This window comes from Desulfovibrio fairfieldensis, from assembly GCF_001553605.1.
Taxonomy (GTDB): domain Bacteria; phylum Desulfobacterota; class Desulfovibrionia; order Desulfovibrionales; family Desulfovibrionaceae; genus Desulfovibrio; species Desulfovibrio fairfieldensis.
This window is the reverse complement of the sequence record NZ_CP014229.1, coordinates 506,733-562,500: the sequence shown is the minus strand read 5'-3', so window position 1 is coordinate 562,500 and position 55,768 is coordinate 506,733. Positions and strand designations below refer to the sequence as shown.

Genomic DNA, 55,768 nt, shown 5'->3' with positions numbered 1-55,768 from the left:
CATATTCCCATTGCGCGCCGGACAGAGCCCAGCCCGAGGGCCGCCAAGGCAACCGCGCAAGGCCGATGGTCAGCATGCCGCCCAGAGCGGCGGCCGTGGCGTACCAGGACTCTTCCACGGCGCGGGCGGTGTCGCCCAAGGCCATATCGCGCAGCAGGCCGGGAGCCAGACCGGCCAGCAGCCCCAGCACCAGCGCGCCGGCCGCGCCCAGTCCCAGCGTCAGGCCGCGCATGGCCCCCAGGCAAGCGGCAAGCGCCAGGCCCAGGCTGTCCAGCCAGAAAAACAGGCCCGCTCCCTGACGCCGCAACCCGGCCAGCACGGCCCCGGCCAAGGCACCCGCCACCACCGCGCCCACGAAAGCGCCCGAGGCGAGCAATTCCGCACCGGAGCCGCCGCCCAGGCACTCCCGCAACAGGGGACCGGCCAGGCCGCACAAGCAGCCAAGCACCGCCGCTCCACTTACATGACCGCCGAAAAGGCGGGCCCGGCAAGAAGCGGCGGCAGCCAGCAGGAAAGAGGCCGCCAGATCAAACGATCCGAACCAGAAGAAAAATCCGCTCATCTCAACGCACTTCACCGTTCATGTCACGCGCCGCTGCGTCCAGGGCATGGCACCGGAACAGTTACACATTTTCTAAAGTGAAATTGCCCTAAAAAGCCCGCCGGTGCGGCATGCGCGCGAGCGACTGCGCATATGCCGCACCGGCGGGCGATTACGGGCGAGTACAAAGAGACATTTACCCTATTTGGCGAAGCCCACCGCCCGCCGCTCGCGGATGACCGTGACGCGGATCTGGCCGGGATAGGTCAGATTCTTTTCGATTTTTTCCGCGATATCCTTGCAGAGAATGTAGGTGGTGTCGTCGTCCACGTTTTCGGAATTGACCATGACCCGGATTTCACGCCCGGCCTGGATGGCGTACGCCTTGGTCACGCCGTCGAAGCTGGTGGCGATGCCTTCCAGATCTTCCAGGCGTTTGACGTAATTCTCCAGCAATTCCTTGCGTGCGCCGGGCCGCGCCCCGGAAATGGAGTCCGCGGCCTGCACCAGCACGGCCAGGGCCGTGGAGGGCCGCTGATCCTCGTGGTGGGCGGCGATGGCGTGGATGATTTCCTGGCTCTCGTTATACTTTTTGGCCAGATCCGCGCCGATCAGGGCGTGCGGCCCCTCCACCTCATGGTCCACGGCCTTGCCGATGTCATGCAACAGGCCGGCGCGCTTGGCTTTTTTGACGTCCATGCCCAGCTCGGCGGCCATCATGCCGCAGAGCGCGGAGACTTCCAGCGAATGCTGGAGCACGTTCTGGGTAAAGGAAGTGCGGTAGCGCAATTGCCCGAGCAAACGCACGATTTCAGGATGAATGCCGTGCACTCCGGCGTCGAAAGTGGCCTGCTCGCCCACTTCGCGCACCTGGGTGTCCAGCTCTTGCTCGCACTTCTGGACGATATCCTCAATGCGGGCCGGGTGAATGCGGCCGTCCTGGATCAGGCGCTCCAGAGCCATCTTGGCGACTTGGCGGCGCAGGGGACTATAGGCGGAAAGGATGACGGTCTCCGGCGTGTCGTCAATGATCAGGTCCACGCCGGTGGCGGCCTCCAGAGCACGGATATTGCGGCCCTCGCGGCCGATGATCCGGCCCTTCATGTCCTCGCTGGGCAGGGGCACGGCGGTGACCGTCTGCTCGTTCACATAGTCGCCGGCATACCGCTGGATGACGTTGCAGAGGATTTCCTTGGCCTTGCGGTCGGCGGTTTCGCGGGCTTCCATTTCGATCTGGCGGATCATCCGTGCCGATTCGTGACGGGTTTTCGCCTCAATTTCCGAGAAAAGGCGCGTCTTGGCCTCCTCGGCGGTGAAGCCCGCGATCTGGGCCAGCCGCTGCTCCTGCTCCTCAATGCGGGTCTGCAAAAATTCCTCGGATTCGGCCAACTGGCGTTCCTTGCGGGCCAGATCCTTTTCCGTGCCCAGGAGCTCATGCTCCTTCTCGGTGGCCTTTTCCAATTTTTCCTCAAGGCGGTCGCCCAGCTCGTCCAGCTTGCGCTCTCGGATTTTGACGTCGCGTTCCCGCTCCTTGAATTCGTTTTCCAGCTCGCGTTTCTGATTGAACAAGTCATCCTGGCCCTGGAGCAAAATCTCCTTTTTCTGGGCCTGGGCCTCCTTACGGGCCTCTTCCACAATGCGCTTGGCCAACTCATCGGCGTCGCCGATGCGCTTGGTGGTCACCCGGCGGTGAACCAGCGCGCCGACCGACACCCCCACCAGGACGGCCGCCGCAAGCGCGAAAATGAACAAAAGATCCATGAAACCAGCCTCTCTTTATGAATACGGGCATGGCGCCCGGCAGACACCGGCAGCCGCGAAAAACCGCGACCGCCGCAGCGGATTGCCCGGAGAGCTTGGACCCTGTGGCTGGCTGCCGGAGAATACCGGCACGAAGGATGCGTTGCGCGAAGAGAGCGGCCCGAAATAAATCCGCCCGCTATGAACAATCCGTAGGAAAGACTGGCGTAATCCCCAGAGCGCCGTGTCATGTCTGCGGTGCAGAACCTGGTTTCCCAGGTCGGGCACCCGTATGCTTTTCTCAGGCTTCCCGCGTAACGCGAGCATGCACACAAAAAGCAGAGACGGCACCCATTTTTATGCTTGTCAGGTTAGCACCGAGGCATAAATCACGCACACCCCAGGGAAATCGTCAAAAGAGTCTACACGGACTCCTCTATTTTGGAAAGCAGGGAATTGATGCGATTCTGCACATCACCCAGCCTTTTCTTCGACTGCAACAGATCATCCGCCAGGCCAAGGGCCAGGAAGGTCAGCAAAATATCCTTGCTTTGCCCTCCGTGGGACCTCAGTTTCTGGTCTGCAAACCGTTCTTCCACCAACCGCACGGCACGTTGCACCCGCTCCATGTCGGCACCCGGCTTGAATGCGATATCAAGCCCGAGAACAGTAAGGTTGATGTTTTCCTGACTCACAAAAACCTACTCAACGCTGTCATGCTCTTGAATCCTGTGCAACAGGGCGTCAATGCGCTTGAGCGCTTCGACGCGCAGATTTTCTTCCTGCGCCAGAGAGTCATGCAGCTTGCGGTTTTCCTCTTCCAGAACGGCCTTTTCCGCCACAATGGCGGAGGCTTCGGCATGAAGACGCGTATTCTCCGCCCTGAGGCGGTCCAAGCGGTCCAAAAGCTCCGCAATCTGCGCTTCAAGCTGCTCCAGAAGTTCCATGACTTTTAGATAGCACCGCCCCCCGACCTTGGCAAGAAAGGATGGCCCGGGCGGATAAAAAAAGCCGCCGCCCGTGGCTTCGCGGGCAGCGGCGATATGTGCGGGAAAGGTTGCGGAATGGCGTCACGCGGCGATATGGGATATGGCGTCCTCACCTCATAGAGCAGATCAACTTTTCAAAGTTACTTTGCTCTATATCCCCTGCGGGGCAAATTCTTCTGCCGCCCACGGGCTGCGGCAGCCGTTACGCCCAAGGGGCGTTACGGATGGCGACAGCCAGCCCCTTGCGCCACAGCACCGCGCCATCCCGCTATCCCCTGCGGGGCAAATTCTTCTGCCGCCCACGGGCTATGCCCATTTCGCCGTTGGGCACGTCCTTGGTGATGACCGAACCCGCGCCCACCAGGGCGTTGTCGCCCACGCTGACCGGGGCCACCAGGGCGGTATTGCTGCCGATAAAGGCTTTTTCCCCGATGTTGGTCTGATACTTGTGCTTGCCGTCGTAATTGCAGGTGATGGTGCCCGCGCCGATATTCGCGCCCGCGCCGACCCGGGCGTCGCCCAGATAGCTGAGGTGGTTGGCTTTGGCCCCCTTGCCCAGACGGGCCTTTTTCAGCTCCACGAAGTTGCCCACGTGGGAGTCGGCTTCCAGTTCCGCGCCGGGGCGCAGCCGCGCAAAAGGCCCCACAAGCGCGCCCTCGCCCACGCGAGCATCCTCCAGATGCGAAAAGGAGCGGATTTCCGCGCCCTCGCGGATCAGGGAGTCGCGCACCACGCAGTGCGAGGCCACGGATGCGCCGCGCCGGATCTCGGTCCTGCCGCAGATTTCACAGGGGCCGCTCAGTTCCGCGCCGGGCTCCACCCGGGCCAGGGGGCTCACCCGGACCAAGTCCGGCGCGTGCAGAATCACGCCCGAGGCCAGCAGTTGTTCCGTCGTGCGGGCGCGCAGCAGTTCTTCCAGGCGGGAAAGTTCCAGCGGGGAGTTGACGCCCAGCAGACTGTCGTCCCGGCCGCATTCCACGCCGCGCACCGTATAATTTTCCGCCACGGCCAGACCAATGATGTCCGTGATGTAGTATTCGCCGCTCTTATTGTCGTTATTCAGGCGCGGCAGCAGCGCCTCCACGGCGGCCAGGCTGAGCCAGTACATGCCCGCGTTGACTTCGCCGCTTTCCGGGCCATGGCGGGCCGGATCGTAATCCTTGGCCTCCACGATGCCGAGCACCCGGCCCTGCTTGCGCACCACCCGGCCGTATGCGCCGGGATTGTCCGGCACGATGGTGGCAAAGGACAGATCCGCGCCCGCGGCCTCAGCCAGGAAATCGCGCACCAGGGCTTCGGAGAGCAGCGGCGCGTCGCCGTTGACCACCAGCAGATGGGTGCAGCCCGCTTCGGTCAGCGCGGGCAGAGCCTGCATCAGAGCGTGACCCGTGCCGAGCTGTTCGGTCTGAAAAACCAGGCGGGCGTCCGGAAAGGCCGCCTCCACCATCTGGGCCCGGTGTCCCACCACCATCCAGACATCTTCAGCAAAAACCGGCCGCAGGGCCGCGCGCACATAGGCCAGCATGGGCTCGCCCAGAATCGTCTGCAAAACCTTGGGCCGGTCCGAGTGCATGCGGGTGCCCTTGCCCGCCGCCAGAATGAGAGCCGCGTTTTTCGGCATACAGAAATCTCCTTGCGCCGCCGCGCGAGCGGCGAAACGGAATTGCGCAGGCAGAGCAATAGCGTCTTCGGCGCTAAACGGCAAGCCGCGGCAAGCACAGCTGGGAAACGCCGTCCCTGATCCGGACGAACCTCATAGCAGACGCTTCCGGCGGGCCGCTTCAACCGGCTCGTTCAGAAAAGTCCACAGACCCTTTGCCGATAAAACGCTCTTCCAGACGGGCCAGGCGTTCACGCAGATCCGCATTCTGCCGCCAGAGTCGGCGGTTTTCATCCCAGATTTGGCGAAGCTGTTCCACGGCATCGTCACGCTGGAGCTCCGTCCGGTTCAGCTTTTCCTCCAGCTTCAGACAGCGCGCGCAACCTGCCTCCACCACTCCGGGAAGAGCAGCCGGAGACGGTAACGTGTCCGAGGCGGCATGGGCAGCCTCCGCGCCTGGGCGCATGGGTCCCACGCCTGTCAGCAGCCAGCGGGGTTCAATATTATAGCATTCGCATATAGCTATAATAAAAGTCGAACCCGGCATCTGGGCGTTGCGCTCATACGCGCCCACCGCCGCCTTGCTCACACCGAGCCGTTTGCTGAATTCATCCTGGGAAACAGAACCTCGGACGAGCTTCAGCCTTTCACCAATGGTCATAGGCTTCCAGCGGTTTCGTCCGCGAGCCGAAACAGGGCCCCGTCCAAATGCACGGGTCATGGGCCATGCCAACTTTAATTAAAGCCGAATAGATATTTTTATATTGACTATGGCTATTATAAAAGCTAGTGTCGTCTCACGGGCGGTTAAAAGTTCGGATTGCAACACACCGACTTTACCCGCCCCTCCGGGGGAAAGCAATCGTGTCTCCCTCAGCGGACGGGCAATTCTTTGTCCGTCCGCGCTGCGCAACATGCTTGTCTGCTTCCCGCCTTTTTTACCGCGCCAAGGAGGAAGCCATGCGTCTGGCCTTGGACTGCGCGCTCACGGAACGCGGCTTCCATTCCGGCGTCCCCGCACACAAGCCGGATACTCGTCTTCAATGGAAATTTTACGCCGTGGCGTTTGCCTTTCTGATAGTTTCAGATGAAAACGCTTGGAAATAAGGCACGAAGGCAGCCTCACACTCCACAGGCGGTTTCAGGAGCAGAGCGCATGGCAATTTCCATTGACACGCTGAAGCGTCTTTCCCGGGACCAGCGCAATTTTTTTCTGATTTTCGGCCTGCTGGGCCTGGGCATCCTGATGGGCATCAGTCTCGTCTACCTGGAAATATCCGACATCCTGCGCGGGCAGGCCGAGCGGCGCAGCTATCTGCTGGCACAGACCGCTTCGGACAAGGATATCATCCTGCGCAAATGGGTCGCCGGTCTGGGCGGCATCTACGCGCCGGTGACCCCGGCAACGCCGCCCAATCCCTGGCTGCCCGAAGCAGGGCGCGATTTCACCCTGCCCGGCGGCATGCGGGTCACCAGGATGAATCCGGCCTATGTGACGCGCCTGGTACATGCTCTCTGGCGCGAACACAGCGATATTCCCAGCAGGATCGTCAGCGCCAAGCCCGTCAACCCGGCCAACCGGGCCCTTCCCTGGGAGGCCGCCGCGCTTGGGGACATTGAGCGGCGCGGCGGCAAGGAATATTTTATCCTGAGCGGAGATCCCCAAAAAGGCCAGGTACTGCGCCATATGGCCGCACTCAGGGTGGAGCAAAGCTGCCTGGCCTGCCACACGGCGCAGGGCTACAAGGAGGGCGACATCATCGGGGGCATCAGTTCGGAAGTGGCCACCAGCCGCATGTCCACCGGCGATGCGGCCATCAAACGAACGCTGCTGGCGGGTTTTTCCACGGCGGGCGTGGTCGTGCTGTTGCTTTTTCTCTGGGGGGGGCATGCGCTTCTCCAGAATATCGCCCGGCGCGACAGAGCCGAGAAAGAACTCCGCGCTTTTGCCGCCACCCTGGAAAGCAAGGTCGAGCAACGCACCTCGGATCTGCGCGAGGCGGAAAAAAGCGCTCTGGCGGCCAAAGAACAGGCCGAGGAAGCCTCCAGAGCCAAGAGCGACTTTCTGGCGCGCATGAGTCATGAAATCCGCACGCCCATGAACGCCATTCTGGGCATAACCTATCTCTGCCTGCAAACCACGCGCGAAAACAAGCAGCTGTATTATCTGCACAAAATCCTTTCAGCCGGGCGCGGGCTTCTGGGTATCATCAACGACATCCTGGATGTCTCCAAGATCGAAGCCGGGAAAATGACTCTCCAGAACGAAGCCTTTGCCTTACAGGAGCTGGTGGAAAATCTCAGCGATCTGTGCGGAGCCCTGGTGGGCGGCAAAAATATCGAAGTGCTTTTTCACGTGGACCCCAACATCTTTGTCACTGTGGAAGGCGATCTTTTGCGGCTGACGCAGGTGCTCACCAACCTTCTGGGCAACGCCGTCAAGTTCACGGAAAAGGGGCGGGTGGTGCTGCGCATGGAAGAGTTGGGCCGGAGCGCGGACACGATCACCCTGCGCATATCCGTAAATGATACGGGTATCGGCTTGGCGGAGGAAGAGCAGGCACGCCTGTTCAAGCCCTTTGAACAGGCCGACGGCTCCATCACCCGTAAATACGGAGGGACGGGACTCGGCCTGGTCATCTGTCAGCGCTTTGTGCGGATGATGGGCGGCGAGCTTGAGGTGCGCAGCGAACCCGGCAAAGGCAGCACGTTCTCTTTCAGCCTGGCGCTTCCTTATCGGCCGGTCCGGCACGCATGGAACGATCCGGACCCGGCGGGCGCGGAACGCCTCCTGGTGGTGGATGACTGCGAGGCGGCGCGGACCATTCTCCAGGATATCCTGATCCGCTTCGGATTCCATGTGGATGCGGTCGCTTCCGGCCAGGAGGCCCTGGATTGCCTTGTGCGGGCGGCCCAAGCCGATACGCCGTATTCCCTGGTCTTGCTGGATTGGAAGATGCCGGGCATGAACGGCATGGAAGTCGCCGACAGCATCCATAAACTGCCGCTGGAGAGTATCCCGCATCTGCTGATGATTTCCGCGCACGGGCTGGAGGCTTACCGGGAAAGGGGCGAAAACCTGCATTTCGCGGGTTTTCTGGTCAAGCCCGTGAATCCCGTGACGCTCTGGAGCGCCATCCTGAAAGTTCTGGGCAAAAGTGCCGCTCCGCCGCTCCTCGCGGATATGGACGGGGCCGGGAACGGAGGGCTCTCTCAGCGGCGCGGCGCCCGTGTCCTCCTGGTGGAAGACAATGAAATCAACCAGGAAGTGGCAAGCAGCCTGATGGAGCGCATGGGCATGAGCGTGACCCTGGCGGAAAACGGGCTCAATGCCGTCAATGCCTGCAAGGCGAGAACATTCGACATCATTTTCATGGACATCCAGATGCCGGTCATGGACGGCCTGGAGGCGGCGCGCCGCCTCCGCGCGCAGGAAGCCGAGGACGGCGCGGGACCAACGCCGATCATCGCCATGACGGCCCACGCCATGCGGGAAGACCGGGAAAAAAGCCGGGACGCGGGCATGGACGATCATATCACCAAGCCCATAGATCCCGATATGCTGGCCCGGATCCTGATCAAATGGGTAAAACCGCGCGCACAGGCGGCGCACGCGGCGGACCACGACACGGGCTGTCCGGCTTCGGCGGATGCCGATGCCGGGACGATCTTTGACTGGGAGAAAGGGCTGTTTTATGTGGGCGGCGAAGAGCAGCTGCTGGTGAAACAGCTGAAAAACTTTATCCGGCGCTACGCCCACATGCCGCAAACTCTAGCGGAGTTGAGCGCCGCCGGGCAATGGCATGAGGCCAACCGGGCGGCCCACAGCCTGAAAGGCGTCGCGGCCACACTGGGCATGGACGCCCTTTCGGCGTGCGCGGCGGCTCTGGAACAGTCGTATGCCGCGAACACGGCGGACGGCCAAAGCCTGGAAAAGCTGCGGGAGCTGTTGCAGCGCGCCGGCGCGGAAATCAAACAAAATCTGGAAGAAAAGGGTCTTGAGGCCTGAACACGGCGCACCCTGCATGCAAAAGCGGCTTTTCCCCGGATGGACCTCCGGGAAAAAGCCGCTTTTTATCATGCGGTGCTCATGAGGGAAGCAGGCTTTCCCCATGAATCACCTTAAAGCAGTTAACGCCTTTTGTGCGTGAACTGCTCTATTCCGTTTTGAAGACCAGCTTGCCGTCTTTCACTTCCACATGCACATGCTGGCCGTCGCGGATCTTGCCGCTGACCAGTTCGCGGGCCAGAGGCGTTTCCACGGCCTGCTGCAGATAGCGCTTGAGCGGACGTGCGCCGTAGACCGGATCGTAGGCCGCTTCGGCCACAAAGTCGCGGGCTTCTTCACTCATGCTCAGCTTGATCTTGCGTTCCTCAAGCCGCTCGCGCAGGCGCTTGAGCTGGAGTTCCACAATGCGGCCGATCTGATCCCGCCTGAGCGGCAGGAAGACCACGGTTTCGTCCACGCGGTTGAGGAATTCCGGCCGGAAGTGGCCGCGCAATTCCTCCATGACCTGCTCCCGCGCTCCTTCCTTGAGCGTGCCGTCCGGCGCGATGCCGTCCAGCAGATGCATGGAGCCGATGTTTGAGGTCATGATCACGATGCAGTTGCGGAAGTCCACGGTGCGGCCCTGGCTGTCCGTGAGCCGCCCGTCGTCCAGCAGTTGCAGCAGGGTGTTGAAGACGTCCGGGTGGGCTTTTTCGATCTCGTCGAAAAGAATCACGGAATAGGGCTTGCGGCGCACGGCCTCGGTAAGCTGGCCGCCCTCGTCATAGCCCACGTATCCCGGAGGCGCGCCGATGAGCCGCGACACCGAATGCTTTTCCATGTACTCGCTCATGTCCAGGCGGACCATGTTGTCTTCCGTGTCAAAGAGCGCTTCGGCCAGGGCCTTGGAAAGCTCGGTCTTGCCCACGCCCGTGGGGCCCAGGAAGATGAAGGAACCCGTGGGACGCGAGGGGTCGGACAGACCGGCGCGGGCGCGCAGCACGGCATCGGACACGGCGTTGACCGCCTCGTCCTGCCCCACCACCCGCTCGTGCAGTTGCTCGGACAGGCGCAGCAGCTTTTCGCGTTCGGATTCCAGCAGCCGGGTTACCGGAATGCCGGTCCACTTGGCCACGATTTCGGCCACATCGTCGGGGCGCACTTCCTCGCGCAGCAGGCGCGGGGCGTCGCCTTCCTGAGTGTCGCCCGAGGCGTCGGCCAGTTTTTTCTCCAGCTCCAGCAGCTTGGAATACTTGAGTTCCGCGGCCCGGTTCAGATCATAGGCCCGCTCGGCCTGTTCGATGGCCAGCTTGGTCTGCTCGATCTGCTCCTTGATCTCGCGCACGTTGTCGATGGAGCCCTTTTCGCTCTCCCACTGTTTGCGCATGGCGGCCTGCTGGTTGCGCAGCTCGGACAATTCGTTTTCCAGGCGCTCCAGGCGTTCGCGCGAGGCCTCGTCCGTCTCGCGGCGTAGGGCTTCGCGCTCGATTTCCAGCTGCATGACCTTACGGTTGACCTCGTCCAGGTCGGCGGGCAGGGAGTCGATTTCCGTGCGGATCATGGCCGCCGCCTCATCGATGAGGTCAATGGCCTTGTCCGGCAGCTGGCGGTCCGTGATGTAGCGATGCGACAGCACCACGGCCTCCACAATGGCCGAGTCGCTGATGCGCACGCCGTGGTGCACCTCAAAGCGCTCCTTCAGGCCGCGCAGAATGGAGATGGCGTCCTCCACCGTGGGCTCTTCCACCATTACGGGCTGGAAGCGCCGCTCCAGGGCGGGGTCCTTTTCAATATACTTGCGGTACTCGTCCACCGTGGTGGCGCCGATGCAGTGCAGTTCGCCGCGCGCCAGCATGGGCTTGAGCAGATTGCCCGCGTCCATGGAGCCCTCGGTCTTGCCCGCGCCCACAATAGTATGCAGTTCGTCGATGAAGAGGATGATCTGGCCTTCGCTTTTCTCCACTTCGTTGAGCACGGCCTTGAGCCGTTCCTCGAACTCGCCCCGGTATTTGGCCCCGGCGATAAGCGCGCCCATGTCCAGGGCGAAGAGTTTGCGGCCCTTGAGGCCCTCGGGCACGTCGCCCTTGACGATGCGGAAGGCCAAGCCTTCCACGATGGCGGTTTTGCCCACGCCCGCTTCGCCGATGAGCACAGGATTGTTCTTGGTGCGCCGCGAAAGAATGCGGATCACCCGGCGGATTTCCGCGTCGCGGCCGATGACCGGGTCCATCTTGCCCTGGCGCGCCGCGTCCACCAAGTCGCGCGCATATTTGCTCAGAGCCTCGAAGGTGTCCTCGGGATTGGCGCTGGTCACGCGCGCGCCGCCGCGCAGCTCTTCCATGGCTTTGACAAAGCCCGCGCGGGTGATGTTGTATTCCTTGAACACCTGGCCCAGGGGCGAGGAAGGCTCCACTTCGGTCAGCGCGGCAAAAAGATGGTCCACGCTGACGTATTCGTCCTTCATCCGCCGGGCCTCGTTCTGGGCTTCGCCCAGAATCTTGGCCAGACGCGGGGTGATCATGATCTTGGTGGGGTCCATGCCGCCGCCGGAAACCGAGGGCCGCTTGCGCAGCGAGGTTTCCAGGGCCACGGCCAGAGCCTTGGGCTGGATGCCCATATGTTCCAGAATACGGGGGACAATGCCCTTTTCCTGCTGCACCAGGGCCAGCGCCAGATGTTCGGCGTCCGTCTCCTGATGGCCCATGCCCGCCGCGATGGTCTGTGCCTCGCCGATGGCCTCCCGGGCTTTTTCCGTAAACTTGTTGATATCCATAATTCCTCCACACAGTGCCGGGGCTGTCGCGCCCTCGGCGTATATTTCCATCCGGCCGGGCCGGTTGCATAGCCGACCCTCGGTCGGACAAATCTCAATAGATATTGCGCGACGCGGCCGCAGCCCGCCGTCGCAACAAAAATACAAAGGCGTTAATCTTCAAAACCTCGCAAACCGCGCACCGTCCGTTCCAGGACGTCGATGCGCTCCAGCAGGTCCACGATAATGGTGCCGCCCACCACGGGCAGCTCAAAATCGCAGCAGATGCGCTCCAGCTTGCGGACCCGATAAATGTCGGCATCCCGGAACATCCGGATCCGGGTCGCGCTGGTCCGGGTTTCGATCCAGCCCAGCGCAAGCAGCTCCTGAAGACGGTCCGGCGCGACGCCGGTGATTTCCACAAATTCCTCCCAGGCCATGACCGTGGACGGCGCGGGCAGGGAGGGCGATTTTTTGGTCATACTCATAATTCACCTCCACCGGATCAGGCGCGGGCCTTGAAAGACGACACGTCCGCCAGCTTCTGCCAGAGTTCGCGCTCTTCCGCGCTCAATTGGGCGGGCACCTTGATCATCACGCGGGCCAGCAGGTCGCCGCGATTGACGCCGCTGCCCAGGCCTTTGCCGCGCAAACGGAACTTGCGGCCCGAACTGGAACCGGCCGGGATGTTCAGCTCCACCTGGCCTTCCAGGGTGGGCACAGCCACCTTGGCGCCCAGCACGGCTTCCCACGGGGCCAGGGCCACGTCGCAATGCAGATTTTCGCCTTCCACCTTGAACTGGGGATGCGGCAGATAGCGCACCCGCAGGAACAAGTCGCCCGGCGTGCCGCCCGGCGCGGGGTCGCCCTGGCCGGCCAAACGCAGCTTGGCTCCTTCACGGATGCCGGCGGGCACGTTGACCTCCAGGGTCTTGGGCCCCTGCGGCATTTGCAGGGTCACGGTGCGGCGGCCGCCGCTTGAGGCTTCTTCCAGGCTCAGGGGCAGTTCGGCCTCCACGTCGCGGCCGCGCCGGGGCCGGGAAGAAAAACCGCCGAAGGGATCGGGGCCGAAATTCGCCCCGCGCCCGCCGCCCGCGGCCGCGCCGCCGAACAGGGTTTCAAAAAAGTCCGAAAATCCGGAACCGTCAAAACTCTTGCCGTTGAACGTGAAATGCACGTTCTCATAGCCCGGTTCGCCCTGGAACTGCTGGCCGTGCTGCCAGTTGGGCCCGAGCTGGTCATATAGTTTGCGCTTTTCCGGATCCTTGAGGACTTCATAGGCTTCGTTGATTTCCTTGAACTTTTCCTCAGCCTGTTTATCGCCCGGATTGAGATCCGGATGGTATTTGCGGGCCAGCTTTTTGTAGGCCTTGGAAATTTCCTCGGCCTTGGCCTCGCGTTCCACACCCAGAAGCTTATAATAATCTTTATAGGATACTGCCATATTTTGCTCTCCCCCGTACGGGTCTGGCTCTGGAGCCGTGCCGGCGACGACTGTGCCGCACCGGCGGGACGTTGCGCGCTCCCGCGCGTCCCACTCCAATAGAAAGACATAAGACCGCCTGCGCCGTCGTCAATGCTCTCCGTCCAAGAAAGCGTCCGGATCCAGGGCAGCATCAACTTTGCTCTGAAACCAGGGCAGCCCGCCGCGTCCGGACCTGACTCCGGGCGCGGCGGGCTGCCGACAAGACATAACAGGGCTTGGAGGCTGTGGCTACACCACGCCGTGCTCCCCGGGCCGCTCGTACTTTTCCTTTTCCTGGGCCCGGACGTAAAAATCCGTATCGCCCAGACCCAGCAGAATGGCCGAGGACACATAAATGGACGAGGCCGTGCCGATAAACACGCCGATCAGCATGGTCAGCGCGAAGTCGTGGATCACGCCGCCGCCCAGCAGGAAGAGGGACAAGGTCGCCACAAAGGTGGTGCCGCTGGTCAGAATGGTGCGCGAAAGAGTCTGGTTGATGCTCCTGTTGATCAGTGAGGCCAGATCTATTTTGGGCGCGGCGCGCAGATTTTCACGCAGACGGTCGTAGACGATGATGGTGTCGTTGAGCGAATAGCCCACCAGGGTCAGCAGGGCCGCCATGACATTGAGGTCGATCTCCACGTCCATAATGGAGAGCAGGCCCGCCGTGATAAAGACGTCGTGCAGCAGGCCCACCACCGCGCCCAGGGCGAAGTTGAGCTTGAGGAAGAAGCAGACCACCATGGTGATGGCCAGGGCGAACAGCACCAGCCAGCCCATGCCCAGGCCGGTGAAACTCAGCACGTACATGCCGCCCCAGAGAGCCGCGGCCATGATGGCGCCGGCCATCCAGCGCTGCTCGAAACGGCCCGAGATATACACGGCGATGAGCAGCACGGCGTAGTACAGGGCGCTCAGGGCCTTGTTGGTCAGGTCGTCGCCCACCTTGGGGCCCACCACTTCCAGGCGCAGGATCTGGGCCGCGTTGTCCGGAAAGGCCGAAGCCAGAGCGTTGACCACATTGGTGCGCAAAGCCGAGGCGTCGGCGTTTTCCGCGCTGGAAAAGCGCAGCAGATAGTCCCGCCCGCCCTCGCCGAAGCGCTGGGTGGTGATGCCCGGCAGAGCGGGAATGTCCAGACTCTTTTTAAGGGCTTCGTCGTTGACGGGCTTGTCGAATTGCACCTGGACGATAACGCCGCCCGCGAAGTCGATGCCCATCTTGAGCCCGTTGCCCCAGAGCGCCGAAGCCAGACCGGCCAGCAGCAGCACGATGGAGATGCCGTAGGCCCAATGCCGCCAGCCGATGAAATCTATATGTGTGTCATGCTTGATGAATGCAAAGCCCATGATGGTCTCTCCAACGCTCGTGCCGCTTCAGGCGACAGTAAAAACCGCGTTTTTGCCGGAATGCCCCTTTGAAACGTGCAGAGTTTCAAAGGTAATCCGCTCTAGATGCTGATGCCCTTGGGCCCGCAGTGACGCGCCCATTCCTCGAAAATGGCCCGCGACACAAAGATGGCCGTGAACATGGAGGCGATGATGCCCAGGGAAAGCGTCACCGCGAAACCCCGGATGGGGCCGGTGCCGAACTGATACAGAATCACCGTGGCAATGATGGTGGTCAGGTTGGAGTCCGTGATGGAAATGGCGGCACGGTCAAAACCCGCCTTGACCGCCGCCAGCGGCGACAGCCCCAGGCGCAGTTCCTCGCGTATTCGCTCGTAGATCAGCACGTTGGCGTCCACGGCCATGCCGATGGTCAGCACGATGCCCGCGATGCCCGGCAGGGTCAGGGTGGCCCCGAAAGCCGCCATGCCCGCCATGACCATCAGCATGGTGAAACAGAGCATGCCGTCGGCAATGAGCCCGCTGAGGCCATAGTAGACAGCCATGAACAGCACCACGGCGGCCGCGCCCACCAGGGCCGCGCGCACGCCGCTGTCGATGGACTCCTGCCCCAGGGAGGGGCCCACGCTACGTTCTTCCAGCACGGAAACCGGCGCGGGCAACGAACCGGCGCGCAGCACAATGGCCAGGTCCTGGGCCTCGGCGGTGGTGAAGTTGCCGGAAATGCTGGCCCGGCCGCCGCCGATGCGCTCGCGGATGACCGGCGCGGAATAAACCTTGCCGTCCAGCACGATGGCCATGCGGCGCCCCACGTTTTCAGAGGTGGCCCGCTCGAAGATGCGCGCGCCGCGCGCATTGAAATTCAGCGTCACATACGCCTTGTTCATCTGATCAAAGGCGGGCCGGGCGTCGGCCACATCCTCGCCGGTGAGCATGGCGTCCTTTTCCACGGCGATCTGGCCTTCCTTTTTCTGGCCGCCCGGCGTGTTTTCCAGCAGGGGCAGGGAAACCACGCCCGTAGGCAGCACGGCCTTGCCGGGGTCCACGTCGTCGCGCACCAGATGAAATTCCAGATGGGCCGTCTGGCCGATGATCTGCACGGCGCGGCGCGGGTCGGAAATGCCGGGCAACTGCACCTGAATGCGGTTCCCGGCCTGCTTGCGGATGTCCGGCTCGGCCACGCCGAACTGGTCAATACGGTTGCGGATGGTGCGCAGGGCCTGGTCCAGGGCCATGTTTTCCAGGCGCGTCACTTCCGCCGCCGTGAAATGGGCCACATAGCGCAACTGCCCGGATTCGCCCTTGTGCGGCGTGCTCACATCCAGCTGAGGGAAGTGGCGGCTGAGGATTTCCTTCAGCTTGTCCTCATTCTCGGCGCGCGGCAGCACAAATTCCAGAGCCGTGCCGCCCACCACGCGGGGCCGCAGCACCACGACCTTTTCATCCTGGGCCAGACGGCGCAGGTCCTGCCCTGCCAGGGCCAGGGAATTGCTTACGGCCTTGGCCACATCGACGCCCAGCGTCAAATGGATGCCGCCCTTCAGGTCAAGACCGAGATTGATCTTGCTGGACGGCAAAAAACGCTCCAACGCCGTCCCGATGCCGGGCAGGCTCGGCAGCGCGTAAACAAGGCATGCCAGAAACACCACTATCGCAATGGACAAGCGCCAGCGCAGACCCATCGTACACCTTCCACAACAAAGGACTTGCCCGCGCGCGGCGCGGACGGAACACCTGCCCCGTCAACCCGCGCGGCGGGCGCATTCTCCCGCCGGACGGACAAAGAGGCCGCGCCGCCACAGAATACGGCTTGCGCGGCCAACGGAACAGTGACTCGCACGGAGCGTAACAACGCCCGGCGCTGACTTATTTCTTTTCTTCAGGCTTAGCTTCCTTGCCGCCCTTGGCGGGCAGCAGGCCGCCGATGGCCGCGCGGGAAATGCGCAGCTTGGCATCCCCGGATTCCAGCAGCACCTGCTCGTCGTCGATCTCAAGGATGCGGCCGATGAGCCCGCTGGAGGTCAGCACGTGGTCGCCGCGCTTCAGTTCGGACAGCATCAGCTTGTGGGCCTTGGCCCGCTTCTGCTGGGGACGGATCAGCAGGAACCAGAAAATGACGAACATCAGGATCAGCGGCAGGAACTGCATCAGCATGTCCGTGCCGCTGGCCGGGGCTCCTCCGGCCTGGGGCGTGCCCATGGCAAAAGCTACGGATTCAAACAAAGCGCACCTCCATTAAGGTGTGGATGAGGCCCCCGCGCGGACGCCGGGGCCGGGTTGGCGAAATAACAGCGCATCGTTATAGCCTCTACGGCGCGAATGTGCAAGCCTTTGTGGCCCCGGCGACTTCCCGGGCGAAGGCCACGGCCAGCTCGGCTACCCGCTGACGGCTTTCCCGATGGGTCATGGGCAAATGCCCGCCGTGCGGGCTGCGCACGCGCAGAAGGTGCAGATGCGTGCTCAGTGAGCCACAATGCCGCGCCAGATAAAAAGCATTGTACGGGCGGCAACTCGTATCGTTGCGCAGCTGCACAATGCAAAGCGGCGCGCGGATCAGGGGCAGTCCGCGCCGGATGGCGGGCAGGGCCCGCTCCACCTCGGCGAAATGGCGCAGGCAGCAGATTTGCTCGTGCCCCTGCCAGGGGGCCACGGCGCGGGAGGCCGGGTCGCGTTCCGGGACGCGCAGCACGGGTTGCAACCGGGCCCAGAGGGGCAACGCGAAAAAGCGCCAGTCCACAGCGAAAAAAGGAAAATATTTACGGAAAAACAGCGGCGTGGCCAGCGCCAGAAGGCCCGCCGGGGGCGGCAGCTCGCCGCGCGCCGCCGCCTGGGCCACATCCAGAGCCAGAATGCCGCCCAGGGAATATCCCGCCAGCAGCACGGGCCCGCCCTCGCTCAGGCGGGCGTACTCCGCATGGGCAAAGTCGCGCCACAGGGCAAAGGAAGAGGCGAGATATGCCTCCTCCGTACCGCCGTGGCCCGGCAGGGCCGGGGCATGGGCCTCAAAGCCCGCTGCCGCCAGGGCCTCGGCCAGGGGCGCCGTTTCAAATGGGCTGCCGCCGATTCCGTGCAGCAACAGACAACGCACGGCCTCTCCTTTCAGGGGCTTGCCTCCCCGCCCCGCAGGCGTTACCTAGGGAATTTCAACATAGCCATGGCCACGACGACCTCAGACTCGGGACTTCTCATGCAGCACTGCCACACGCTCCTCCACGCCGGAATCCTCGTCACCCAGGACCCACAACGCCGCATCCTTGAAAACGCTTCCCTGGCCATCGCCGACGGGCTGGTGGCCGCCGTGGGGCCGCGCGACGCGCTGAGCGCCGCCTGGCAGGCCGAGCGCGAGCTTGATCTGGGCAGGATGCTCGTTCTGCCCGGCCTCGTCAATGCCCACACCCACGCGGCCATGACCTTTCTGCGCGGCCTGGCCGACGACATGCCGCTCATGGACTGGCTGCAACAGCGCATTTTCCCGGTGGAGGCCAAGCTCACCCCGGAAATCGTGCGCCTGGGCAGCCTGCTGGGCTATGCGGAAATGCTGCGTACCGGCACCACGGCCTGCATGGACATGTATCTCTTTGAGGAAGCCGTGTTCGAGGCCGCGCGCACGGCCGGTCTGCGTTGCGTGGGCGGCGAGGCGGTTTTCGCTTTTCCCTCGGCGGCCTGCCCCGCTCCGGAAGCCGCCCTGGAGGCCACCCGCGCCCTGGCCCAATGCTGCGCGGGCGACGCGCGGCTGAGCGTGGCCGTCAATCCGCACAGCGTCTACACGACCACGCCGGACATCCTTACGGCATGCCGCGATCTGGCCGCCGAGCTGAGCCTGCCCCTGCACATCCATCTTTCCGAAACCCGCGAGGAAACGGAACTCTGCCTCAAGAACCACGGCAAGCGGCCCGTGGCCCTCTGCCGCGACCTGGGCCTGCTGGATTTGCCCTGCACCCTGGCCCACGTGGTGGATGCGACAGAAGAAGAGCTGGACATCCTGGCCGAGTACAAGGCCGTGGTGGCGCACAATCCCTCCTCCAACATGAAGCTGGCCTCGGGCGTGGCTCCGGTACCGGCCATGCTCGAACGGGGCCTGGCCGTGGGCCTGGGCACCGACGGCCCGGCCAGCAACAATCAACTGAACATGTTTACGGAAATGGGACGGGCCGCCCTGCTCCATAAGCTGGCCGGGCATGATCCCACCCTGCTGCCCGCGACGCGGGTGCTGGACATGGCCACTCTGGGCGGGGCCGCGGCCCTGCACGACGCCCGCCTGGGTTCGCTCGCGCCGGGCAAGGCCGCGGACTGCGTGGCTCTGGATCTGGCCTCGCCCAATCTCCAGCCCCTGTACAATGTGGTCTCGCAGACAATCTACGCGGCCACGGGCCTGGAAACCCGCCTGACCATGGTGGGGGGCGAGATTCTTTATCAGGACGGGCGCTTCAGCCGTTTCGACTATGACGCCCTTTGCCGGGAAATGCGCGACCTGCGCGCCTTTGTGCTGCGCGCCGCCGGACTTGCATGACCTAGGATATAAGGTATAGAAATTCACCGGTACCGCTGTCGCCGCCAAAGACACCCTCATAAAAGCCCCGGCCGCCCCTCTTGACAGCGGCCCGCTTTAGCCTATACTTCCCCATCCCGGACGGCAGCCCTCTGCATACTGCCGGTGGGACATTATGAAATTTGGGGCGCTCCGGCGCATGGAGGTTTTGCTATGAGTCCTCTGGAAAATGCCACCAAGACCGCTGAAGGCGTGGTGGTCAAGGGTTTTGTCCTTTCCCCCGTGGTGGAGCAGTGCTCCGGCTGTGATCGCGTGCGCGAATTCGACGGCGAGCAGTTCTGCTCCAGCTATCCCAACCCGGCCAGCAAATGGGTCGGCGGTCGCTGTAATTTCGCCACCCACGTCAAGGCCCAGACGGCTGCGGCGGCGAAGGTGAACCCGTTGAAGGCGTCGAAACGCGCCGCCAAGGGCCGCTAGGCGATATTGGCTTTTTTTGCCGCTGGCGGCGTCAACCTTCGCTTTGTCCTCCTGTCATGTACCGAAAGAGTACACTCCTGTCGGACAAAGTTCGGTTTCCTTGCCAGCGACAAAAAAATCTCAAATATCGCCCTGTCGGGCTGAAATTTTTTGAAGAGGCTGCGCAAGCGGCCTCTTTTCTGATTTTCAAGTTAGAGCATTTCAAAGGTAATCTGTTCTAGGGCGGAAACAGAGATGAATCAAAATTTGGACAGACTGCTGGCCGGTCTGGCGGAACGGGGCGAGCGCGTTGTGGAGCTGCAGAGCGCGCTCACGGCCTGCAAGGCTCTGGGGCCGGACAACGGCGGCCGGGGCGAGCTGGACAAGGTGCGCCGGATCACGGACTGGCTCACGGCCTGCGGCGTGCGCGATCTGCGCCGAATGGACGCGCCGGACAATCGCGTGCCGGACGGCCTGCGCCCCAATTTGATAGCCCGCCTGTCCGGCACGACAAGTCGCACGCTCTGGCTTTTCGGCCATACCGATGTAGTGCCGCCGGGCGATCCCGCCGCCTGGACCTCCGACCCCTGGCGGGTCCGGCGCGAAGGCGACTGGCTCTACGGGCGCGGCGTGGAGGACAATCAGCAGGCCATTGTCAGCATGCTGCTGCTGGCCGAAGAGTTGCGGCGGCAGAACCTGACGCCCGCCCTGGGCCTGGGTTTGGTCTTCATGGCCGACGAGGAATCCGGCAGCGATTACGGTCTGGCCCACGTGCTGGAGCAGGCCCCGGAACTGTTCCGGCCCGACGATCTCTATATCGTGCCCGACGCGGGGTCGCCGCGCGGCGATCTCATTGAAGTGGCGGAAAAAAGTCAGCTCTGGCTCAAGGTGCGGACCACCGGCGCGCAGTGCCACGCCTCCACCCCGCACAAAGGCCGCAACGCCTTTCTGGCCGGGGCGGACATGGTTCTGGCCTGTCATCAGGGCCTGTACGAGACATTCCCCCAGGAAGATCCGCTGTTCAAGCCGTCCCGCTCGACCTTTGTGCCCAGTAAGCACGACGCCAACGTGCCCAGCGTGAACATCCTGCCCGGCAGCGACGTCTTTTACGTGGATTGTCGCCTTTTGCCCGAGGTTTCCCAGGAAGCCGTGCTGGCCAAGGCGCGCGAAATCGCGGCCCGCGTGGCCCAACGGCACGGGGTGGAGATCAGCGTGGATGTGGAGCAGGCCCAGGCAGCCTCGGCCGCTCCGGCGGACAGTCCGGTGGTCCTGGCCCTGGAACAGGCCGTGGAGCGGGTTTACGGCGTCCAGCCCCGGCCCGTGGGCATCGGCGGGGCCACTGTGGCCGCGCTGCTGCGCCGCAAGGGCCTGCCCGCCGCCGTCTGGGCCTGCATCCAGAACACCTGCCACCAGCCGGATGAGCGCGCCTCCATCAGCGCGGCCTGCAAGGACGCCCAGGTATTCGCCCATATTCTCATGCGGCGGGATGCCCATGCCTGACGCCGGTTTTGACTGCATCATCGCCGGCGGCGGCCACGCCGGCTCCGAAGCCGCCGTGGCCCTGGCCCGGCTGGGTTTCAACGTGTTGCTGATCAGCGGCAATCTGGACCGCCTGGGCTATCTTTCCTGCAATCCGGCCATCGGCGGCCTGGCCAAGGGCCACATGGTGCGCGAAATCGACGCCTTGGGCGGCATGATGGGCCTCTGGGCCGACGCGGCGGGCATCCAGTTCCGCACCCTGAACATGAGCAAGGGCCCGGCCGTTCGCGCCACGCGAGCCCAAATGGACCGCGACGCTTATCAGCGCGTCCTGAAAAAAACACTCTACGCCACGCCCGGCCTGCGCCTCTGGCAGGACACGGTCACGGACATCGTCACGGACGCGGGCCGCGTCACGGGCGTGCGCACGGCTCAGGGTCTGGAATTCACGGCCCGGCATGTGCTGCTGACCACCGGCACATTTCTGGACGGGCGCATCCACATCGGCCTGACCAACCTGCCGGGCGGCCGCCTGGGCGACGCCCCGGCCCTGGGCCTTTCCGACAGCCTGCGCGCTTTGGGCCTGGAACTGGGCCGCCTGAAAACCGGCACCACCCCGCGACTTTTGCGCTCCTCCATCGACTTTTCCCGCCTGGAGGAACAGCGCGGCGACACGCCGCCTCCGGCATTCAGCTTTCACGGTCCCGGCCCGGTCCTGCCCCAGGTTTCCTGCCATATCACCTGGACCAACAGCCGCACCCACGAGATCATCCGCGGCGGCTTCGACCGCTCGCCCCTGTTCACCGGCGTGATCCAGGGCGTGGGCGCGCGTTACTGCCCGTCCATCGAGGACAAGGTGGCCCGCTTTCCCCAGCGGGAACGGCATCAGATTTTTCTGGAACCCGAAGGCCTGGACAGCACGGAGGTCTATGCCAACGGCATTTCCACCAGCCTGCCCCTGGACGTGCAGATGGCCATGCTGCGCAGCATCCCCGGCCTGGAGGACGCGGTCATGGCCCGCCCGGGCTACGCCATCGAATACGATTACGTGAACCCCGTGCAGCTGCGCCCCACGCTGGAAAGCAAGAGCGTGCCGGGGCTCTGGCTGGCCGGGCAAATCAACGGCACCTCCGGCTATGAAGAGGCCGCGGCCCAGGGCCTCTGGGCCGCCCTGAACATCGCCCGCGCCGAAAAAGAACTGCCGCCCTTCGCGCCGGGCCGGGACGCTGCCTACATGGCCGTGCTGGTGGACGATCTGGTGACTCTGGGCACCCAGGAGCCCTACCGCATGTTCACTTCCCGCGCCGAGCACCGCCTGCTGCTGCGCGAGGACAATGCCGACGCCCGCCTGACCCCGCTGGGACGCGGTCTGGGCCTGGTGGACGACGCCCACTGGCGGGCCTTCTGTGAAAAAAGGGAAAATGCGGAGCGACTCAAAAAACACCTTGAGAATATGCGTATTCCTTCCGATAAGCAGGATGCCAACAGCGACGCCGCCCTGCCGCCGGGCCGCAGCCTGGAAGACGTGCTGCGTCGTCCGGACATGGACCTGGAGCGGCTGGCAACCGTGCTTGCGGCGTCGCCGGGCCCGCTGGCCGGGTTGGGCGCGGAGCTGGCCGCCGAGTTGGAACGCTGCGGAAAGGCCGTGTACGGCGGCGTGCAGACGGATATCAAATACGCCGGATACCTGGAACGCCAGCGCGCGCTGATCGCGCGTGCGGCCCGATTGGAAACCACGGCCTTGCCCTCGGATTTGGATTATGCCAGAGTGGCCGGACTGTCCCGTGAAGTGGAAGAAAAACTCAGCCGCGTGCGCCCCCTGAACTTGGGACAGGCGGGCCGTATTTCCGGGGTGACCCCGGCGGCGGTGGCCTGCCTGGAAATACATCTGCACAAACTGGGTCTCTTGCGTCCTGTCCGGCGTCAAGGGCGCAGTGGCGACGTTTTTTCGTAATTCCGACCGCGAGCCGAGCGCAGGCTCACGCGCAACGTGTTCCTGGAATCCATTCCGGTGGCCTGATAATGAGCACAGAAGAATACATCCTGATTTTCGGCGTCCTCTTTGTGGCGCTCTGCATCCTTCTCGTCTGCCTGCGCACCAGATTGCAAAAGATCAGGCAGGAGGAACGCCGCAGAAACGTGGTTCACCGGATGCTCGAGACCGCTCAGGAACAGAACGAAATTTTCGATCTGAAAATGCTGGACAGCGAAGCCGGAAAAAACGGCCTGTCCGGCACCCTGGTCAAGCTGACCCCCGAAACCCTGCACATGGAAGTGCTGGCTTACGTCTCCAAGGAATGGACGGACACCCAGGTGGACGTCTATTTTCGCGTCAGCCTGCCGGAAGGCCCGGCCTTCTATAAATTCCGCGCCGCCATCCAAAGAGTGGAAGCCTCGCGCGAAAAATCCCGCGTTTTCCTCACCGCGCCCCGAGACCTGGAAGTGGGGCAAAAGCGCAATTTCATCCGCATCAAACCGCAGAAGGACGCGGTGCGGGTCATCGGCGTCTGGGCCATTGATCCGGGCAAGCCCATTCCCCGCACCACGGCGGAAATCGGCCGTCCGGTCATTCACTACAAGCTGGGCATGAACAACGAGCCCGTGCAGGTGGAAAACATCTCCGCAACGGGCATGGCCCTGCGTTTTCAGATGGAAGACCCGGAAACCCGGCCTGTTGACCTGGACAAAGGTTCACAGCTACTCTGTCTCGTCATTTATGCCATGGACAAAAAGGGCGAGAAGCTTATTACTTTCTGGTGCACCTGCGAGGTGATCAACACCCGCACGACCGAGGCTCCCTCGCCCGCTCTGATTCTGGGGGTGGAGTTCACCAACTGGGCCGTGCTGGAACAGGGCAAGTCCGAAATCCACTGGTTTCACAGCTCCACATCACGGGGCGTGGGGCCGATCACCCAGTGGGTCATGCGCATGGATATGGAACAGCGCAAACTGCTCTAGGAACTGTTTTCCAGTACCATGTAGCAGTTAGAGCATGTTGCGCCTGAAAGTATCGCTTAACGGCGAAGTAAATTCGCCTTGCGATAATTTCGCGGTGCGGATTTTCACGGAAAATCCGCACAGAGCGTTGAGGTATTTTCAATATCAACACGCTCTAAAACTTCATTTTAGCAGCTTTCAGCTTGTTCACGATGTCACGCCTCACCTGTGGGTTCGGCGTGAAGCTCGCATAGCAAAAAGCGCGGTTTTTGCTGTGGTTACGCCGCTTCGCGGCAGGAGGCACGGCCCCGGAACCGGACTCCGCAGATCCGCGCCCAAACATGGAGGTTATTTTGGACGGAGGCTCCGACGGTCATAGTACCATCTGGTCGCGCCTGGGCAGATTTTTCGGGCACGACGACGAAGAATCCCTGGAAAAAGCCATTCTTGAAGCCAGAGCCGACGGCGAGGTGGAACCGGACGAGGAGTCCATGCTGCTGGGCATCCTGCGCTTCAACGATCTTCAGGTGCAGGACACCATGATCCCCCGCACCGATATCGACTGCGTGCCCGACGACATGCCCCTGCCCGAAGTGGCCCGCGTCATCGTGGATTCCGGACATTCCCGCATTCCCGTGTACAAAGACACCCGCGACAACATGGTGGGCATTCTGCACGCCAAGGATCTCCTGCGTTGCCTCATCGAACCGGCCGGAAAGCATCCCCCGGTGGCCCAGGTCATGCGCGAGCCCTTTTTCGTGCCGGAAACCAAGCCCATCCGCGCGCTTCTGCAGGAATTCCGCGCCCGCAAGCAGCATATCGCCATCGCCCTGGACGAATACGGCGGCACCTCCGGCCTGATCACCATTGAGGATGTGCTGGAGGAAATCGTGGGCGACATTGAGGATGAGCACGACACCCCCCGCCAGGAGGACATCCGCCCCCTGGGCGACAATGTCTATGAGCTCACGGGCCGCGCCCTGCTGGAGGATCTGGAGGAACTGGGCGTTGAACTGGTTTCCGACGAGGTGGACACCATCGGCGGCTATCTGAGCATGGAGGCCGGCCATGTGCCCGGCCCCGGCGAGGTTTTCAACCTGCACGGCTGGGCCTTTACGGTGCTGGACGCCGACAAGAAGCTGATCCGTCGCCTGCGCATGGAACCCGCCGACAAGGCGGCGCAGGCTTTGGACGAAGCCGGGAACAATGCCGGAGCATGAACACGGCGCGCGCGGGCGGACAGCCGCCGTTCCGAAGCCTGCGTCCGGACCTGCTCCTGGGCCTGGCAGGCGCTCTGGCGCTCTGGCTGGGCTTTCCCAATGATTTTCTGAGCCTGCCGCCCTTGGTCCTGCTCTGGCCCGTGGCCCTGGCCCTGTTGGGCCTGCGCGCGCCCGGCCGCATGGCCGCGTTGCGCCGGGGCTGGCTGGTCAGCCTGGCGGGCGGCACGGCGGCACTGTACTGGCTGGCCCTGCCCGTGCACAATGTGGGCGGCCTGCCCTGGCCTTTGGCTGTGCCCTGCGCCCTGTTCATCGCGGCCTGCCTTGCCAGCGCGGGCGGCCTGTTCTCCCTGGCCGCGCAAATTCTGCGCGCCCGGCCGCCGATGCTGCTGGCCCTGGCGCTGGCCCTGCTCTGGTATCTGCTGGAAGCTGTCTACGCCCTGGCGCTGGGCTTTCCCTGGCTGCCCCTGGCCGGAGCTCTGGCGGTCTGGCCCGTGCTGGTCCAGGCCGCTGATGTCGTGGGCGCGTACGGCCTGGGCGGACTCTGGCTATTGGCCGCCCTGCTCTGCCTGCTCAGCCTGCCCCTGATCCCCCAAGCAGCCGCGCCACGGGCTTTTTGTCCGCGCCGACCGGCAACGAGCTTGGCAACGGGACTGGCTCTGGCCGTGCTGCTGCTCGCTTACGGGGCCTGGAGGCTGGACGCTCATCCGTTCCGGGCCGAGCCCTCCGGTCCGGAAAGCATGGCCGTGCTTTTTGTGGAAGGCAATGTGGACCAGAACCGGAAATGGCTGCCCGCCTTCCAGCGGCAGACCGTGGACCTTTATCTGGCGCTGACCCGCGCGGGTCTGGCCGCGCGGCCCGCTGCGGACCGGGATGCAAAGCCGCTCATCATCTGGCCGGAAACCGCTTTGCCCTTCTTTTTTGAAACCAAGCCCGCCCTGGCCGCCCTGGTACGCGATATGGCCCTGGAGGCCCGCGGCCCTCTGCTTTTCGGCGCGCCCGGCGTGGAGCGGCGGCCGGGCCGGGCGGAACCCGCCATTTTTAACCGGGCCTTCCTGCTGGGCCCGGACGGCGCGACCATCGGGCATTATGACAAGGAACATCTGGTGCCCTTCGGCGAGTATCTGCCGAGCTGGCTGAACTGGGGTTTTCTCGAAGCCCTGCTCCAAGGGGTGGGCGTCTATGAGACGGGCACAGCCGTGGCGCCCCTGCGCTACGAAAATCTTGCTCTGGGCATGCTCATCTGCTATGAAGGCATATTCCCTTGGCTTGCCCAGGCCCGCGTGGCGGACGGGGCCAATATTCTGGTGGACATCAGCAACGACGGCTGGTTCGAGGACACTCCGGCATCGCGGCAGCATCTCTATCTGACTGTGTTGCGTGCCCTGGAACAAAACCGTTGGATTCTGCGCGGCACCAATACCGGCATTTCCGTGGTGGTGGACCCGCGCGGACGCCTGACCGCGCGCGGCGGCCAGTTTCGGGCCGAGAGCCTTTGGGCCCGCGCCGGACTGAGCACAGCGCCCAGCCTCTACCACCGTCTCGCGCCCTGGCTGCTTCCCGTAGCGGCCCTGCTCTGTCTGGTCCTGCTGGTCCTCGGTCCACGCGGCGCCAGAACTTCAGACTGATGCCCCGCTTCACGGGGCACGCGCCGTCCCCACGGCCGGTCTTCAGCCCGCTCCCGCTGTCCGGAGCCGCTGACAACGCCGATAATCCCGGCGCCGTGAACGCGTAAGCGTCACACGACACCGGATAAAACGGAATCTTCACCCTCAACCCCACAGAATCGACCATGCTGCATCTCAGTGATTTGCGCGCCGCCTGTCAGCCCCTGTCCCAGCGTTTTGACAACCTTTGGGGGCGTCTTTGACGTCGCGTCCAGCGAACAACGCCTGCGCGACATCGAAACGGAACTCTCCCGTCCCGGCGCTTGGGACAAGCCCGAGGCCCTCACACCGGTTTTACAGGAAAAAAGACGCCTGGAAGACGAGGTGGGCCGCCTGACCCGCCTCAAAACCTGCCGGGACGACATGGAGGAATGGCTGGTTCTGGCCTCGGAAAACGAGGATCAGGAAGCCCTGGAATCCCTGGAGCAGCAGCAGAAGGAACTGGCCGCCCTGCTGGACGAGACCGAGCTGGTCATGTTGCTCTCGGCCGAGGAAGACGGCCAGGACGCCATTCTGGAAATCCACCCCGGCGCGGGCGGCACGGAATCCCAGGACTGGGCCGAAATGCTGCTGCGTTTGTACACCCGCTGGGCCGCGCGCCGCAAATACGCGGTGGAGGAAATGGACTTTCTGCCCGGCGACGAGGCGGGCATCAAAAGCGTGACCCTGCGCATCTCCGGGCCGCACGCCTTCGGCTTTCTCAAGAGCGAACGCGGCATCCACCGTCTGATCCGCATCTCGCCCTTTGACGCCTCGGGCCGCCGCCACACCTCCTTCGCCTCGGTGGACGTGATCCCGGACGCGGGCAACGACATTCAGCTGGATATCAAGGAATCGGATCTGCGTTTCGATATCTTCCGTTCCAGCGGGCCGGGCGGCCAGAGCGTGAACACGACCAGCTCCGCGGTGCGCGTCACCCACCTGCCCACGGGCATTTCCGCCCAGTGCCAGAACGAAAAATCGCAGCACCACAACAAGGAGACGGCCCTGCGCGTCCTGCGGGCCCGCCTCTACAACCTGGAATTGCAGAAACGCGAGGCCGAGCGCCAGGCGGAATACGCAGGCAAGGACGCCATTGCTTTCGGCAGCCAGATCCGCACTTACACCCTCCAGCCCTACCGCTTGGTCAAGGACCACCGCACGGGCTCGGAATCCGGCGACGTGGACGCGGTTCTTGACGGTCAGATCGACCAGTTCCAACACGATTACCTTTTGTACCGCCATGAGCAACAACGCTGAATTTGACGCCCTGGCCCGCGAACTGCGCGCCCTGCGGGAAGAAGGCTGCGGCGACGCCGTGCCCCGGACCCGCGAGGCCATGCTGGTGGTCCGGCTGGTGCGCGGCCTTTCCCGGCAGCGCTGGCAGGAATTCTGCCGCGCCTTTCCTTTGAGCCAGTGGTGTGCCCTGCCCGTGCCCGGCGCGTCTCCGGAAGGGCGGGTCGCGGATCTGCGCTCCGACGTCCAGCCGCCCATGCCGCCGGACATGCCGCCGGATGCCCTGATCGGCGCGCTGAGCGCCGAACTGTTCGCGGCCCAACTGAGCCGCGAACTGCTGCGTCTGGCGCGCAACGGCGGCGGTCTCAGCCTGATCCTCGCGGCCCTGTCCGAACGGCGGAGGCTGTGCGTGGCCTTGGGCGACGGCACGGTGAAACGCCTGGAGCGGCTGCTGGCCGAAACCCTGCGCGACAATCTGGACGCCTGCGACAGCCTGGGCGACATTGCTCCCGGGCGCTATGCCCTGCTTTTGCCGGGCATGGGCCAGCTCAAGGCCCGGCGCTTGGCCGAACGCCTGCAACACGCCTTTGAGGAGCAGGCCCGGCCGCTCTTCCCCACAGGCGGCATCTCGGCCGGAACCGGGGCCAGCTGCGCCCTGGGCATCGTCTGCGTCAGCCAGGGCGCGGAGGGCCGCGCCCTCGACCTGCTCAGCAAGGCCGACACGGCCCTGAACACGGCCATTCAGCAGGAAAACGGGCATATCCATCAGGAAGCGCCCACTCCTCTGGGCGAACGGACCACCCTGGTCCATTCCAGTGAAAAACGCTTTCTCTTTTTCGGCGGAGAATAATTTATGAACAGCACCTTGAGCGTTGCCGTGCTCAGCGGCAAAGGCGGGGTCGGCAAGACCAACCTGTCCCTCAATCTGGCCTGCGCGCTCTACCAGGCGGGCTTCAAGAACCTGCTCATGGACTGCGACATGGGCCTTGCCAATCTGGACGTGCTGCTGGGCATCACCCCGGAAGGCAACCTCCAGGACGCGCTGCTGGGCGACGCGCGGTTAAGCGATGTGCTCTATCCCCTGGAGCCCAAGGGCTTCGACGTGCTGCCCGCGGCCTCGGGCGTGCCCGAGCTCAACGACATGCGCCCTGATCTGCGCGACATGCTGCTGGAGCGCCTGGAGCCGGTGCTCGGCAAGTACGATTACATCTTCATGGATCTGGGCGCGGGCATTTCCGAAACAGTGCAGACCTTCGCGGCCATGGCCGCTATGCGCATCGTCATCATCACGCCCGAACCCACATCTCTCACGGACAGCTATGCGCTGATCAAGGTGCTCAACAGCCGCTTCGGCATGCGCGACTTCATGGTGCTGGTCAATCAGGCTGAATCGCCCAAGGAAGCCCAGGGCGCCTTTGAAAAGCTGAACGGGGCCTGCCGCCACTTCCTGCATCTGGAACCCGTGCTGCTGGGCCACGTGCGTATGGACAAAAAGCTGCCCGAGGCCGTCTGCCGTCAGCAGGCCCTGCTGCGTTACGCGCCGGGCAGCCCGGCGGCCCAGGATATCCAGGCCCTGGCGGGCCGCCTGCAACGCGTGCGCCTGAACATGGCCGACTGGCTGGCCCCGCGCGACGTCTTGCAGGCCCCGCATACAGCATTTTGAGTTTGGAAGGTTGCACATTCAAACCCCACGCCGCCCGCGTGATGGGGAAGAATACGGCTTATCGCTGCTGTCGATGCCCGCAAGCCCTTTGTGGGCTAACAGGCACGGCTGCACCGCCTCCGGTCGCTTCCTTGCATTTGGGAGCGGGTACCCGCTCACGCGGCCACCAGAGTAATTCACTCATTTCAAACGTGAATTGCTCTAAGTAAGCGGTTTACCTTACTGCATAAAAGGTATAGGTATAATGAAGCTGGCTGAGTTCCCGCGTTGTCGCCCTTCCCCCACGGGATAATAGTATAACGTGTCAACGGAGGCGTGATGAATAAAAGCGAACTGATCAAGGCTTTGGCCGAAGAGACCAATATTCCCTTTGATGATGCGTCACTGGTTGTGAACACATTCATCGACGCCATGAAAAAATCGCTGATCGCCGGGGAACGGATAGAAATCCGCGGGTTCGGCAGCTTCAAAATCAAGGAATACGGTGGCTACGCCGGGCGCAACCCCAAAACCGGGGAAAGCGTCTCGGTGATTCCTAAACGCCTGCCCTTCTTCCGCGCCGGCAAGGAACTTAAGGAATTCATCAATCAGTAGCAGCCGCGCCCGAGGTTGTGTCGGCCGTAGCCGGCTTCGCCGCCGCCATCCGAACCGCATTCGCGCGACGGCAAAGCCGTTGTTTCGCGGAACGGTACGCGTTTCCAACGCCGCGTGACGTCGGAATGATCCGGGCCATGCCTTCCGCCGCCCGTTTACAGAGCCCCGGAGTATTCCGCCACGACGCCGCGGGCGCAGACATAAGGAGTCGGACATGCTTTTTTCCGGTGCGATGACAGCGCTTGTCACCCCGTTCAAGAATAATACCGTGGATGAAGAGACCTACCGGGCCTTTATCGAACGCCAGATCACCGAAGGCATCCACGGTCTGGTGCCTTGCGGCACCACCGGCGAATCCGCCACGCTGTCCCACGAGGAACACGAGCGGGTCATTGAAATCTGTATCGATCAGGCCAAAGGCCGGGTGCCGGTGCTGGCCGGGGCCGGTTCCAACAATACCAGCGAAGCCATCCGCCTGGCCCTCTTTGCCAAAAAGGCCGGGGCCGACGGCGCGTTGCTGATCACCCCCTATTACAACAAGCCCACCCAGGAAGGCCTGTATCTGCATTTCAAGGCCATTGCCGAGACAGTGGATCTGCCCCTGGTGCTCTACAACGTGCCGGGCCGCACGGGCTGCAATATGCTGCCGCCAGTGTTGAGCCGCCTGGCCCGCGACTTTTCCAACATCGTGGGCGTCAAGGAAGCCACCGGCGATATGGTGCAGGGCAGCGAAACACTGGAAGCCTGCCCGGAGAGCTTCAGCGTGCTGTCCGGCGACGATCTCACCGCCCTGCCCCTGATGGCCTTGGGCGGCAGGGGTGTGATTTCCGTCACCTCCAACCTGGTGCCGGGCCGCGTGGCCGCCATGTGCAACGCCTTTGCCAAAGGCGATCCGGCCGGGGCCGCCCGCCTTCACCATGAGCTCTTCCCCCTGCATCAGGCCATGTTCATGGAAAGCAATCCCATTCCGGCCAAGACGGCCTTGGCCCTCATGGGCCGGATGGAAAGCGAAATGCGCCTGCCGCTCTGCCCCATGAGCGAATCCGGCAAGGCCAGGCTCATTGAGGTGCTGCGTCGGCAGGGCCTGCTGTAAAAAACGTTTCCGGCGGATATAAAAAGGAGCGCGTCCATTTCGATGGATGCGCTCCTTTTTATATCCGTTCAATGCCATGACGGCCCCGCGCCGGGGCTGGCCAGCATTAGAGCTGTTTGCGCTTGAAATTATCGCTTAACGGCGAAGTAAATTCGCCTTGCGATAATTTCGCGGCGCGGCCTTTCACGGAAAATCCGCACAGAGCGTTAAGATATTTTCAATATCAAAACGCTCTATTCTTCCCCGCCCCGATCCTCCCGAGCCCGGTGGATATCCTCGGGTTCGTCCGCCAGTTCGCCGTGATGCTTGAGGGTCAGGCCCTGATTGATGAAATAGACGTGCTCGGCAATGTTGATGGAGCGCCGCCAGATCCGGGTCAACGAACGGGTGACCAGAATGATGTGCATGGCCAGGTGGGGCTCAAGATCCGTCCCGTGGCCGGAAAGGCGCTCCATAATGCCCTGGATGATCCGCACCTCGCACTGCACCGCCTCATCCTCGCCCCGGCTCATGTCCAGGGCGGCCTCGACGTCGTTCTCGCGGAAGATGACCACGGCCTGCTCAAAGGCCTGGCGGGCTTTGTCGAACATGACCCGCACATGGGGGATGACGCCGTAACCGGGCATGTCCTGCATCAGAATGGCCTGTTCGGCCATGCTCACGGCCTCGTCGCCGATGCGCTCCAGATCCACCACCATGCGCAGGGCGCTGACCACAAAACGCAGATCCCCGGCCACGGGTTGGGTGCGGGCCAGCAGGCGCAGGGCCATGTCGTCGATGTCGTTTTCCAGCTCGTCGATGGCCGCGTCGCTTTCAATGACCGCTGCCGCGCGGCCGGGATCGTTGGCGGCCAGAGCCTTGTCGGCCTCTTCCAGGGCAATGCCCACGCTGGCGCACATGACCAGAAGGCGCGTGCGCAAGGTCACGAGCATCTGCTGCAAATAATTTTCCTGCTGGTTCATCAGGCTTTCTCCTGAATAAAATTCTTTCCCATACACGAGTTAGTCGCCCTTATTCGTCGCCGCTCCAAGAGCTGTTCTGAAAAGGGTGTTCGTTCTCTGCCAAAGGAGCAGAGCGGCGACTCTAGCCGAAGCGGCCGGTAATATAGTCCTCAGTCTGCTTCTTGCCGGGCCGGGTGAAAATAACGTCCGTGGCGTCGTGCTCAATAAGGCGGCCCATGTAAAAAAAGCCCGTGCAGTCCGACACGCGCGCGGCCTGCTGCATGTTGTGGGTGACGATGATGATGGTCAACGAAGCCTTGAGCTCGCGGATGCTCTCCTCAATTTTCTGGGTGGCTATGGGGTCCAGGGCGCTGGCCGGTTCGTCCATGAGCAGCACCTCCGGCTCCACGGCCAGGGTGCGGGCGATGCACAGGCGTTGCTGCTGTCCGCCGGAAAGGCCCAGCGCCGATGACTGCAGCCTGTCTTTGACCTCATCAAAAATAGCGGCTCGGCGCAAGGAGATTTCCACCTTCTCGGCGATCAGTGTTTCGTCGGACAGGCCGTTGACGCGCAGACCATAGGCCACGTTTTCAAAAATACTCTTGGGAAAGGGGTTGGGCTTCTGAAAGACCATGCCCACCCGGCGGCGCAGCGAAACCACGTCCGTTCCGGGCCGGTTCACATCCTCGCCGTCCAGCAGAATCTCGCCTTCCACGCGCGCGCCGGGCACCAGATCGTTCATCCGGTTCAGGCAGCGCAAAAAGGTGGATTTGCCGCAGCCGGACGGCCCGATCAGGGCCGTAACCTTGCCCGGAGCGAAGTCCAGGCTCACGTCGTGCAGAGCCTTGTTTGAGCCGTAATAGACATTGATATTCCGGGCCAGCAGATTTTCCTTCATGCCTTTGTCGCTCCGTCAGGATTTTCGCCAGAGCGATGTTCGCTCTCAACAGAACCAAGGGTGAACACAAGGGCCGTGCTGCCGTCCTGAGCCGGGCTTTCCGCCCGGATACGGCCGCCGTGCCGCTCCACGATATGCTTGCAGATTGCCAGGCCCAGCCCGGTGGAGGCCTGGCCCCGGTGCCGTTCCACCTGGTAGAAACGCTCGAAAATGCGATCCAGGTCCGCCGCCGGGATGCCGGGCCCGTCGTCCACCACCTGGAAAACCACCTCATTGCCGACCGGATGCGCTGTAACGCGGATGTTGCCGCCTTCCGGCGCGTAGCGGCAGGCGTTTTCCAGCAGATTGCGAAAGACCTGGGCCAGATGCGGCAGACTTGCCATGACCCGGCACTGTTCCGGCATATCCACATCCAGATGCAGGTTGCGGCGCTCCAGAACCTCTCGGCACATGCCTTTGGCCTGGGCCAGGGCCTCACGCGGGTCCGTGGGGGCCAGCTCCAGGCTGCCCGTCTTGCCTTCCAGGCGGGCCAGAGCCAGCAGGTCGCCGACCATGCGCGTGAGATAAGCGCCGTTCTTGAGAATGATCTCGCCGAAACGGCGGCACTCCGGCGAGGTGTCCAGGCTGATGAGGGTTTCCGCATAGCCCTGGATGGCCGTGAGCGGGGTACGCAATTCGTGCGAGACGTTGGCCACGAAGTCGCGGCGCACGCGCTCCAGGCGCACCAGCTCCGTAATGTCGTGGAACACGGCCACGGCCCCCAGGTGGCTGTCCGGCCCGGCGGGCCGCGACAGGCAGACCGACATGACCTGGCCGGACGGCAGGGTGAGGTGCAGATGGCGCTGCACCCGGCCGTTTTCGTCGCCCGGCTCGCTGCCGGAACCCGAACGGGACGCGTCATGGGATGCGCTTTGAGATGCGGATGACGGCGCGGGCGCGGCCAGCACCTCGTCCACGGCTTTCTGCAATTCCGGCGAGGGGATAATCTCCACCACCTGCGCGCCCTGGGCCGTGGCCGCTGCCGGAAATTCCCCGGCAAGAGCGCGGTTGCAGCGGCGGATATGTCCGTGCGGCCCCAATACCAGCACGCCGTCGCTCATGGTGTCCAGAATGCTTTCCAACTGGGCGGTCTGGTCCGCGGCGGCACGCACATGTTCCTCGATATTTTCGGCCATGCGGTTGACCGCGTCGGCCAGGGGCGCGAATTCACTGCCCGGAATGCGCCGCAGGCGGCGCTGGAAATTGCCCAGGGAAATGGCCTCCACCACGCCGACCATCTGGCTGAGGGAACGGCGCAACGCGCCGGACAGCAGCATGGCCAGCAGCAGGGAAAGGGCCACGGTGATCAGGCCGATCTGGCTGAACACCGTGAGGCGGCTTTCAATCTGGCGCTTCAGATTTTCCAGGGGCACGGCCAGCCGCAACAGGCGGCCGTCGTCCAGGCGGGTCACGGCATAGGCCAAGGGCAGATCCAGAGTGCCGCTGGGCCGGATGGCGAAGCCCTGACCGCCGCCCTCTCCATCCGCGCCGCCCCCTCCGGAAAGGGCCTCGCGTACTTCCGGCCTGTCCGCGTGATTGTCCAGCCGGTCCACGGGCTGGGCTCCCACGGCTGTGTCGGCCAGCACGTTGCCCTTGCCGTCCAGCAGGGAAAGGCGCTCGTCCGGCAGGTTCAGAATGCGGGCCAGTTCCGGCAGAGCGTCAGGATCGGGCCCCAGCTTGTCCAGAATCACACCCGCCAGGCGGGTTTCGTGCAACAGGCGTTCGCGGGCGGCCTGCAACTGGCTGTGTTCCAGCCAGCTTTTGCCGTAAAACACGGCAATGCCGATGGAGAGCAGCGCCACTGCCAGCACGCTGCAAAAAATCCGGGTACGAAAGGAAAACATGAACTTACCCCGCCAATGGTTGTCTTTGGCATTCTTCCTGAACCAACGCTGAGCAGAGGCGCTATTCCCTGATCCGGTAGCCCACGCCGCGCACGGTCTCCAGCGCGGCCGCCGCCTCGCCCAGCTTGGAGCGCAGGCGGCGCACATGGGTGTCCACTGTGCGGGCGTAACCTTCAAAGGAATAGCCCCAGACATTGTTCAGCAATTGCTCGCGCGTGCGTACCGTGCCCGCGTGACGCAGCAGATCTTCCAGCAGGCGGAACTCCGTGGCCGTGAGGATCAGCTCCCGCTCTCCGGCGCTCGCCGTGTGCGCGTCGGGCCGCAGCCGGATGCCGTGGCGCTCCAGCAGGGCGTTTTCCGCCACACGGCCGCCCCGGCGCAAAATGGCCTTGATGCGCAACATGAGCTCGCGCACGCTGAAAGGCTTGACCACGTAATCGTCCGCTCCCAGGCTCAGGCCCACCACACGGTCCATTTCCTCGCCGCGCGCCGTGAGCATCAGCACCGGAATGGCCGAGGTCTCGGCCTGGCCGCCCAACCGGCGGCTGACCTCAAAGCCGTCCAGGGCGGGCAGCATCACATCCAGAATAATCAGGCACGGCAGATGCCGCCGGGCCAGCTCCAGCCCCTTCTGGCCGTCCTCGGCCTCCAGCACGCTGAAGCCCTCGCGCTCCAGATTGAAGCGCAGCAGTTCGCGGATGTCGCTTTCATCTTCCACTACCAGGATATGTTGTGCGCTCATATATCTTTTCCTCTGTGCTGCGGAGCCAGTTAACAATGTCATTGCGCCAAACAGGTGGTGACATTGTTACAATCGCGTGACAAGCGCTTCAACGCCCGATTTCCGCGCCGGACAAGGCTTCGACAGGCGTCCGGCCCGGATTCACGCAGTCTTCGCCTTCCTGTCATCATTCTGTAACAGAGGCCGGTCAAAAGGAAAACGCGCGGGGAGCTTCCCCGCGCGGCACCTTCGCAAACCCTAAGGAGAGTACGGAATGACTATCGGCAAAATGCTGGTCACGGCCCTGACGGTTCTGAGCCTCAGCACCCCGGCCCTGGCGGCCCGGGAAATCGTCATCAACGGTTCCACCACGGTGCTGCCCGTGATGCAGAAGGCCGGCGAGGCCTTCATGGCCTCCCACCCAGGCGTGCAGTTGAGCATCTCCGGCGGCGGTTCGGGCAACGGCATCAAGGCGCTCATCGACAAACAGTGCGATGTGGCCATGAGCTCGCGCGACATCAAGGGCAAGGAAAAAGCCGCCGCCGACAAGAACGGCGTCACGCCCGTACGCACGGCCATCGCTGTGGACGCCATCGTGCCCGTGGTCCATCCGTCCAACACGGTCAGCGGCCTGACCACCCAGCAGCTCAGGGACATCTACACCGGCAAGGTCACCAACTGGAAGGAATTGGGCGGCGCTGACGCCAAGATCGTGATCATTTCCCGCGACACCTCCTCCGGCACTTTTGAATGCTGGGAAGAACTGGTCATGAACAAGGAACGCGTGACCCCGGCGGCCCTGATGCAGGCCTCCAACGGCGCTGTGGTGCAGGCCGTGTCCAACAACAAGAACGCCGTCGGCTACATCGGCCTGGGCTATCTGGACAAATCCACCAAGGGGCTCAAGGTCAACAATGTGCAGGCCAGCGCCCAGACCGCGCTTTCCAAGCAATGGCCCGTGGCGCGTGAACTGTACATCTTCACTGACGGCCAGCCCACCGGCGAGGTCAAGGCCCTGGTGGACTACCTGCTGGATCCGGGCAAGGGGCAGAAGAGTGTGCGGGAAGTGGGGTATGTGCCCCTGGCCCATTAAACACGCCGCGCTTTTGCCCACCGGCGGCGTTAGGCGGCGTGGCCCGGCTTGGTCACGTAGGCGGCTACGCTCCGCGCGCCGGGCCACTTGCCTGCCTTGCCGGTAAACAAAATCCCCGCCGTGTTTAAACCACCAGTCCAATGGCGGGTTCTTTCCTTAAAGAACCCGCCATTGGGGGAGAAAGCCATGCGCAGAGCCGATCTCAAGGAAAAAATCGTCCAATACAGTCTTACCGGCGTGGCCGGAAGTTCCCTGCTGGCGCTGGCGGGCATTGTGCTTTTTCTGTTTATGGAAGGCCTGCCGCTGTTCGCCCATTATTCGGTTTTCGACTTCCTTTTCGGGCGGCTCTGGTATCCCACGGAAGATCCCGGGCTGTTCGGCATCTTTCCTCTGCTCATGGCCTCGCTGGCGGTGACCCTGTTTTCCTCCCTGCTTGCCGTGCCCCTGGGCGTGCTGACCGCCGTGTACCTGACGGAGATCGCCCATCCGGGCGTGCGCCGGATCATCAAGCCCTTTGTGGAGCTGCTGGCCGCCCTGCCCTCGGTGGTACTGGGCTTTCTGGGCATGGTGGTGCTGGCCCCCGTCATCCAGGACTGGCTCGGCGCGGCCACGGGCCTGAACCTGCTCAACGCATCCCTGGTCCTGGCCCTGATGAGCGTGCCCACCATCTGTTCGGTCTCCGAGGACGCCCTGTACAGCGTGCCCCGCGATCTGCGCGAAGCCTCTCTGGCCCTGGGGGCCACGCGCTGGCAGACCACCGTGCGGGTGGTCATTCCGGCCGCGCTTTCCGGCATCGGCACGGCGGTGATGCTGGGCATGTCACGGGCCATCGGCGAAACCATGGTGGTGCTGATGGTGGCCGGGGGCGCGGGCCTGATCCCCACCTCCCTGCTGGACCCGGTGCGGCCCATGCCCGCCTCCATCGCGGCCGAAATGGCCGAAGCGCCCTTCCGCAGCGATCACTACCACGCCCTGTTCGCCATCGGCATCGTGCTCTTTTTCCTGACCCTGGCCTTTAATCTGGCGGCCGGACACATTGCCGAAAAACACCGCCAGGCCGGTTCGTCCGGTCTCTAGAGAAAATTACCTTTGAAACTCTTTGCGCTCCAAAGGTTCATTCGGTCGCTTCGGCTGAATCCACGCTGCCTCATATTTCAACTTTGAAAAATCAGAGGATCACCTCCCATGTCAGCTCTGTCCCCCGGCATTTCCTCCAGCCGCTCCCGCCTCTGCCGCCAGGCCGCCATGTTCTGGCTGCTGCGGTGCATCGCCGCCGTCAACGTGCTGGCTCTGGTCGGCGTGTGCGCCTTTCTGCTCTGGCACGGCTTACCCGCCCTGTCCTGGGAATTCCTCACCGAACCGCCGCGCAAGATGATGACCGAGGGCGGCATCTGGCCCTGTATTCTGGGCACGGCCATCCTGTCCCTGGGCGCGCTTTTGCTGGCCTTTCCCATGGGCGTGGCCTCGGCCGTGTATCTGCACGAATATGCCAAGCGCAACGCCTTCGCCCGTTATGTACGCCTGGGCGTGAACAATCTGGCCGGGGTGCCCTCGGTGGTCTTCGGCCTGTTCGGCCTGTCCTTTTTCGTGACCTTCTGCGGTTTCGGGGTGAGCATCCTTTCCGGGGTGCTGACCCTGGCCGTGCTGACCTTGCCGGTGATCATCGGCACGGCCGAGGAAGCCCTGCGCTCCGTGCCGGACACCTACCGCGAGGCCTCTCTCGCCCTGGGAGCCACCAAATCCCAGACCATCGCCCGCGTGGTGCTGCCCTGCGCCCTGCCCGGCATGCTCACCGGAGCCATTCTGGGCGTGGCCCGAGCCGCCGGTGAAACCGCGGCCATCATGTTCACCGCCGCCGTGTTCTACACGCCCAAGACGCCGGACTCGATTTTCAGCGCGGTCATGGCCCTGCCCTACCATATGTATGTGCTGGCCACTGCGGGCACGGAGATCGAAAAAACCCGCCCCCTGCAATACGGCACGGGTCTGGTGCTGATCCTGCTGGTGCTGGGCATGAATCTGCTGGCCGTGTTGCTGCGGGATCATCTGCAACGCCGACGCTAGAGCATTTCAACTTTGAAATGCTCTAACGCCGAACACGGTGAGGCGCGCCGCGAAGCGGCGTGGATTTGGGCAAAAATGCGATTTTTGCCCAAATGAACCCTTTGAAACGCTACACGTTTCAAAGGGAATCTGCCCTAGGGTCTGGAATGCGCTGCATTTCAAACGGAACACGCTCCGGAAGCTTTCCTTCCCTCCCAAAACACGAGGCCCCCGCATGCCTGTCGAACATGCGGGGGCCTCGCAGCATTCACACGGGAGGATCATAGTGGCGCGTTGGCGCCATGCTCCTCATAATCGTCCAAGGCCCTGGACACCAGCTTGGCCAGGCCGATCAGGGCCACCAGGTTGGGCAGGGCCATCAGGCCGTTGAACATGTCGGCCAGCTCCCAGACAAGGTTGACCTGGAGAAAGGAGCCCAGCACCAGAAAACCCATGACCAGCACCCGGAAGACCGGCACGGCACCGACCCCGAAGAGATACTTGATGTTCTGCTCCGCGAAGAAATACCAGCCGATAATGGTGGAAAAAGCGAAAAAGAAGAGGCAGACCGCCACAAAACCGAAGCCGTAGCCCGTGGAGCCCAGGCCGGTCTCAAAGGCCTTCTGGGTCAGGGCGATGCCCGTGGTGCTGCCGTCAATGGCCCCGGTGACGAAGATAACGAAGGCGGTCATGTTCAGGACCACAAAGGTATCCACAAACACGCCCATAATGGCCACAAAACCCTGCTGGGCCGGGTACTTGACCTTGGCCACGGCATGGGCGTGCGGCGTTGAGCCCATGCCCGCCTCATTGGAAAAGAGGCCGCGGGCCACGCCATAGCGCATGGCCTCCTTGACGCCCGCGCCGATCAGGCCGCCGGTGGCCGCCGAGGGGTCGAACGCGCCCACAAAAATCATCTTGAAAGCGGGCAGCAGCATGTCCAGGTGGGTCAGCAGCACCCAGAGGCCGCCAGCCAGATAAAGCACGGCCATGAGCGGCACGATCTTTTCCGTGGTGGCCGCGATACGGCGCATGCCGCCGAAAAAGACGAAACCGGCCAGCAGGGCCAGAATCACGCCGATGATCCAGGTGGGAATGCTGAATGCGGAATGGAAGGCGTCGGCAATGGAATTGGCCTGGACCATGTTGCCGATGAAGCCCAGGGCAATGATGATGGCCACGGAAAAGAAAGCGGCCAGCCATTTGCAGCCCAGGCCCTTGGAAATATAGTAGGCCGGGCCGCCGGTAACATGGCCTTCGGAATCGCGGGTCTTGTACAGCTGGGCCAGCACGGCTTCAGCGAAGATGGTGGCCATGCCGAAAAAGGCGGCTATCCACATCCAGAAAATGGCGCCGGGACCGCCCATGGCAATGGCTGTGGCCGCGCCGGCCAGATTGCCCGTGCCCACCTGGGCGGCAATGGCCGTTGCCAGGGACTGGAAGGAAGTCATGCCGTCCTTGCCGGCCTTTTTGCCGAAGAGCGTCAGGTCGCCGAAGGTATAGCGGACTACTTTGCCGAATTTGCGGATCTGCACGAATTTCAGGCGAAACGTATAATAAATGCCCGTGCCCACCAGCAAGGGGATCAGGCAATATACGCCCCACAGCACGCTGTTGATATTCTGGACCAGTTTTGTCAGCTCTTCCATGCTCCCTTCTCCTTGATGGCGATTCTCCCCGGCGGGGCATGCCTTGCAGTCACGCCCGTCGCCAATTTTTCGCAGCCTACTCCCCGCGCTACAAGCAGGCAAGCCGGAAAACAGACGCGAAAAGGGGGAGTCGAGGCTCCCCCTTTTACAATCATCCTACGGGATAAATCCCGCGCAGAATCGGGCTTAGAAGCTGTACGCGAAGATCAGCTGGGCCTTCCAGGCGTCCTGCTTCTGGAAGGAGCTGGAGTTGTTGGCCTTCTTCCAGGTGTCATTGTCAACAAAGTTGGCAATGTAGCCCAGCTCCAGGTTCACGTCGAAGTTTTCATACATCTGGTAGGAGTTGACCAGGTTGAGCTCCAGCAGACCGTCGTTGGTGGTCAGGTACGGGGAGGCGTTGCTGCCCCAGCCTTCATTCCAGGAATAGGCGGTCTCCATGTACTTGGCCATGGACGGGCTGTTGGTGCCGCCCCAGTAGGCCACGCGGAAGGTGTGCTTGAGGTCTTCCAGGAAGCTCATGTCGCGGACCTGCAGGCCAATACCCCAAGTGCCGGCGTATTCCAGGGAGTTGTCAACCCACATCCAGCCGTAGTTGCCGTCGCCCATGAAGGAAGTGAAGTTGCCCATGGGCACGATGGAAGGCATGCGCTCGGAACCGTTCTTGACATTGCCGTCGTCGCCGGAACCATACCAACCGAAGATGCCGGGAACGCCCCAATCCATCTTGTATTCCACCAGGGCTTTGGCCAGCCAGCCCTGACGCTCGGTGCTGCCGCGCTTGTGAACGGTGTTCCCATTTTTGTAGGCGTCATAGCGGCCCATGCTTTCCACATAGCCGTAGTTGATGTCCACTTCGATGTTCAGCGGATCCCAGGCGGTGATGGCGAAAGGCAGACCGGCCCAGAACATGGAGCCATAGGCCTTGCTGGTTTTGCCAATATTGCCGTAAGTAATGCCCCCCATCTCATTAGCAAGATTGTTGGGAGTACCGAAGTAGGGACGCGTGGTGAAGGGCAGATTGCCGTCAGCCGTGGAACCAAGATCCGTGAGGGTGTTCTTGCCGGCCGCGCCGTACAAGGCCCACGGGGTGATTTCAAAGCCGTCCAGCTTCACGGGCACCATCAGGGCGAACAAGTCCATGTTGTCCAAGAAGTTCTGATTGTAGTGCTCGTTGCCGCCCCTCTTATAGCCGAGATAGTTGTCATTGGCGGGACGCGCCCACAAGGCGGTGAGGCCGACATTCTCGTTGAACTGGTAGGAGGCGGTGATGCCGGCGGCGTCGGTGTCCATGATGGCGGAACCACCGGCCTTGTTGGGCAGGGTCACGCCCTGGATGCCCATGCGGAACTTCAGGTCGGTCTGCGGCACCATCCAGTCGATATAGGCGCGCTTGAGCTTGATGGTGTTGGCGCCGTCAGCGCCCAGAGCGCCGCCGCCCACACCCGCGCGGTTGGAACCCCAGACCTGGTTGCCGATTTCAAAGAAGACCGTGCCCGACAGAGATTCGGAGGCCACGGCATCCAACTGCAAGCGCACGCGCTGCTGCGCGGCGAACTTGTCGTTGCTGTTCAGCTTTTCTTTGGGGCCGTTGCCGGTACGGGTCTTGTTGATCAGCTGATTTTCGCCGCCGGCGAAGCCCATCAGCCACTGGCCCTTGGCCTTGAAATCAATGGCGCTGGCGCCCGTCGCCACGCCCAGCAGCATACTAGCCGCCAACAGAAGCGTACAGATACGTTTCATGTTTTTCCTTCCTCTTGTTGAGCCCTCAAAAAGTTAAAAAAGTTGTCCTGTCCCATACAGGTTGACATACCGTTTATCGGCTTTCGTGTAGGAAGGCAAGGCTTTTTGTAAAAAAATTTTTACCGCCTCGCGGCTTCGCCCCAAGACAAAGAAAAAACCGGCCCCGAAGGACCGGCTGCTGGCACGGCAACATACATAAAGCTATAAAAAGTCCGGGTCCGCCGCCGCCTTGCCCCCGGCCAGCATGATCCGCACATAATGCAGGCCGTGCTCGTCCACCGGGATGATGGGGAAGGCAAGGCCGCAAGCATCGCAGGAGATCATCCGAGGTTCCGTGGGGCTGACCAGAGGGATGTGCTTGCCGCATTGCGGGCACTGGTAGAAGAAGAGGATTTCCATGCCGTCCGGCGGCACGGGCGTCAGGGGACGGTTTTTCTTGTCAGCCATGCCGCACCTCTTTGGCGGCCAGATTCCGGCCGGTCATGGGCGCTGAGGGCTCCATGCCCCAGAGCCCGAGCAGGGTCGGGGCCACATCGGCCAGCTTGCCGTCGGCCAGAGCTGTGACGGCGCCGCCCGGCTCCAACAGAATGCAGGGCACGGGATTGGTAGTGTGCGCCGTGTGCGGTTGCCCCTCGGGGGTCAGCATGACCTCGCAATTGCCGTGGTCCGCGATGATCAGCATGCGGCCGCTGCGCGCCTCCACGGCTTTGAGCATGCGCCCCACGCATTCGTCCACCACGGCACAGGCCTCCACCGCCGCCTTGAGCACGCCGGTATGGCCCACCATGTCGCCGTTGGCCAGATTACAGACCACCAGGTCGTAAATGCCCTTGTCCCAGGCTTCCACAAACTTGTCGGTGACCTGGCGGGCGCTCATGGCCGGTTTGAGGTCATAGGTGGGCACGTCGCGCGGCGACGGCACCAGAATGCGGTCTTCGCCGGGGAAGGGCTCTTCCACGCCCCCGTTGAAGAAGTAGGTCACATGGGCGTATTTTTCCGTTTCCGCCAGGCGGAGCTGGCGCAGACCGGCCCGCGAAACCACCTCGCCCAGGCCCATGGTCACGGCTTCCTTGGGAAAGGCCACGGGAATGCCGAAATGCGCCTCATAGGAGGTCATGGACCCGATGCCCGCCAGTTTGGGCAGCGTGCCGCGCTCAAAGCCCTTGAAATCCGGCTCGATAAAGGCCTGGGTCAACTCCCGCATGCGGTCGGCCCGGAAATTGAAAAAAAAGAGCGCGTCCCCGTCGGCCATGCCTACGGGCTCCTCGGCCCCACCCGGAAGGGGACCGCTTGCGCAGCGCACGGGCTTGACGAACTCGTCGGTGATGCCCTCGGCATAGGAAACCTCAAGGGCCTTCACCGCGTCCGGGGCCACGCGGCCCTCCGCGCTCTGCCCGTGGACCAGCAGATCCCAGGCGGCCTTGACCCGGTCCCAGCGCTTGTCGCGGTCCATGGCGTAGAAACGCCCCACCAGACCGGCAATGCGCGCCAAAGGCTGGTCCTTGAGATGCTCCTCCAGCGCGCGCGCAAAGCCCACGCCGCTTTTGGGGTCCGTGTCGCGGCCGTCCATGATGCAGTGCACCCGCACGGGCACGCCCGCACGGGCGGCCATATCGCAGATGGCTTCCAGATGCCGGATATGGCTGTGCACGCCGCCGTCCGAGAGCAGGCCCGCCAGATGCAGCCTGCCGCCGCTCTTTTTGACCGTTTCCAGCAGCCCATTGAGCACCGGGTTGGCGGCAAAGGAGCCGTCCTCCAGGGCCACGTCGATACGCGTCATGTCCTGGTAGACCACGCGCCCGGCCCCGATGTTCAAGTGGCCCACCTCGGAATTGCCCATGTAGCCTTCAGGCAGGCCCACGGCCCGGCCCGAGGCCGTCAGTTGCGCATGCGGGCAACGAGCGTTGAGGTTGTCCAGATTGGGAGTGGGCGCGAGATACGGCGCATTGCCGGGAGTGGGCGCGGCCAGGCCCCAGCCGTCAAGAATCAGCAGCAGGGTGGGGGTCATGCCGAGGCCTCCCCGCCGGGCCCGGCCGCCGCGCGGGCCGGAGACTGGCCCCAGAGGGCCTCCAGACGGTACAGCTCCCGCACGGGCTCCAGAAAAATGTTGATGACGATGTCGTTCAGATCCACAAGGATCCACTGTCCGGCCTCATAGCCCTCGACGCGCAGATATTCGTAATTGCGTTCGTGGCAGAGAGCGGCCACCCCGTCGGCCAGGCTCTGGGCATGGCGCATGGACCCTGCGGTGAGCACCAGCAGGGCGTCGGCAAAGCCGCCCTGCTCGGTGAGATTGAGACTGACGATGCGTTCCGCCTTGTGTTCTTCAAGCCAGGCCGTGATGACAGCCAGCTTTTCGGCCAGGGGAACGTCCGCATAACGCTTGCGGCCCGGGCGCGCGGCCTGGGCCTCGGTATTTTCGGTAGAAGGAATCTGTTCCATGTCAAGCACATATCCCAAAGCCGGACTGAGAGCAATGGCGTGGTGGCCAAGGCGGCGGCACCGCGGAGTTTCAATGGATAGCCGCCGGAAGGCAAAGCCGTGCGCCGGGCCGGTTGACCCGGCCCCCACATTGCGGCATACCGGAGTGACGCCGCGCTCCGCGTGCGTTTCCCTGTTTTTCTGTCCCAGGGCATTTCAACTTTGAAATTGCTCTAACGCCGCACACGGTGCGGCGCGGATTCTGACGAAGCGGCCGAAGGCAGCCCGAAAGGCTGTCTCCGTTGGCGACAACGGAGCCATACGGGGATCGACAGCAGCGATAACCACGTTTTTCGTCAGAATGCCGACTTTGAAATTTGTAAAATTTCAAAGTTAATCTGCTCTAGTTCCGCCATATAATAAGGAGTGGCCCGTGCTCTTCAATATCAAACAGGAAACCCTGCCCCGCGAGGACCTGGAAGCGCTGCAACTGCGCCGCCTGCGCGATCTCTGCAACCGCGTGTACGCCAATGTGCCCTTTTACCGCAAACGCTTCGACGAGATCGGGATCACCCCCGCGGACATCAAAACCCTGGCGGACCTGCGGCTCCTGCCCTTCACCGAAAAGCAGGATATGCGCAATCACTATCCCTACGGCCTGTTCGCCGTGCCCAGAGAAAACATCGTGCGCCTGCACGCTTCCAGCGGCACCACGGGCAAGGCGGTGGTGGTGGGCTACACGGCCCGCGACCTGGAAAACTGGGCCGAACTGGCCGCGCGCAGCCTTTCGGCGGCCGGGGTGAACCGCACGGACATCGTGCACGTGGCCTACGGCTACGGCCTGTTCACCGGCGGCTTGGGCGCGCACGGCGGCGCGGAATACCTGGGAGCCACGGTGGTGCCCGCCTCGGGCGGAGCCACGCGGCGGCAGGCCTTTCTGCTGCGCGACTTCGCGGCCACGGTGCTCTGCTGCACGCCCTCCTACGCCCTGCACCTCTGGGAGGCCGGACAGGAGGCGGGCATCGACTTCCGCGACCTGCCGCTGCGCATCGGCGTGTTCGGGGCCGAACCCTGGACCGAAGCCATGCGCCGGGACATGGAACAGAAAATGGGCATCGACGCTCTGAACATCTACGGCCTTTCCGAAATCATGGGACCGGGCGTGGCCATGGAGTGCGTGGACGCCAAATGCGGCATGCACCTCTGGGAGGACCACATCCTGCCCGAAATCATCGACCCGATCAGCGGCGAGCAGTTGCCGCCCGGCGAAGTGGGCGAACTGGTGCTGACCACCCTGACCAAGGAAGGCATCCCCCTGCTGCGTTACCGCACCCGCGACCTGACCAGCCTGGATTACACGCCCTGTCGTTGCGGGCGCACCCATGTGCGCATTTCGCGCCTGCGCGGCCGCAGCGACGACATGCTGATCATCCGCGGGGTCAACGTCTTCCCGCAGCAGATCGAAGGCATTCTCATGGAGAGCGAGGGCCTCACGCCCAACTACCAGATCATTGTGGACCGCTCCAATAATCTGGACACGCTGGAAGTGCGCGTGGAAGTGAGCGATTCGCTCTTTGCCGACGAAATCCGCAAGCTCCAGATGCTGGAAGGCCGTTTGCAGAAGAATATCAAGGAATTTCTGGGCGTCACGGCCAAGGTGCGCCTGATGGAGCCGCACTCCATCCAGCGTTCCGAAGGCAAGGCCCAGCGCATTGTGGACAACCGCCTCAAGGATTGAACGCCGCGCCGGGATGCGGGCCGGGGATGATTTCAACAGTCCGTATTCCGGCGTTTTTCCGGCACAAAAGAGCGATTGGGAAAAAAGTTTCAGCCCGGCGCTTGACAGCCGGGAAAGGAACGCGTAAAAGATTTTTTCGCTGAGCGGGAGTAACTCAGTGGTAGAGTGCAACCTTGCCAAGGTTGAAGTCGCGGGTTCAAATCCCGTCTCCCGCTCCAATTTTTTTATCGGCGGCATAGCCAAGTGGTAAGGCAGAGGTCTGCAAAACCTCCATCTCCAGTTCAAATCTGGATGCCGCCTCCAGAGTATTTTCACGCCTCGCCGTTTCGTATATGCGGGAGTAACTCAGTGGTAGAGTGCAACCTTGCCAAGGTTGAAGTCGCGGGTTCAAATCCCGTCTCCCGCTCCACCGCCCTTTCTGCGGGAATAACTCAACGGTAGAGTGTCAGCTTCCCAAGCTGAAGGTTGCGGGTTCAAATCCCGTTTCCCGCTCCATAAAATCAACAGGTTACGTTCAAAAAACGTAACCTGTTTTTTATTGGGCACAGTCGCTTGACGCGATAGTAGGATTTCAAAACCTTTTTCAGTCTGCCAACGCGGCACGCACGGTATCAGGCGCCTTTTCGATAACACGCAGATAAGCGCGCGCGGCGGGGTCAGGCTTTCGCTTGCCCTGTTCCCATCCGCGCAGGGTATACAGAGACAGGCCGAAACTCGCGGCAAACCCGGCCTGTGTCATTCCCATGCTCTTGCGGATAGCCTTCACGTCCACACGCTCAGGCGCGCGCGCCACCTGAACAATGTGCTCAGCGTAGTCTGACTTGGGCATGTCACCTTGGGCGATTTCGACCGCCTGCTCCATGCTCTCCAAGAGCTTCTTGCCAAATTCACTCATGGCTTACGTACTCCATAGGCTTTCAGGATTTCTCCCACAAATTTCTTCAAGCCGTTCTTCTCCCCCATGTGAGGGAGTCTTTGCGGTTTTTGGGGTATATCAGCAACGCAAAAAGCGGTATCGCCTGCGTATAGTAGTAATAAATGACGCGATAGCCACTGCTTTTGACACCCCCTTGGCGCGCCCAGCGCACCTTTCTTACGCCCCCTGTCTGTTCGATAATATCTCCCGCCTCCGGATTCTCGGCCAGAAACAGTATCAGATCGTTCCGCTCGTCTTCGCTCAGCAGCGATTTCGCTTCATGCGTAAACGCCGGGGTTTCAGTTACTGTCATGAGAGTGTTTTCCATGCACTATATGTAATTCATTGACTTACTCTTGTCAAGAATGAAAAACGCATCTTGGAAAGACCGCGTGAAGCAGTGGAATATATGGACGGAACGGCGGACAAGTCGACCGACAAGGTGCATAACATTACCCGATCCGCCCGCTGGAATACGTTGCTGTAAAGGCGATCAGGCATGATCCGGGCCCCGCGCAGGCCATGCTTGCCGCACAGTTCGGCTTTCCATCAACGCCCTCAGAAATTGGGAACAGGGCAAACGCAGGCCGGGACCGGCCGTCCGGGCGCATCTCCGGATCATTGAAAAAGCGCCGAACACCGTGCTGGCCGCTTTGGCGGACTGAAAGAACAACTTAGACGTTCAAGCCCTCGCGATTGCAAATCGCGAGGGCTTTTTTACGTGAAGAAATGGTGAAACCGAACAAGATCAGGGCTGCTTACCGGCTGACCCTTTCCATCCTGTCGTAGACGTTCCGCATCCGCAACACCAGGTTGGACGCCTGCTCAAGGAGGCAGCCCAGGCTGGCAATGACATAGCCTTTCACGCGCACGTCATGGTGCGTACTTTTCATTATTTTGACCACGCCCACCAGGAGCATATAGGTTTCCGCCAGCAGATCGCAAAAATCTTCCGCGCCGTAGTGTTTCAAAAGTTTGCGCTCATGCTGCACCGCTCCCGCAGAAAGGTGATAGCAGCGGGTTTCGCCGTCCGAATCCGGACTGGGACGCGGATTGGGCCTACTGCCCTGCCCTGCCGGTTCATAGATGGCCAACAGGTCCTGGGCGGCGCCCCGGAATCTTGCGATCCGTTCCGTCAGTTCGGAATGACTTTGAGAAGGGGGCGTTGACGACTGCGGCTGCGGAGCAGCGCTCGGGAAATGATGGGACATAAGGCACCTCGCGAGGGTTTACGGCCATAGACAGCCACAGCGCCACAAAGGGCGCAAAAAAGCCATACTGTCGGGATGGTAGCCGCTCGTGGAGGTGGGTACGAATCACCTTGTGATAAAAAATCACAACTTCCTGCGGTAGTCAAGAAGACAAGAACTAGACTGGCTGATTGAGATTCTTTTTCTCTTGAGCGAAGCTCGTTATAGAAAAACGGTTATACTCTACGATAAAAAGGCTGTCGCATGATAACGAGCAACGTCAAAAATATTATGGCTGACAGAAAGATAACGATACGCGCCCTGGTCGCGCTGTCAGGATTGTCAGATAAAACGGTCCCGCGCACACGGAATGAGCACAGAGTGGAATGCCGGTTATATACGCTGCAAACAATCGCCAAGCATCTTGGGAAGCACTGATTAATGGTCTTTTTGCCCTCTGCCCGCGTCAGGCTCGCCCCGTGCGAAGGTCGAATATGTTTGGATATACTCCCTCCGCCCGCAGTTCGCCTTCCTTGGCAGAGAACAAAAATCTTCATTAATCAGCACTTCCCTTGGCTGCAAAGTCAAAGATTTTTTTACTGAAAGGCAATAATTTTTATGCCGCTGCTGTGAACAGCCGCAAATCCCGCCCCGTTGATTGACCCGGTCGCGAAATACCATTATCTCCCTGAACCGGCCTGAATACGGCCGCCCGGCCTCCGGGAGTTCCGCAATCCAGCCCGACCGCGCCTGTCGCCATCACCGGCGGACAAGAACGTCATGGGCGCGGCTGTTGCCTGGAAATATCACTGATGGGGAATGGTATGGCAAAGATCAAAATGGGTTTGCCCATGCAGATGGGCATCGGCATGGTTGCGGGCGTGCTTGTGGGCGTGGTCGCGCAGGACTGGGCGCTGGGCAGCGCCGTCTTCAAATTTCTCGGCGACATTTTCATCCGCCTGATCCGCATGGTGGTGGTTCCGCTGGTCTTCGCCACCCTGGTGGCGGGCGCGGCGGGCATCAGCGACACCACCAAATTGGGGCGCGTGGCCACCAAGACCCTGCTTTACTACCTGATCACCACGGCGGTGTCCGTGGCCGTGGGCCTGCTGCTGGCCAACATCGTGCAGCCGGGCGCGGGCGTGAACCTCTCCACCGACAATCTGCACGTCAAGCCGGTGACCCCGCCGGCCCTCAACGACACGCTGATGAACCTGATCCCGATCAACCCGGTGGAAGCCATGTCCAGGGGCAATATGCTCCAGATCATCATCTTCGCCATTATTTTCGGCTTCGGCATCAGTTCCCTGGGTGAGAGCGGACGGCATCTGCACCGTTTCTTCGACTCCTGCGGCGAAGTCATGATCAAGGTAACGGGCTTTGTGATGCACTATGCGCCCATCGGCGTCTTCGGCCTCATGGCCTACACCGTGACCAAGCACGGCCTTGCCGTGCTGTTGCCCCTGGGCAAGGTCATTCTGCTGATGTACGCCGGTTGCGCCATTCTGTACTGTTTCATGTTCCTGCCGCTGGTCAAGTTCGTGGTCAAGATTCCGGTGATGCGCTTCGTCAAGGGCATGCTGGAGCCCTTCATGATCGGCTTCACCACCTGCTCCAGCGCGGCCGCCCTGCCTTCGAACATGCGCTGCACCGAGGCGCTGGGCGCATCGCGCACCGTGGTCAGCTTCGGCATCCCGCTGGGCAACACCATCAACATGAACGGCACCGCCCTGTACATGGGCATCAACACGATTTTTGTGGCGGAATTCTACGGCATCTCGCTGCCGCTGGACGCGCAACTGACCGTCATTCTGATGTCCATTCTCGCCGCCGTGGGCACCATGGGCGTTCCCGGCGCGGGCCTGATCATGATGAGCATCGTTTTCGTGCAGATGGGCATGCCCCTGGAAGGCGTGGCCCTGATCGCGGGCATCGACCGCGTTCTCGACATGGCCCGCACGCCCATGAACGTGCTGGGCGACAGCCTCGGCGCGCTGGTGGTGTCGCGCCTGGAAGGCGACTTCAACGACAATCCGGAACCGGTGCCGCAAGCGCGGGAGCAGGCGCAAGGGCAGGCATAGCGCGCCCGCGCGCAATGCAAAAATCCGCAAAAGGGCGGCATCCGCACGATGGATGCCGCCCTTTTGCAACTCGCCGCCTTTTTTTCACCCCGGCAGTTCTTCCCACCAGCGGGGAAAAACCGGCCACGGCGCACCCGGCGCGGGCAGTATGACGACTTCGCCGACTTTGGGCGTGAGCAGGCTGTACGGCTGCCCTTCGGCCGCCGCCACGGAACGCCGGAACGGATCATCCCAGGAATGAAAGGCAATGGAAAACTTGCCCACATGGGCGGGCAGCAGGGTTTCGGCTTGCAGGTCACGGGCCGCACGGGCCGCCTCTTCGGGCGTCATGTGAATATACGGCCAGTCGGCGTCGTACTGGCCGCTGTCCAGCATGACCAGGTCAAAACCGCCGAAGGCCTTGCCGATGGCCTCGAAGTGCCTGCCGTAACCGCTGTCGCCGCTGAAAAAGAGCCGCCGTTGGGGCGTGGTCAGGGCAAAACCCAGCCAGAGCGTGCTGTCGCGGGCAAAGCCACGGCTGGAATAGTGGCGCGCGGTCTGGGCATGCACATTCAAGCCGCCGCCCAGCGCGACGGATTCATTCCAGTCCAGTTCCGTGACGGTCGCCTCCGCATAGCCCCAGCGCACGAAAGACGCGCCCACGCCCGGCCCGCAGACCACGCGACGCACCTTGCCCCGCAGTGCCGTTGCCGTGGGATAGTCCAGATGATCCCAATGGTCGTGGGAAATGAGCAACGCGTCGATGTCCGGCATATCCGCCGCCGAATAGATGTTACTGCCCGCAAAGGCCGGGTTGCCGCGCGGCAGGGGCGCGGCGTTCTCGCTGAACACCGGGTCGATAAGCAGACGGTGGCCGCCCAGTTGCACGAAATACGAGGAATGTCCCAGCCAGACAACCACATCCGTGTTGCGGTCCAGGGCGCGCAGGTCGGTTTTGCATGTGGGCAGGGGCGCGGGCGGCGCGGGGTTCACCTTGCGGCGCAGGGCATATTTGATCAGGGCCAGGGCCATGCCGCCCTGGGCCCCGTCCCGGGGCACGGGCTCCAGATTGTGAAAAACGCCGTCCCGATACTGGGGCGAACGCTGCATACGCTCCAGGCGTTCGCCCTGGGACCGGGCTCCGAACGGCGGCGACTGCATATAGGCGTAGCCGCCGAGAACCAGAAGCAGAATGCCGAACACCAGTCCCGCCAGCATGCGCCGCCACCGCCTTTTCATGACTGTTCTTCCCTGTATGCCGCCGTGGAGCGGCTCCCGGTCCCAGAGCAAGCCAACTTTTAAAGTTAAACTGCTCTAAACCGCTCGGGGGAGCCGTCCCGCCGAAAACAATTTCACCGCTCAGATTGTGATCAGTTCATACCGGTCGCTGCCCATGCCCATTTCCTTCATATAGGAAAGCTGACGCAGGCCGCTGCGGGATTCGATGCGCTCCACCATATCGCGCCGCACGTCTTTTGGCAGGGCGTAGATCATGTCCACGGAAGCCGTGTCCACGGCCAGGATGTCCGTGGAGGCCAGGATGCCCAGGTCGGGCAGCGTGACCGGCGCGGCGTTGACGCCTTCGCAGTCGCAGCTCACGGACATGTTGCGCAGCACGTTGATGTAGGCGATGTGCGGGCCGAAATGGCTTGTGACGGCCTTGCCGCCCTCCACCATGCGTTCCATGAAGTTTGGTCCGCCGGACCAGAGTTGGTTGCCCTCGCGGTGCAATTGCGCCTTGCCCACCTTGCCGGAGGCGCAGCCGATGGCGATGTTTTTCAGCGAACCGCCGAAGCCGCCCATGACGTGCCCCTTGAAATGGGTGAGCGCCAGCAGGGAATCATAGTTGAGCAGATGCTTGCCCACGGCCACTTCCTTGAGCCGTCTGCCGCCGGGCACGGGCAGGCTGACGTCGCCCTCGGCGTCCATAATGTCCACGGCGCAGAAGGTCCAGCCGTTGGCCTTCAGGGTTTCCCGGTGCCCTTCCGTGGTCTGGCGCGGGCTTTCGTAAAGTACGTTGCACTCCACAATGGTGCTGTCGGGAATGGAAGCCTGGAGCCGTTGCACCCAGGGGCGGGGCAGAATGTTCGGCCCGTTGGGTTCGCCGGTGTGCAGTTTGAGGGCGACCTTGCCGGTCATACCTTCATTGACCTTGGCGTAGATGTTCAGCAGGCCCTCGGCGCTCAGATCCCTGGTGAAAAAAACCTTGGCCTTGGCCGGAGGCGCGGCCAGAGCCGGGCCGCCCTTCAGGGAAAGGCCCATGGCCAACGCTCCCGCGGTCAGCGTCCCGTTTTTCAGAAAATCGCGTCGTGAAAATTCGTTCATGATGTCCTCCCGAGAGAGCGTCTGCCCTCTGGTTGCTCTCGGATTTGGCCGCTACCGGGCCTGGCCGGAGCGCGCGGCCAGTACCGCGTCCAGCACCTTGCCCGCCTCGACGGCCTCTTTCTTGCCGACTCCGGCGTCAAGCACGGCGATGAAGTCCCGCAGCTGCGCCGGGCTGAGCCCGGTATTCATGGCCGCGCCGAGATGGAAGCGCAGCTGCGCGCCAAGGCCCGGCATGGCGGCCAGGGCCGCGATGGTCGCCAGTTCCCGGCTCTGATGGTCCAGATTGTCGCGGGCAAAAATGTCCGCGAACAGATGTTGCTTGAGAAAGGCGTCAATGGCGGGCGTAAAGAGCTGATAGCCGGAAGGCGCGGGAATGCTTTTCCACCCGGCCAGCTCGGCCCTGACCCTGGCCCCGTAGGCGTCCCGGTCCAGGTTCGCGGGCAGCGGGCTCGGTTCCCGGCCTTCCTCGTCCCGGATGCCCCGTGCCTTGCGCTCGTCCAAGACGGCCATGAAAACGCCGATGCCGTTGAGACTGCGCGGAAAGCCCGTGTAGGCGTACAATTGCACAAGGACTTCCTTGATCTCATTGACGGTCAGACCGGCTTCCAGACCGTCGTGCAGGGCGGGCTTCAGCTTTTCCAAATCGCCGTTGGCGGTAAAGGCCGCGATGGTCACAATGCCCCGTTGCCGGGCGTTCAGAGTCTGGGTTTCGTCCATGGAACGCGCCTCCGTAAGCGTGATGGTCAGCGCCAGCGCGCAACAGACGGCGCGGAACACAAACAGTTTTTTCATACTTTCCTCCCGTTGCCGGAGTTACATCCGTTGGAATCAGCATATCCGCCGGATGGGCAGGCTTAAAGACACAATTTTCGCAAAAAATTGCCTGATCCTGCCTCGAAGGCTGAAGGAGGAGAAAGGGAAATGCGGGGAGGAGAATCGCCCGGCCGGTTCAGTCCGGCCGGGCGGAAAAAGGCGACTTTGCAGCGGGTGTTTTAATGAGGGCTAAGCCTGGCAGCGGCCGTAATTATCCTCAAAGCGGACAATATCGTCTTCACCCAGATAGGAACCGCTCTGAATCTCAATGATCTCCAGAGGCTGCGGCCCGGCATTGGCCAGACGGTGCCTGGCCCCGATGGGGATGTACGTGGACTGATCCGCATGCAGTTCCACAAGCTCATCCCCCACGGTGATCTGCCCCACGCCGCTGACCACCACCCAGTGCTCGGCCCGGTGGTGGTGCAGTTGCAGAGACAGCGACGCGCCGCTCTTGACCATGATCCGCTTGACCTGAAAGCGCTCGCCCAGGGCCAGGGTTTCATACCAGCCCCAGGGTCGGAACACGCGCAGATGGGTGTCCTTTTCCGGGCGGCTGTGTTGGGTAAGCCGGGCCACCAGGCTTTTGACATCCTGCGAGCATTCCTTGCGCGTCACCAGCACGGCGTCGCCGGTTTCCACCACCACCAGATCCCTGACGCCCAGGGCCGCCACCAGACGACTGCTGGAATACAGATAGCTGCCCGACACGTCTTCAGCCAGCACGTCGCCCACCCGCACGTTGGCGTCGGCATCCTTGGCCGCCGCCTCGTATACGGAATTCCATGAGCCGAGATCGCTCCAGCCCGCGTCCAGCGGCACCACGGCCGCCAGCGGCGTTTTCTCCATTACCGCGTAGTCGATGGAATCCGCCGGGCAGGCGGCAAAATCCTTGCCCAGCCAAACGAAATCCCGCTCCTCGCTCCGCTCGCGCCAGGCGGCGGAAGCGCCTTCCAGCATGGCCGGAGCGTAACGCCCCAGTTCGCCCAGAAAGGCCGAGGCCCGGAACAGAAACATGCCGCTGTTCCAGTAATAACCGCCGTCAGCCAGCATGGCCTCGGCCGCGTCGCGGCGGGGTTTTTCCACAAAACGCCGCACCGCGAAGCCCGCCGCCAGCGCGTCCCCGCGCTGGATGTAGCCGTAACCGGTTTCCGGGCCGCCGGGCTCAATGCCGAAGGTCACCAGCCGCCCTTCCGCCGCGCAGGCGGCGGCCCGGGCCACAGCGCGGGCAAACACCCCGGCGTCGCCGATGACGTGGTCCGAGGGCAGCACCAGCAGAAGCATGTCTTCCCCGTCAGGGGCCGCTCCGCCCGCCGCATTCAGGGAAGCCAACGCGGACAGGGCCGCCACGGCAATAGCCGGGGCCGTATTGCGGCCCTCGGGCTCCAACAGCACGCGGCCCGTGGGGTCCAGACCCTGCTCCTGCATCTGGGCGGCGGCCAGAAAACGCTGTTCCTTGTTGCAGATCACCAAAGGCGGCGTCAGTTCAGGCAGGCCGCCGAGCCGCTTCAGAGTGTCGCCGAACAGCGTATGGCCGCCCAGATCCATGAACTGCTTGGGATACAGACGGCGAGAAAGCGGCCAGAGCCGGGTGCCGGTGCCCCCGCATAAAATCACGGGACAGAGTTTCATTATGCCTCCCCCAACAGGAAGAAAATGCGCTTCCCGGCCGGAACCGGAGCGGAAAGAGTCCGCGCGGCCCGGCCGGAATGCGGGAAAGATTTTACCTTGATCAGAAAGGTGCATTCTATCCTGATCAGCGTATTTCGACAATGCGTCCCGAGGGGAGAAAACCGCGCATCGCCTGCTCAGCGCGCCAGACCGTTGCGCCGCAGCCAGGCAGCTGTAATTTCCTGAGCATCCGCCACGCTCTCGCCGTAGACAGCCAGGCCCGGCAGTACAGTGGCTTTGGGGCAGAGCTTTTTGATGTCCTCCACGGCACGGCCCAGGCGGCTGCCTCCGTGGGTGACAAAGGGCGCGATGGTCTTGCCGGAGAAATCCGCGCTTGTCAGAAAGGTCATCACCGGCGGCGCAATGGTGCCCCACCAGTTGGGCGATCCCACAAAAATCACGTCATAGGCCGCCGGGTCCGGCGGGGTGGT

Annotated in this window: 50 protein-coding genes, 4 tRNA genes and 1 other RNA gene (2 of these 55 only partly in view); 24 read left to right on the top strand and 31 right to left on the bottom strand. The window is 62.7% G+C overall.

What is annotated here, in order from left to right:
* The 7 genes from AXF13_RS02420 to AXF13_RS02390 form a co-directional block, all read right to left on the bottom strand.
* Positions 1-562, bottom strand: the 5' portion of a protein-coding gene (locus AXF13_RS02420) for a TRIC cation channel family protein (protein WP_062251514.1). 71 nt of this gene lie to the left of the window's left edge; the window shows 562 of its 633 coding nt (coding positions 1-562); it begins with the start codon at positions 560-562; its stop codon lies beyond the left edge, outside the window.
* 180 nt (positions 563-742) lie between these two features.
* Positions 743-2,302: a ribonuclease Y gene (rny, locus tag AXF13_RS02415; protein ID WP_062251513.1), complete on the bottom strand. Its 1,560-nt coding sequence runs from the start codon at positions 2,300-2,302 to the stop codon at positions 743-745.
* Between the two features lie 206 nt (positions 2,303-2,508).
* A non-coding RNA gene (gene ssrS / locus AXF13_RS02410) (6S RNA) lies at positions 2,509-2,691 on the bottom strand.
* Between the two features lie 12 nt (positions 2,692-2,703).
* Entirely contained in the window at positions 2,704-2,976 is a 273-nt protein-coding gene (zapA, locus tag AXF13_RS02405) for a cell division protein ZapA (RefSeq protein WP_008685524.1), read from the bottom strand.
* A 6-nt stretch (positions 2,977-2,982) separates the two neighbouring features.
* The gene (locus AXF13_RS02400; protein WP_062251512.1) at positions 2,983-3,228 is read right to left on the bottom strand and encodes a cell division protein ZapB; all 246 of its coding nucleotides are present in this window, start codon (positions 3,226-3,228) and stop codon (positions 2,983-2,985) included.
* 310 nt (positions 3,229-3,538) lie between these two features.
* Positions 3,539-4,891 carry a bifunctional UDP-N-acetylglucosamine diphosphorylase/glucosamine-1-phosphate N-acetyltransferase GlmU gene (glmU, locus tag AXF13_RS02395; RefSeq protein ID WP_062251511.1) on the bottom strand — a complete coding sequence of 451 codons (1,353 nt, stop codon included), beginning with the start codon at positions 4,889-4,891 and terminating at the stop codon, positions 3,539-3,541.
* A gap of 160 nt (positions 4,892-5,051) precedes the next feature.
* Positions 5,052-5,531, bottom strand: coding sequence for a helix-turn-helix domain-containing protein (locus tag AXF13_RS02390; RefSeq protein WP_062251510.1), 480 nt, complete (start codon positions 5,529-5,531; stop codon positions 5,052-5,054).
* A 299-nt stretch (positions 5,532-5,830) separates the two neighbouring features.
* Between AXF13_RS02390 and AXF13_RS16995 the strand changes: the two genes are divergently transcribed.
* Both AXF13_RS16995 and AXF13_RS02385 read left to right on the top strand, forming a co-directional pair.
* The gene (locus AXF13_RS16995; RefSeq protein WP_190276371.1) at positions 5,831-5,977 is read left to right on the top strand and encodes a hypothetical protein; all 147 of its coding nucleotides are present in this window, start codon (positions 5,831-5,833) and stop codon (positions 5,975-5,977) included.
* A 49-nt stretch (positions 5,978-6,026) separates the two neighbouring features.
* Entirely contained in the window at positions 6,027-8,879 is a 2,853-nt protein-coding gene (locus tag AXF13_RS02385; RefSeq protein WP_062251509.1) for a response regulator, read from the top strand.
* A 148-nt stretch (positions 8,880-9,027) separates the two neighbouring features.
* Here AXF13_RS02385 and clpB read toward each other — a convergent pair whose 3' ends face one another.
* The 7 genes from clpB to AXF13_RS02350 all read right to left on the bottom strand — a co-directional run bounded on the left by clpB (position 9,028) and on the right by AXF13_RS02350 (position 17,513).
* The gene (gene clpB, locus AXF13_RS02380; protein ID WP_062251508.1) at positions 9,028-11,631 is read right to left on the bottom strand and encodes an ATP-dependent chaperone ClpB; all 2,604 of its coding nucleotides are present in this window, start codon (positions 11,629-11,631) and stop codon (positions 9,028-9,030) included.
* 152 nt (positions 11,632-11,783) lie between these two features.
* Positions 11,784-12,098, bottom strand: a complete 315-nt coding sequence (locus AXF13_RS02375) for a chaperone modulator CbpM (RefSeq protein WP_008685517.1) — start codon at positions 12,096-12,098, stop codon at positions 11,784-11,786.
* A 17-nt stretch (positions 12,099-12,115) separates the two neighbouring features.
* Positions 12,116-13,054, bottom strand: coding sequence for a DnaJ C-terminal domain-containing protein (locus AXF13_RS02370; protein WP_008685516.1), 939 nt, complete (start codon positions 13,052-13,054; stop codon positions 12,116-12,118).
* Between the two features lie 270 nt (positions 13,055-13,324).
* Positions 13,325-14,425: a protein translocase subunit SecF gene (secF, locus tag AXF13_RS02365; protein WP_062251507.1), complete on the bottom strand. Its 1,101-nt coding sequence runs from the start codon at positions 14,423-14,425 to the stop codon at positions 13,325-13,327.
* A gap of 101 nt (positions 14,426-14,526) precedes the next feature.
* Positions 14,527-16,107, bottom strand: coding sequence for a protein translocase subunit SecD (secD, locus tag AXF13_RS02360; protein WP_062251506.1), 1,581 nt, complete (start codon positions 16,105-16,107; stop codon positions 14,527-14,529).
* 184 nt (positions 16,108-16,291) lie between these two features.
* Positions 16,292-16,648 carry a preprotein translocase subunit YajC gene (gene yajC, locus AXF13_RS02355; protein ID WP_062251505.1) on the bottom strand — a complete coding sequence of 119 codons (357 nt, stop codon included), beginning with the start codon at positions 16,646-16,648 and terminating at the stop codon, positions 16,292-16,294.
* 85 nt (positions 16,649-16,733) lie between these two features.
* Positions 16,734-17,513, bottom strand: coding sequence for an alpha/beta hydrolase (locus AXF13_RS02350; RefSeq protein WP_062251504.1), 780 nt, complete (start codon positions 17,511-17,513; stop codon positions 16,734-16,736).
* A gap of 99 nt (positions 17,514-17,612) precedes the next feature.
* Between AXF13_RS02350 and AXF13_RS02345 the strand changes: the two genes are divergently transcribed.
* From AXF13_RS02345 to dapA, 12 genes are all read left to right on the top strand, one after another.
* Positions 17,613-18,935 (top strand): amidohydrolase family protein, encoded by a 1,323-nt coding sequence (locus tag AXF13_RS02345; RefSeq protein ID WP_062251503.1) that lies wholly within the window; start codon positions 17,613-17,615, stop codon positions 18,933-18,935.
* Between the two features lie 192 nt (positions 18,936-19,127).
* The gene (locus AXF13_RS02340) at positions 19,128-19,391 is read left to right on the top strand and encodes a PxxKW family cysteine-rich protein (protein ID WP_008685503.1); all 264 of its coding nucleotides are present in this window, start codon (positions 19,128-19,130) and stop codon (positions 19,389-19,391) included.
* Between the two features lie 234 nt (positions 19,392-19,625).
* Positions 19,626-20,870 (top strand): M20 family metallo-hydrolase, encoded by a 1,245-nt coding sequence (locus tag AXF13_RS02335; protein ID WP_062251502.1) that lies wholly within the window; start codon positions 19,626-19,628, stop codon positions 20,868-20,870.
* Positions 20,857-22,803: a tRNA uridine-5-carboxymethylaminomethyl(34) synthesis enzyme MnmG gene (mnmG, locus tag AXF13_RS02330; protein ID WP_417926383.1), complete on the top strand. Its 1,947-nt coding sequence runs from the start codon at positions 20,857-20,859 to the stop codon at positions 22,801-22,803. The genes AXF13_RS02335 and mnmG overlap by 14 nt, the downstream gene beginning before the upstream one ends.
* Before the next feature lie 68 nt (positions 22,804-22,871).
* The gene (locus AXF13_RS02325; RefSeq protein ID WP_062251501.1) at positions 22,872-23,807 is read left to right on the top strand and encodes a PilZ domain-containing protein; all 936 of its coding nucleotides are present in this window, start codon (positions 22,872-22,874) and stop codon (positions 23,805-23,807) included.
* A gap of 332 nt (positions 23,808-24,139) precedes the next feature.
* A complete protein-coding gene (locus AXF13_RS02320; RefSeq protein WP_062254678.1) occupies positions 24,140-25,006 on the top strand; it encodes a hemolysin family protein in 867 nt (288 codons plus the stop codon).
* Positions 25,003-26,631: an apolipoprotein N-acyltransferase gene (gene lnt / locus AXF13_RS02315; protein ID WP_062251500.1), complete on the top strand. Its 1,629-nt coding sequence runs from the start codon at positions 25,003-25,005 to the stop codon at positions 26,629-26,631. The genes AXF13_RS02320 and lnt overlap by 4 nt, the downstream gene beginning before the upstream one ends.
* Before the next feature lie 164 nt (positions 26,632-26,795).
* Positions 26,796-27,909, top strand: a protein-coding gene (gene prfB / locus AXF13_RS02310) for a peptide chain release factor 2 (RefSeq protein ID WP_223299959.1) whose coding sequence is annotated in 2 segments (ribosomal slippage) — positions 26,796-26,870 and positions 26,872-27,909 — 1,113 coding nt in all. Because the reading frame shifts where the segments join, the coding sequence is not laid out codon by codon here.
* Positions 27,893-28,735, top strand: a complete 843-nt coding sequence (locus AXF13_RS02305; RefSeq protein WP_008685495.1) for a GGDEF domain-containing protein — start codon at positions 27,893-27,895, stop codon at positions 28,733-28,735. Before prfB ends, AXF13_RS02305 begins: the two co-directional genes overlap by 17 nt.
* Before the next feature lie 3 nt (positions 28,736-28,738).
* Positions 28,739-29,548 carry a MinD/ParA family protein gene (locus AXF13_RS02300; RefSeq protein WP_008685494.1) on the top strand — a complete coding sequence of 270 codons (810 nt, stop codon included), beginning with the start codon at positions 28,739-28,741 and terminating at the stop codon, positions 29,546-29,548.
* Positions 29,549-29,866: 318 nt separating this feature from the next.
* Entirely contained in the window at positions 29,867-30,142 is a 276-nt protein-coding gene (locus AXF13_RS02295; protein WP_008685493.1) for an HU family DNA-binding protein, read from the top strand.
* 214 nt (positions 30,143-30,356) lie between these two features.
* The gene (dapA, locus tag AXF13_RS02290; protein WP_062251499.1) at positions 30,357-31,235 is read left to right on the top strand and encodes a 4-hydroxy-tetrahydrodipicolinate synthase; all 879 of its coding nucleotides are present in this window, start codon (positions 30,357-30,359) and stop codon (positions 31,233-31,235) included.
* 233 nt (positions 31,236-31,468) lie between these two features.
* On the opposite strand, the gene phoU is transcribed toward dapA, so the two are convergent.
* The 4 genes from phoU to AXF13_RS02270 form a co-directional block, all read right to left on the bottom strand.
* Positions 31,469-32,197: a phosphate signaling complex protein PhoU gene (phoU, locus tag AXF13_RS02285; protein ID WP_062251498.1), complete on the bottom strand. Its 729-nt coding sequence runs from the start codon at positions 32,195-32,197 to the stop codon at positions 31,469-31,471.
* A 121-nt stretch (positions 32,198-32,318) separates the two neighbouring features.
* Entirely contained in the window at positions 32,319-33,074 is a 756-nt protein-coding gene (pstB, locus tag AXF13_RS02280) for a phosphate ABC transporter ATP-binding protein PstB (protein ID WP_062251497.1), read from the bottom strand.
* Complete coding sequence (locus tag AXF13_RS02275; protein ID WP_062251496.1) at positions 33,071-34,957, bottom strand: sensor histidine kinase; 1,887 nt, start codon at positions 34,955-34,957, stop codon at positions 33,071-33,073. The genes pstB and AXF13_RS02275 overlap by 4 nt, the downstream gene beginning before the upstream one ends.
* A gap of 61 nt (positions 34,958-35,018) precedes the next feature.
* Positions 35,019-35,699: a response regulator gene (locus AXF13_RS02270; protein WP_062251495.1), complete on the bottom strand. Its 681-nt coding sequence runs from the start codon at positions 35,697-35,699 to the stop codon at positions 35,019-35,021.
* Positions 35,700-35,952: 253 nt separating this feature from the next.
* Here AXF13_RS02270 and AXF13_RS02265 point away from each other — a divergent pair, with 253 nt between their 5' ends.
* The 3 genes from AXF13_RS02265 (at position 35,953) to pstA (ending at position 38,835) form a co-directional block, all read left to right on the top strand.
* On the top strand, positions 35,953-36,771 hold the full coding sequence (locus tag AXF13_RS02265) for a phosphate ABC transporter substrate-binding protein (protein ID WP_062251494.1): 819 nt from the start codon (positions 35,953-35,955) through the stop codon (positions 36,769-36,771).
* Positions 36,772-36,957: 186 nt separating this feature from the next.
* Positions 36,958-37,848, top strand: a complete 891-nt coding sequence (gene pstC / locus AXF13_RS02260) for a phosphate ABC transporter permease subunit PstC (RefSeq protein ID WP_009303759.1) — start codon at positions 36,958-36,960, stop codon at positions 37,846-37,848.
* Positions 37,849-37,956: 108 nt separating this feature from the next.
* On the top strand, positions 37,957-38,835 hold the full coding sequence (pstA, locus tag AXF13_RS02255; protein WP_008685477.1) for a phosphate ABC transporter permease PstA: 879 nt from the start codon (positions 37,957-37,959) through the stop codon (positions 38,833-38,835).
* A 260-nt stretch (positions 38,836-39,095) separates the two neighbouring features.
* On the opposite strand, the gene AXF13_RS02250 is transcribed toward pstA, so the two are convergent.
* The 5 genes from AXF13_RS02250 to rsfS form a co-directional block, all read right to left on the bottom strand.
* The gene (locus AXF13_RS02250; protein ID WP_062251493.1) at positions 39,096-40,463 is read right to left on the bottom strand and encodes an alanine/glycine:cation symporter family protein; all 1,368 of its coding nucleotides are present in this window, start codon (positions 40,461-40,463) and stop codon (positions 39,096-39,098) included.
* A gap of 186 nt (positions 40,464-40,649) precedes the next feature.
* Positions 40,650-42,203 (bottom strand): outer membrane homotrimeric porin, encoded by a 1,554-nt coding sequence (locus AXF13_RS02245; RefSeq protein ID WP_062251492.1) that lies wholly within the window; start codon positions 42,201-42,203, stop codon positions 40,650-40,652.
* Positions 42,204-42,404: 201 nt separating this feature from the next.
* Positions 42,405-42,650 carry a hypothetical protein gene (locus tag AXF13_RS02240; protein ID WP_008685473.1) on the bottom strand — a complete coding sequence of 82 codons (246 nt, stop codon included), beginning with the start codon at positions 42,648-42,650 and terminating at the stop codon, positions 42,405-42,407.
* The gene (gene gpmI / locus AXF13_RS02235) at positions 42,643-44,211 is read right to left on the bottom strand and encodes a 2,3-bisphosphoglycerate-independent phosphoglycerate mutase (protein ID WP_062251491.1); all 1,569 of its coding nucleotides are present in this window, start codon (positions 44,209-44,211) and stop codon (positions 42,643-42,645) included. The genes AXF13_RS02240 and gpmI overlap by 8 nt, the downstream gene beginning before the upstream one ends.
* Positions 44,208-44,645 carry a ribosome silencing factor gene (gene rsfS, locus AXF13_RS02230; RefSeq protein ID WP_062251490.1) on the bottom strand — a complete coding sequence of 146 codons (438 nt, stop codon included), beginning with the start codon at positions 44,643-44,645 and terminating at the stop codon, positions 44,208-44,210. The genes gpmI and rsfS overlap by 4 nt, the downstream gene beginning before the upstream one ends.
* A 412-nt stretch (positions 44,646-45,057) precedes the next feature.
* Between rsfS and AXF13_RS02225 the strand changes: the two genes are divergently transcribed.
* The 5 genes from AXF13_RS02225 (at position 45,058) to AXF13_RS02205 (ending at position 46,857) form a co-directional block, all read left to right on the top strand.
* Entirely contained in the window at positions 45,058-46,362 is a 1,305-nt protein-coding gene (locus AXF13_RS02225) for a phenylacetate--CoA ligase family protein (RefSeq protein ID WP_062251489.1), read from the top strand.
* A 143-nt stretch (positions 46,363-46,505) separates the two neighbouring features.
* Positions 46,506-46,580, top strand: a tRNA-Gly gene (locus AXF13_RS02220).
* A gap of 11 nt (positions 46,581-46,591) precedes the next feature.
* A tRNA-Cys gene (locus AXF13_RS02215) sits at positions 46,592-46,665 on the top strand.
* A 31-nt stretch (positions 46,666-46,696) separates the two neighbouring features.
* Positions 46,697-46,771: transfer RNA gene (locus AXF13_RS02210), tRNA-Gly, on the top strand.
* 11 nt (positions 46,772-46,782) lie between these two features.
* Positions 46,783-46,857 (top strand) — tRNA-Gly (locus AXF13_RS02205).
* A gap of 88 nt (positions 46,858-46,945) precedes the next feature.
* Here AXF13_RS02205 and AXF13_RS02200 read toward each other — a convergent pair.
* The 3 genes from AXF13_RS02200 to AXF13_RS16990 all read right to left on the bottom strand — a co-directional run bounded on the left by AXF13_RS02200 (position 46,946) and on the right by AXF13_RS16990 (position 48,489).
* Positions 46,946-47,257, bottom strand: coding sequence for a helix-turn-helix domain-containing protein (locus tag AXF13_RS02200; protein ID WP_062251488.1), 312 nt, complete (start codon positions 47,255-47,257; stop codon positions 46,946-46,948).
* A 46-nt stretch (positions 47,258-47,303) separates the two neighbouring features.
* Positions 47,304-47,591 (bottom strand): type II toxin-antitoxin system RelE/ParE family toxin, encoded by a 288-nt coding sequence (locus AXF13_RS02195; protein WP_223299958.1) that lies wholly within the window; start codon positions 47,589-47,591, stop codon positions 47,304-47,306.
* Positions 47,592-48,036: 445 nt separating this feature from the next.
* On the bottom strand, positions 48,037-48,489 hold the full coding sequence (locus AXF13_RS16990) for an ATPase (protein WP_190276370.1): 453 nt from the start codon (positions 48,487-48,489) through the stop codon (positions 48,037-48,039).
* Positions 48,490-48,732: 243 nt separating this feature from the next.
* Here AXF13_RS16990 and AXF13_RS17420 point away from each other — a divergent pair, with 243 nt between their 5' ends.
* Complete coding sequence (locus AXF13_RS17420) at positions 48,733-48,906, top strand: helix-turn-helix domain-containing protein (protein WP_083521921.1); 174 nt, start codon at positions 48,733-48,735, stop codon at positions 48,904-48,906.
* Positions 48,907-49,292: 386 nt separating this feature from the next.
* Positions 49,293-50,549: a dicarboxylate/amino acid:cation symporter gene (locus AXF13_RS02185; protein WP_009303635.1), complete on the top strand. Its 1,257-nt coding sequence runs from the start codon at positions 49,293-49,295 to the stop codon at positions 50,547-50,549.
* 84 nt (positions 50,550-50,633) lie between these two features.
* Here the strand turns inward: AXF13_RS02185 and AXF13_RS02180 are convergent, their stop codons facing one another.
* The 5 genes from AXF13_RS02180 to AXF13_RS02160 form a co-directional block, all read right to left on the bottom strand.
* The gene (locus AXF13_RS02180) at positions 50,634-51,767 is read right to left on the bottom strand and encodes an MBL fold metallo-hydrolase (protein WP_223299957.1); all 1,134 of its coding nucleotides are present in this window, start codon (positions 51,765-51,767) and stop codon (positions 50,634-50,636) included.
* A gap of 120 nt (positions 51,768-51,887) precedes the next feature.
* On the bottom strand, positions 51,888-52,853 hold the full coding sequence (locus AXF13_RS02175) for a DUF362 domain-containing protein (RefSeq protein ID WP_062251487.1): 966 nt from the start codon (positions 52,851-52,853) through the stop codon (positions 51,888-51,890).
* A gap of 51 nt (positions 52,854-52,904) precedes the next feature.
* A complete protein-coding gene (locus AXF13_RS02170) occupies positions 52,905-53,645 on the bottom strand; it encodes a carboxymuconolactone decarboxylase family protein (RefSeq protein ID WP_062251486.1) in 741 nt (246 codons plus the stop codon).
* Between the two features lie 210 nt (positions 53,646-53,855).
* Positions 53,856-55,298, bottom strand: a complete 1,443-nt coding sequence (locus tag AXF13_RS02165) for a mannose-1-phosphate guanylyltransferase/mannose-6-phosphate isomerase (RefSeq protein WP_062251485.1) — start codon at positions 55,296-55,298, stop codon at positions 53,856-53,858.
* A 176-nt stretch (positions 55,299-55,474) separates the two neighbouring features.
* A protein-coding gene (locus AXF13_RS02160) for a flavodoxin (RefSeq protein WP_062251484.1) crosses the window boundary here: on the bottom strand, positions 55,475-55,768 show its end. Its footprint extends 321 nt past the window's final position; only the last 294 of its 615 coding nucleotides appear in the window; its start codon lies beyond the right edge, outside the window; its stop codon occupies positions 55,475-55,477.

What these genes read in the sequence shown, in the direction of transcription:
- rny (WP_062251513.1), bottom strand. Translation starts at nt 2,302, where the DNA reads ATGGATCTTTTGTTCATTTTCGCGCTTGCGGCGGCCGTCCTGGTGGGG.
- AXF13_RS02400 (WP_062251512.1), bottom strand. Translation starts at nt 3,228, where the DNA reads ATGGAACTTCTGGAGCAGCTTGAAGCGCAGATTGCGGAGCTTTTGGAC.
- glmU (WP_062251511.1), bottom strand. Translation starts at nt 4,891, where the DNA reads ATGCCGAAAAACGCGGCTCTCATTCTGGCGGCGGGCAAGGGCACCCGC.
- AXF13_RS02390 (WP_062251510.1), bottom strand. Translation starts at nt 5,531, where the DNA reads ATGACCATTGGTGAAAGGCTGAAGCTCGTCCGAGGTTCTGTTTCCCAG.
- AXF13_RS16995 (WP_190276371.1), top strand. Translation starts at nt 5,831, where the DNA reads ATGCGTCTGGCCTTGGACTGCGCGCTCACGGAACGCGGCTTCCATTCC.
- AXF13_RS02385 (WP_062251509.1), top strand. Translation starts at nt 6,027, where the DNA reads ATGGCAATTTCCATTGACACGCTGAAGCGTCTTTCCCGGGACCAGCGC.
- clpB (WP_062251508.1), bottom strand. Translation starts at nt 11,631, where the DNA reads ATGGATATCAACAAGTTTACGGAAAAAGCCCGGGAGGCCATCGGCGAG.
- AXF13_RS02375 (WP_008685517.1), bottom strand. Translation starts at nt 12,098, where the DNA reads ATGAGTATGACCAAAAAATCGCCCTCCCTGCCCGCGCCGTCCACGGTC.
- AXF13_RS02370 (WP_008685516.1), bottom strand. Translation starts at nt 13,054, where the DNA reads ATGGCAGTATCCTATAAAGATTATTATAAGCTTCTGGGTGTGGAACGC.
- secF (WP_062251507.1), bottom strand. Translation starts at nt 14,425, where the DNA reads ATGGGCTTTGCATTCATCAAGCATGACACACATATAGATTTCATCGGC.
- secD (WP_062251506.1), bottom strand. Translation starts at nt 16,107, where the DNA reads ATGGGTCTGCGCTGGCGCTTGTCCATTGCGATAGTGGTGTTTCTGGCA.
- AXF13_RS02345 (WP_062251503.1), top strand. Translation starts at nt 17,613, where the DNA reads ATGCAGCACTGCCACACGCTCCTCCACGCCGGAATCCTCGTCACCCAG.
- AXF13_RS02340 (WP_008685503.1), top strand. Translation starts at nt 19,128, where the DNA reads ATGAGTCCTCTGGAAAATGCCACCAAGACCGCTGAAGGCGTGGTGGTC.
- AXF13_RS02335 (WP_062251502.1), top strand. Translation starts at nt 19,626, where the DNA reads ATGAATCAAAATTTGGACAGACTGCTGGCCGGTCTGGCGGAACGGGGC.
- mnmG (WP_417926383.1), top strand. Translation starts at nt 20,857, where the DNA reads ATGCCCATGCCTGACGCCGGTTTTGACTGCATCATCGCCGGCGGCGGC.
- AXF13_RS02325 (WP_062251501.1), top strand. Translation starts at nt 22,872, where the DNA reads ATGAGCACAGAAGAATACATCCTGATTTTCGGCGTCCTCTTTGTGGCG.
- lnt (WP_062251500.1), top strand. Translation starts at nt 25,003, where the DNA reads ATGAACACGGCGCGCGCGGGCGGACAGCCGCCGTTCCGAAGCCTGCGT.
- AXF13_RS02305 (WP_008685495.1), top strand. Translation starts at nt 27,893, where the DNA reads ATGAGCAACAACGCTGAATTTGACGCCCTGGCCCGCGAACTGCGCGCC.
- AXF13_RS02300 (WP_008685494.1), top strand. Translation starts at nt 28,739, where the DNA reads ATGAACAGCACCTTGAGCGTTGCCGTGCTCAGCGGCAAAGGCGGGGTC.
- AXF13_RS02295 (WP_008685493.1), top strand. Translation starts at nt 29,867, where the DNA reads ATGAATAAAAGCGAACTGATCAAGGCTTTGGCCGAAGAGACCAATATT.
- dapA (WP_062251499.1), top strand. Translation starts at nt 30,357, where the DNA reads ATGCTTTTTTCCGGTGCGATGACAGCGCTTGTCACCCCGTTCAAGAAT.
- phoU (WP_062251498.1), bottom strand. Translation starts at nt 32,197, where the DNA reads ATGAACCAGCAGGAAAATTATTTGCAGCAGATGCTCGTGACCTTGCGC.
- pstB (WP_062251497.1), bottom strand. Translation starts at nt 33,074, where the DNA reads ATGAAGGAAAATCTGCTGGCCCGGAATATCAATGTCTATTACGGCTCA.
- AXF13_RS02275 (WP_062251496.1), bottom strand. Translation starts at nt 34,957, where the DNA reads ATGTTTTCCTTTCGTACCCGGATTTTTTGCAGCGTGCTGGCAGTGGCG.
- AXF13_RS02270 (WP_062251495.1), bottom strand. Translation starts at nt 35,699, where the DNA reads ATGAGCGCACAACATATCCTGGTAGTGGAAGATGAAAGCGACATCCGC.
- AXF13_RS02265 (WP_062251494.1), top strand. Translation starts at nt 35,953, where the DNA reads ATGACTATCGGCAAAATGCTGGTCACGGCCCTGACGGTTCTGAGCCTC.
- pstC (WP_009303759.1), top strand. Translation starts at nt 36,958, where the DNA reads ATGCGCAGAGCCGATCTCAAGGAAAAAATCGTCCAATACAGTCTTACC.
- pstA (WP_008685477.1), top strand. Translation starts at nt 37,957, where the DNA reads ATGTCAGCTCTGTCCCCCGGCATTTCCTCCAGCCGCTCCCGCCTCTGC.
- AXF13_RS02250 (WP_062251493.1), bottom strand. Translation starts at nt 40,463, where the DNA reads ATGGAAGAGCTGACAAAACTGGTCCAGAATATCAACAGCGTGCTGTGG.
- AXF13_RS02245 (WP_062251492.1), bottom strand. Translation starts at nt 42,203, where the DNA reads ATGAAACGTATCTGTACGCTTCTGTTGGCGGCTAGTATGCTGCTGGGC.
- AXF13_RS02240 (WP_008685473.1), bottom strand. Translation starts at nt 42,650, where the DNA reads ATGGCTGACAAGAAAAACCGTCCCCTGACGCCCGTGCCGCCGGACGGC.
- gpmI (WP_062251491.1), bottom strand. Translation starts at nt 44,211, where the DNA reads ATGACCCCCACCCTGCTGCTGATTCTTGACGGCTGGGGCCTGGCCGCG.
- rsfS (WP_062251490.1), bottom strand. Translation starts at nt 44,645, where the DNA reads ATGGAACAGATTCCTTCTACCGAAAATACCGAGGCCCAGGCCGCGCGC.
- AXF13_RS02200 (WP_062251488.1), bottom strand. Translation starts at nt 47,257, where the DNA reads ATGAGTGAATTTGGCAAGAAGCTCTTGGAGAGCATGGAGCAGGCGGTC.
- AXF13_RS02195 (WP_223299958.1), bottom strand. Translation starts at nt 47,591, where the DNA reads ATGACAGTAACTGAAACCCCGGCGTTTACGCATGAAGCGAAATCGCTG.
- AXF13_RS16990 (WP_190276370.1), bottom strand. Translation starts at nt 48,489, where the DNA reads ATGTCCCATCATTTCCCGAGCGCTGCTCCGCAGCCGCAGTCGTCAACG.
- AXF13_RS17420 (WP_083521921.1), top strand. Translation starts at nt 48,733, where the DNA reads ATGATAACGAGCAACGTCAAAAATATTATGGCTGACAGAAAGATAACG.
- AXF13_RS02185 (WP_009303635.1), top strand. Translation starts at nt 49,293, where the DNA reads ATGGCAAAGATCAAAATGGGTTTGCCCATGCAGATGGGCATCGGCATG.
- AXF13_RS02180 (WP_223299957.1), bottom strand. Translation starts at nt 51,767, where the DNA reads ATGAAAAGGCGGTGGCGGCGCATGCTGGCGGGACTGGTGTTCGGCATT.
- AXF13_RS02175 (WP_062251487.1), bottom strand. Translation starts at nt 52,853, where the DNA reads ATGAACGAATTTTCACGACGCGATTTTCTGAAAAACGGGACGCTGACC.
- AXF13_RS02170 (WP_062251486.1), bottom strand. Translation starts at nt 53,645, where the DNA reads ATGAAAAAACTGTTTGTGTTCCGCGCCGTCTGTTGCGCGCTGGCGCTG.
- AXF13_RS02165 (WP_062251485.1), bottom strand. Translation starts at nt 55,298, where the DNA reads ATGAAACTCTGTCCCGTGATTTTATGCGGGGGCACCGGCACCCGGCTC.